The 56,858-nt window shown below is 64.2% G+C and carries 53 protein-coding genes and 1 tRNA gene (2 of these 54 running past the window's edge); 37 read left to right on the plus strand and 17 right to left on the minus strand.

Annotated elements, in window-relative coordinates; translation table 11 throughout:
* Both AC3WJU_RS00295 and AC3WJU_RS00300 read left to right on the plus strand, forming a co-directional pair.
* Positions 1 to 1,071, plus strand: partial view of an NAD(P)-dependent alcohol dehydrogenase gene (locus tag AC3WJU_RS00295; RefSeq protein ID WP_492258880.1) — the 3' portion only. The gene continues 111 nt to the left of window position 1, outside the view; 1,071 of the gene's 1,182 nt are visible here — the last part of the coding sequence; the start codon falls outside the window, past its left edge; the stop codon is at positions 1,069 to 1,071.
* Positions 1,068 to 1,496, plus strand: a complete 429-nt coding sequence (locus AC3WJU_RS00300; protein ID WP_306960950.1) for an HIT family protein — start codon at positions 1,068 to 1,070, stop codon at positions 1,494 to 1,496. The genes AC3WJU_RS00295 and AC3WJU_RS00300 overlap by 4 nt, the downstream gene beginning before the upstream one ends.
* Positions 1,497 to 1,696: 200 nt before the next feature.
* On the opposite strand, the gene hrpA is transcribed toward AC3WJU_RS00300, so the two are convergent.
* From hrpA to AC3WJU_RS00315, 3 genes are read right to left on the minus strand one after another with little or no spacing between them, the layout of a single operon-like run.
* Entirely contained in the window at positions 1,697 to 5,698 is a 4,002-nt protein-coding gene (gene hrpA / locus AC3WJU_RS00305; RefSeq protein WP_307053597.1) for an ATP-dependent RNA helicase HrpA, read from the minus strand.
* A 13-nt stretch (positions 5,699 to 5,711) separates the two neighbouring features.
* Positions 5,712 to 6,698, minus strand: a complete 987-nt coding sequence (locus AC3WJU_RS00310; RefSeq protein WP_306960946.1) for a helix-turn-helix transcriptional regulator — start codon at positions 6,696 to 6,698, stop codon at positions 5,712 to 5,714.
* 60 nt (positions 6,699 to 6,758) lie between these two features.
* A complete protein-coding gene (locus AC3WJU_RS00315; RefSeq protein WP_172465477.1) occupies positions 6,759 to 6,923 on the minus strand; it encodes a hypothetical protein in 165 nt (54 codons plus the stop codon).
* Positions 6,924 to 7,004: 81 nt separating this feature from the next.
* Between AC3WJU_RS00315 and AC3WJU_RS00320 the strand changes: the two genes are divergently transcribed.
* The gene (locus AC3WJU_RS00320) at positions 7,005 to 7,973 is read left to right on the plus strand and encodes a GlxA family transcriptional regulator (RefSeq protein ID WP_306960943.1); all 969 of its coding nucleotides are present in this window, start codon (positions 7,005 to 7,007) and stop codon (positions 7,971 to 7,973) included.
* Here AC3WJU_RS00320 and AC3WJU_RS00325 read toward each other — a convergent pair.
* From AC3WJU_RS00325 to AC3WJU_RS00355, 7 genes are all read right to left on the minus strand, one after another.
* Positions 7,970 to 8,293 carry a protealysin inhibitor emfourin gene (locus AC3WJU_RS00325; RefSeq protein WP_332601903.1) on the minus strand — a complete coding sequence of 108 codons (324 nt, stop codon included), beginning with the start codon at positions 8,291 to 8,293 and terminating at the stop codon, positions 7,970 to 7,972. The genes AC3WJU_RS00320 and AC3WJU_RS00325 overlap by 4 nt on opposite strands.
* Before the next feature lie 33 nt (positions 8,294 to 8,326).
* On the minus strand, positions 8,327 to 9,343 hold the full coding sequence (locus AC3WJU_RS00330) for a M4 family metallopeptidase (protein ID WP_492258881.1): 1,017 nt from the start codon (positions 9,341 to 9,343) through the stop codon (positions 8,327 to 8,329).
* A gap of 116 nt (positions 9,344 to 9,459) precedes the next feature.
* Positions 9,460 to 9,630: a hypothetical protein gene (locus tag AC3WJU_RS00335; protein ID WP_492258882.1), complete on the minus strand. Its 171-nt coding sequence runs from the start codon at positions 9,628 to 9,630 to the stop codon at positions 9,460 to 9,462.
* A 300-nt stretch (positions 9,631 to 9,930) separates the two neighbouring features.
* Positions 9,931 to 10,003, minus strand: a tRNA-Arg gene (locus tag AC3WJU_RS00340).
* A gap of 87 nt (positions 10,004 to 10,090) precedes the next feature.
* Positions 10,091 to 11,611, minus strand: a complete 1,521-nt coding sequence (locus AC3WJU_RS00345) for an FAD-dependent oxidoreductase (protein ID WP_492258883.1) — start codon at positions 11,609 to 11,611, stop codon at positions 10,091 to 10,093.
* Positions 11,608 to 12,480, minus strand: coding sequence for an FAD:protein FMN transferase (locus AC3WJU_RS00350; protein WP_492258884.1), 873 nt, complete (start codon positions 12,478 to 12,480; stop codon positions 11,608 to 11,610). Before AC3WJU_RS00350 ends, AC3WJU_RS00345 begins: the two co-directional genes overlap by 4 nt.
* 4 nt (positions 12,481 to 12,484) lie before the next feature.
* Positions 12,485 to 12,904, minus strand: coding sequence for an FMN-binding protein (locus tag AC3WJU_RS00355; protein ID WP_059387607.1), 420 nt, complete (start codon positions 12,902 to 12,904; stop codon positions 12,485 to 12,487).
* A 220-nt stretch (positions 12,905 to 13,124) separates the two neighbouring features.
* Here AC3WJU_RS00355 and argS point away from each other — a divergent pair, with 220 nt between their 5' ends.
* From argS to AC3WJU_RS00405, 10 genes are all read left to right on the plus strand, one after another.
* Positions 13,125 to 14,774 carry an arginine--tRNA ligase gene (gene argS / locus AC3WJU_RS00360; protein ID WP_332601898.1) on the plus strand — a complete coding sequence of 550 codons (1,650 nt, stop codon included), beginning with the start codon at positions 13,125 to 13,127 and terminating at the stop codon, positions 14,772 to 14,774.
* 5 nt (positions 14,775 to 14,779) lie between these two features.
* Positions 14,780 to 16,249 (plus strand): diaminopimelate decarboxylase, encoded by a 1,470-nt coding sequence (gene lysA, locus AC3WJU_RS00365; protein WP_306960931.1) that lies wholly within the window; start codon positions 14,780 to 14,782, stop codon positions 16,247 to 16,249.
* Positions 16,242 to 17,558, plus strand: a complete 1,317-nt coding sequence (locus tag AC3WJU_RS00370) for a homoserine dehydrogenase (RefSeq protein ID WP_284988417.1) — start codon at positions 16,242 to 16,244, stop codon at positions 17,556 to 17,558. Before lysA ends, AC3WJU_RS00370 begins: the two co-directional genes overlap by 8 nt.
* On the plus strand, positions 17,559 to 18,665 hold the full coding sequence (gene thrC, locus AC3WJU_RS00375; RefSeq protein WP_059387608.1) for a threonine synthase: 1,107 nt from the start codon (positions 17,559 to 17,561) through the stop codon (positions 18,663 to 18,665). It abuts the gene before it with no gap.
* 2 nt (positions 18,666 to 18,667) lie between these two features.
* A complete protein-coding gene (gene thrB / locus AC3WJU_RS00380; RefSeq protein WP_306960927.1) occupies positions 18,668 to 19,642 on the plus strand; it encodes a homoserine kinase in 975 nt (324 codons plus the stop codon).
* Between the two features lie 301 nt (positions 19,643 to 19,943).
* Positions 19,944 to 22,061 carry a transcription termination factor Rho gene (rho, locus tag AC3WJU_RS00385; protein WP_492258885.1) on the plus strand — a complete coding sequence of 706 codons (2,118 nt, stop codon included), beginning with the start codon at positions 19,944 to 19,946 and terminating at the stop codon, positions 22,059 to 22,061.
* 177 nt (positions 22,062 to 22,238) lie between these two features.
* On the plus strand, positions 22,239 to 23,312 hold the full coding sequence (prfA, locus tag AC3WJU_RS00390; protein ID WP_028264759.1) for a peptide chain release factor 1: 1,074 nt from the start codon (positions 22,239 to 22,241) through the stop codon (positions 23,310 to 23,312).
* 18 nt (positions 23,313 to 23,330) lie between these two features.
* Positions 23,331 to 24,203 carry a peptide chain release factor N(5)-glutamine methyltransferase gene (gene prmC, locus AC3WJU_RS00395; protein ID WP_284988414.1) on the plus strand — a complete coding sequence of 291 codons (873 nt, stop codon included), beginning with the start codon at positions 23,331 to 23,333 and terminating at the stop codon, positions 24,201 to 24,203.
* Between the two features lie 12 nt (positions 24,204 to 24,215).
* Entirely contained in the window at positions 24,216 to 25,031 is an 816-nt protein-coding gene (locus AC3WJU_RS00400) for an L-threonylcarbamoyladenylate synthase (RefSeq protein WP_492258886.1), read from the plus strand.
* Complete coding sequence (locus tag AC3WJU_RS00405; protein ID WP_306960921.1) at positions 25,028 to 25,807, plus strand: WecB/TagA/CpsF family glycosyltransferase; 780 nt, start codon at positions 25,028 to 25,030, stop codon at positions 25,805 to 25,807. The genes AC3WJU_RS00400 and AC3WJU_RS00405 overlap by 4 nt, the downstream gene beginning before the upstream one ends.
* Before the next feature lie 22 nt (positions 25,808 to 25,829).
* On the opposite strand, the gene AC3WJU_RS00410 is transcribed toward AC3WJU_RS00405, so the two are convergent.
* The gene (locus AC3WJU_RS00410; protein ID WP_492258887.1) at positions 25,830 to 26,726 is read right to left on the minus strand and encodes a glycosyltransferase; all 897 of its coding nucleotides are present in this window, start codon (positions 26,724 to 26,726) and stop codon (positions 25,830 to 25,832) included.
* A 213-nt stretch (positions 26,727 to 26,939) separates the two neighbouring features.
* On the opposite strand from AC3WJU_RS00410, the gene AC3WJU_RS00415 reads away from it, so the two are divergent.
* The 14 genes from AC3WJU_RS00415 to AC3WJU_RS00480 all read left to right on the plus strand — a co-directional run bounded on the left by AC3WJU_RS00415 (position 26,940) and on the right by AC3WJU_RS00480 (position 40,425).
* A complete protein-coding gene (locus AC3WJU_RS00415; protein ID WP_284988410.1) occupies positions 26,940 to 28,049 on the plus strand; it encodes an MraY family glycosyltransferase in 1,110 nt (369 codons plus the stop codon).
* A gap of 128 nt (positions 28,050 to 28,177) precedes the next feature.
* The gene (locus tag AC3WJU_RS00420; protein WP_332601891.1) at positions 28,178 to 28,666 is read left to right on the plus strand and encodes a Cg1360 family ATP-synthase-associated protein; all 489 of its coding nucleotides are present in this window, start codon (positions 28,178 to 28,180) and stop codon (positions 28,664 to 28,666) included.
* Positions 28,653 to 28,991 (plus strand): hypothetical protein, encoded by a 339-nt coding sequence (locus tag AC3WJU_RS00425; RefSeq protein ID WP_492258888.1) that lies wholly within the window; start codon positions 28,653 to 28,655, stop codon positions 28,989 to 28,991. The genes AC3WJU_RS00420 and AC3WJU_RS00425 overlap by 14 nt, the downstream gene beginning before the upstream one ends.
* An 81-nt stretch (positions 28,992 to 29,072) precedes the next feature.
* Positions 29,073 to 29,873: a F0F1 ATP synthase subunit A gene (gene atpB / locus AC3WJU_RS00430; protein ID WP_059387612.1), complete on the plus strand. Its 801-nt coding sequence runs from the start codon at positions 29,073 to 29,075 to the stop codon at positions 29,871 to 29,873.
* Between the two features lie 82 nt (positions 29,874 to 29,955).
* Positions 29,956 to 30,174: an ATP synthase F0 subunit C gene (gene atpE / locus AC3WJU_RS00435; RefSeq protein ID WP_028264751.1), complete on the plus strand. Its 219-nt coding sequence runs from the start codon at positions 29,956 to 29,958 to the stop codon at positions 30,172 to 30,174.
* 54 nt (positions 30,175 to 30,228) lie between these two features.
* Positions 30,229 to 30,789, plus strand: coding sequence for a F0F1 ATP synthase subunit B (locus tag AC3WJU_RS00440; RefSeq protein ID WP_078108476.1), 561 nt, complete (start codon positions 30,229 to 30,231; stop codon positions 30,787 to 30,789).
* Entirely contained in the window at positions 30,789 to 31,616 is an 828-nt protein-coding gene (locus AC3WJU_RS00445) for a F0F1 ATP synthase subunit delta (RefSeq protein WP_284988407.1), read from the plus strand. Before AC3WJU_RS00440 ends, AC3WJU_RS00445 begins: the two co-directional genes overlap by 1 nt.
* Before the next feature lie 83 nt (positions 31,617 to 31,699).
* The gene (gene atpA, locus AC3WJU_RS00450; RefSeq protein ID WP_078108478.1) at positions 31,700 to 33,337 is read left to right on the plus strand and encodes a F0F1 ATP synthase subunit alpha; all 1,638 of its coding nucleotides are present in this window, start codon (positions 31,700 to 31,702) and stop codon (positions 33,335 to 33,337) included.
* Between the two features lie 93 nt (positions 33,338 to 33,430).
* Positions 33,431 to 34,318 (plus strand): F0F1 ATP synthase subunit gamma, encoded by an 888-nt coding sequence (locus AC3WJU_RS00455; RefSeq protein WP_059387614.1) that lies wholly within the window; start codon positions 33,431 to 33,433, stop codon positions 34,316 to 34,318.
* An 86-nt stretch (positions 34,319 to 34,404) separates the two neighbouring features.
* A complete protein-coding gene (gene atpD, locus AC3WJU_RS00460; RefSeq protein ID WP_059387615.1) occupies positions 34,405 to 35,859 on the plus strand; it encodes a F0F1 ATP synthase subunit beta in 1,455 nt (484 codons plus the stop codon).
* A 1-nt stretch (position 35,860) separates the two neighbouring features.
* Positions 35,861 to 36,145 (plus strand): F0F1 ATP synthase subunit epsilon, encoded by a 285-nt coding sequence (locus tag AC3WJU_RS00465; protein WP_059387616.1) that lies wholly within the window; start codon positions 35,861 to 35,863, stop codon positions 36,143 to 36,145.
* 10 nt (positions 36,146 to 36,155) lie between these two features.
* On the plus strand, positions 36,156 to 36,587 hold the full coding sequence (locus tag AC3WJU_RS00470) for a DUF2550 domain-containing protein (RefSeq protein WP_059387617.1): 432 nt from the start codon (positions 36,156 to 36,158) through the stop codon (positions 36,585 to 36,587).
* 5 nt (positions 36,588 to 36,592) lie between these two features.
* A complete protein-coding gene (locus AC3WJU_RS00475) occupies positions 36,593 to 37,864 on the plus strand; it encodes an alpha/beta hydrolase (RefSeq protein ID WP_307054228.1) in 1,272 nt (423 codons plus the stop codon).
* A 68-nt stretch (positions 37,865 to 37,932) separates the two neighbouring features.
* Positions 37,933 to 40,425, plus strand: coding sequence for a bifunctional lysylphosphatidylglycerol flippase/synthetase MprF (locus AC3WJU_RS00480; protein ID WP_492258941.1), 2,493 nt, complete (start codon positions 37,933 to 37,935; stop codon positions 40,423 to 40,425).
* Between the two features lie 73 nt (positions 40,426 to 40,498).
* On the opposite strand, the gene AC3WJU_RS00485 is transcribed toward AC3WJU_RS00480, so the two are convergent.
* The 3 genes from AC3WJU_RS00485 to nucS all read right to left on the minus strand — a co-directional run bounded on the left by AC3WJU_RS00485 (position 40,499) and on the right by nucS (position 43,013).
* Positions 40,499 to 40,702 carry a cold-shock protein gene (locus AC3WJU_RS00485; protein WP_028264741.1) on the minus strand — a complete coding sequence of 68 codons (204 nt, stop codon included), beginning with the start codon at positions 40,700 to 40,702 and terminating at the stop codon, positions 40,499 to 40,501.
* 303 nt (positions 40,703 to 41,005) lie between these two features.
* On the minus strand, positions 41,006 to 42,253 hold the full coding sequence (gene nagA, locus AC3WJU_RS00490; RefSeq protein ID WP_492258889.1) for an N-acetylglucosamine-6-phosphate deacetylase: 1,248 nt from the start codon (positions 42,251 to 42,253) through the stop codon (positions 41,006 to 41,008).
* Positions 42,254 to 42,317: 64 nt separating this feature from the next.
* Entirely contained in the window at positions 42,318 to 43,013 is a 696-nt protein-coding gene (gene nucS, locus AC3WJU_RS00495; protein WP_284988405.1) for an endonuclease NucS, read from the minus strand.
* 69 nt (positions 43,014 to 43,082) lie between these two features.
* On the opposite strand from nucS, the gene AC3WJU_RS00500 reads away from it, so the two are divergent.
* Positions 43,083 to 43,415, plus strand: a complete 333-nt coding sequence (locus AC3WJU_RS00500; protein WP_284751215.1) for an Rv1322 family protein — start codon at positions 43,083 to 43,085, stop codon at positions 43,413 to 43,415.
* A gap of 18 nt (positions 43,416 to 43,433) precedes the next feature.
* Positions 43,434 to 44,228 (plus strand): alpha/beta hydrolase, encoded by a 795-nt coding sequence (locus AC3WJU_RS00505; RefSeq protein ID WP_492258890.1) that lies wholly within the window; start codon positions 43,434 to 43,436, stop codon positions 44,226 to 44,228.
* Between the two features lie 24 nt (positions 44,229 to 44,252).
* On the opposite strand, the gene AC3WJU_RS00510 is transcribed toward AC3WJU_RS00505, so the two are convergent.
* Positions 44,253 to 45,443 (minus strand): AI-2E family transporter, encoded by a 1,191-nt coding sequence (locus AC3WJU_RS00510; RefSeq protein ID WP_284988486.1) that lies wholly within the window; start codon positions 45,441 to 45,443, stop codon positions 44,253 to 44,255.
* Positions 45,444 to 45,742: 299 nt separating this feature from the next.
* Here AC3WJU_RS00510 and AC3WJU_RS00515 point away from each other — a divergent pair, with 299 nt between their 5' ends.
* The 8 genes from AC3WJU_RS00515 (at position 45,743) to AC3WJU_RS00550 (ending at position 55,326) form a co-directional block, all read left to right on the plus strand.
* Positions 45,743 to 47,569 carry a DUF8094 domain-containing protein gene (locus AC3WJU_RS00515; protein ID WP_492258891.1) on the plus strand — a complete coding sequence of 609 codons (1,827 nt, stop codon included), beginning with the start codon at positions 45,743 to 45,745 and terminating at the stop codon, positions 47,567 to 47,569.
* Positions 47,570 to 47,605: 36 nt separating this feature from the next.
* Positions 47,606 to 48,571 (plus strand): tetratricopeptide repeat protein, encoded by a 966-nt coding sequence (locus tag AC3WJU_RS00520; protein WP_284988403.1) that lies wholly within the window; start codon positions 47,606 to 47,608, stop codon positions 48,569 to 48,571.
* On the plus strand, positions 48,571 to 49,674 hold the full coding sequence (locus AC3WJU_RS00525; protein ID WP_492258892.1) for an NADH:flavin oxidoreductase/NADH oxidase: 1,104 nt from the start codon (positions 48,571 to 48,573) through the stop codon (positions 49,672 to 49,674). The genes AC3WJU_RS00520 and AC3WJU_RS00525 overlap by 1 nt, the downstream gene beginning before the upstream one ends.
* Positions 49,675 to 49,771: 97 nt before the next feature.
* The gene (locus AC3WJU_RS00530; RefSeq protein WP_284988401.1) at positions 49,772 to 50,563 is read left to right on the plus strand and encodes an ABC transporter ATP-binding protein; all 792 of its coding nucleotides are present in this window, start codon (positions 49,772 to 49,774) and stop codon (positions 50,561 to 50,563) included.
* The gene (locus AC3WJU_RS00535; RefSeq protein WP_441437140.1) at positions 50,545 to 52,116 is read left to right on the plus strand and encodes an ABC transporter permease family protein; all 1,572 of its coding nucleotides are present in this window, start codon (positions 50,545 to 50,547) and stop codon (positions 52,114 to 52,116) included. The genes AC3WJU_RS00530 and AC3WJU_RS00535 overlap by 19 nt, the downstream gene beginning before the upstream one ends.
* Before the next feature lie 93 nt (positions 52,117 to 52,209).
* Positions 52,210 to 52,992 carry a glucosamine-6-phosphate deaminase gene (nagB, locus tag AC3WJU_RS00540; protein ID WP_059387621.1) on the plus strand — a complete coding sequence of 261 codons (783 nt, stop codon included), beginning with the start codon at positions 52,210 to 52,212 and terminating at the stop codon, positions 52,990 to 52,992.
* 36 nt (positions 52,993 to 53,028) lie between these two features.
* A complete protein-coding gene (locus tag AC3WJU_RS00545; RefSeq protein ID WP_059387622.1) occupies positions 53,029 to 53,367 on the plus strand; it encodes a DUF3039 domain-containing protein in 339 nt (112 codons plus the stop codon).
* Between the two features lie 180 nt (positions 53,368 to 53,547).
* A complete protein-coding gene (locus tag AC3WJU_RS00550) occupies positions 53,548 to 55,326 on the plus strand; it encodes a DEAD/DEAH box helicase (RefSeq protein ID WP_306960893.1) in 1,779 nt (592 codons plus the stop codon).
* Between the two features lie 24 nt (positions 55,327 to 55,350).
* On the opposite strand, the gene AC3WJU_RS00555 is transcribed toward AC3WJU_RS00550, so the two are convergent.
* Positions 55,351 to 55,977, minus strand: coding sequence for an isochorismatase family protein (locus AC3WJU_RS00555; RefSeq protein ID WP_059390254.1), 627 nt, complete (start codon positions 55,975 to 55,977; stop codon positions 55,351 to 55,353).
* Positions 55,978 to 56,858 carry the 3' portion of a nicotinate phosphoribosyltransferase gene (locus tag AC3WJU_RS00560; protein WP_284988398.1) on the minus strand. 448 nt of this gene lie beyond the right edge of the window, so 881 of the gene's 1,329 nt are visible here — the last part of the coding sequence; the start codon falls outside the window, past its right edge; its stop codon occupies positions 55,978 to 55,980.

Below are 56,858 nucleotides of genomic sequence, written 5' to 3' on the forward strand. Positions count from 1 at the left end.
CTGGCGGCCGCATACGGCGCCACTTCCGCGGAAAGCGGTCTTGTCCCGCTGACAGTGGCCCGCCGCGTTCCCAAGGAAGACGACGTCGAGATCGAGATCGACTTCTGCGGTCTTTGCCACTCCGATGTCCACGCGACGCGGGGCGAATGGGGTGCCCAGAGCTATCCGCTCGTCCCAGGCCACGAAATCGTGGGCCGGGTCCGTCGGGTGGGCTCCGCCGTCGACGACTTCGTGCCCGGAGACCTGGTGGGCGTCGGTTGCTTGGTGGACTCCTGCCGCGAGTGCGATAGCTGCCTCGAAGGCTTGGAGCAGTATTGCGAACGCGGAAACGTCGGCACCTATGGGGTGAAGGATTCCCGGAACGGCGGCGCCATCACCCAAGGCGGTTACTCCACTTCCGTGGTGGTTGACCGCCGCTTCGTGTTGCGCGTTCCCGAGGGCCTTGACCCGGCCGCGGCGGCGCCCTTGCTGTGCGCGGGCATCACCACCTACTCGCCGCTTCGCTACTTCGACGTCGAGGAGGGGGACGTTGTGGGCGTCGTCGGCCTCGGCGGACTGGGACACATGGCGGTCAAGATCGCGAAAGCCATGGGGGCGCACGTGGTGGTCTTCACCACCTCGGATGCCAAGGTCGAGGCGGCAATAGAGCTCGGTGCGGACGACGTGATCCTCTCGAAGGACTCCGAAGCCATGGAAGGCGCCGACCGCACTATCGACGTCATTATCGACACCGTCGCGGCGCCCCATGACCTGAACCCGTACTTCCGGACCTTGCGGCTGAACGGCGCCCTCTTCCAGTTGGGGCTGCCTCCCACCGACATGCCTCCGGTCAGTCCTGGCGCGCTGATCCGGCGGCGGCTCTCCTATGCAGGCTCGTTGATCGGCGGCATTGCCGAGACCCAGGAAATGCTGGATTTCTGCGCTGAGCACGGCGTCGTCAGCGAAGTCGAAGTGGTCACCGCCCGGCAACTCAATGAAGCCTACGACCGCATGGTTGCCGGCGACGTCAAATACCGTTTCGTCCTCGATACCAAGACCCTTCAGCCCCCTTCGGAAAAGGCAGACGTATGAGCACCCTCTTCACCAAGATCATCAACGGCGAGATTCCCGGACGTTTTGTCTGGAAGGACGACGACGTGGTGGCTTTCCTGACCATCGCCCCGCTGACCGATGGCCACACCCTCGTGGTGCCGCGCGAAGAGGTGGACCGCTGGACCGACGTCCCTCCCGAGCTCCTCAACAAAGTCATGTCGGTCGCGCAGACAATCGGCAAGGCACAAGTGGAGGCGTTCGGCGCACCACGGGCGGGACTGTCCGTGGTGGGCTTCGAAGTGGAGCACTTCCACGTGCACGTCTTCCCGGCAACGTCCCTGGCCGATTTCGACTTCGGAACCGTGGAGCACAACCCGGACCCTGCCCGGCTCGACGCGAATGCGGCAAAACTCCGCGCCGGGCTCGTCGCCGCCGGACATGGCGAGTACGTTCCCGCAGATTGAGTTGGGGCGACGCTCGCTCACCTTTGGTGGTGTCTTCCCAAACGCTCGCTCACCTTTGGCAAGGAAATGCCTGTATATGTGAGCGGGCGTCCTGGGATTTGGCCATATAGGTGAGCGGGCGTCTTGGGATTTGGCCGTATAGGTGAGCGGGCGTCCTGGGATTTGGCCATATAGGTGAGCGGGCGTTGGTACCGCCCCGGCTACGCGGGGGCCAGCGCCTGGTTGAGAACCGCGCGGATGCGCTTTTCCGAGACTGAGTAGGCCGTGCCGAGTTCGACGGCGAAGAGGCTCACGCGCAGCTCCTCGATCATCCAGCGCACCCGTGTTAATTCAGCTCCTGCCCGTCGGCCCGGCAGCAGCGCGGAGACAGCGTCGTCGTAGTCGTCCTCCAACGCCTGAACCACCGACATGTTCAGCCCGTCACGCTGGACATTGTTCGGGAGCTTTTCGAGGCGCTTCTCGATTGCGGCCAAATACCGCGGCAGCTGGCTCAGTTGGGCGTAGCCCGTCCGTGCCACAAAACCGGGGAACACGAGTTGCTCCAGTTGGCTCTTCATGTCGTTGAGCGCGCTGATCAAGGCGAGGCTCGTGCTGCCCTTGAGTTGCTTCTCGATCCGCCGTGTGCTGCCCAAGATGCGTTCGACGACGGCGGTCACCGTGAAGACGGTGTCGATCAGTTCCGCACGGACCAGCTCGTACAGGGCGTCGAATGCCTCCTTGTCCCACGGAAGTTCGGCCGGAGTCAGCTTGTCGATGGCCGCGAGGACGCAGTCGGCAATCAAGGCACTTACCGAACCATGGGGATTCTGGCTGAACGTCAACTTCTCCGTGTTGTTCAAGTGTTCCAGGACGTAGCGGTCCGGGGCGGGAACCCGCAGCGCGAGCAGCCGGATAACGCCGCCGCGCATTGCCGGCTCCTGCTCCGCCCGGGTCTGGAACACCCGCAACGCAACGGATGTGCCCTCATCCACGAGAGCGGGAAAACCCGTGACATCGTGCCCCTTCACTGTGCGCGTCACTTGGCGTTCGATAGCTCCGAAAGTCCACGCGGTGAGCCCGGTTTGCTCTGAGAGGAAACCGGCGGCCTGCGGGGTCGAGCCGCCGCTGCCGTTTCCACTGGGGGATCCGGCACCGCCGGCATGTGCAGCGCCCTTCGGACCGTTGGTGCGCGCCGTCGTCGCGGGTGTTGCGCCGAGGGATTCGGCGATGGCACGGCGGGTAGCCGGAGCCAGCTGCTCCTGGAGAGCGGCCAGGTCCTTGCCTTCGTCGAGCACCTTGCCGCGGCTGTCCACTACCTTGAAGCTGACGCGCAGGTGCGCCGGAACGGCGTCCCAATTCCACGATCCCGGAGGAACGATGTGTCCCCGGATACGGCGCAGCACCAGCTCAAGTGAGGCCTCAAGATCGTCCGAGGCAGGATCGAAGTCGGTTTCCAAAGCAGCAGCCGCTTGCCGGGCAACATCCGGGGCAGGCACGAAGTTCTTGCGGATGTGTTTGGGCAGCGACTTGATCAAGGCGGTGACGAGCTCCACCCGCTGGCCCGGTATCTGCCAGCGGAAAGGGGCGTCGTCGAGCTGATTAAGGAACAGCACGGGGACCTCGGCTGTGACACCATCCGACGGATTGGGCGGCGAGCCGGGAGCCACTGGATGGAACTCGTAGCTCAGGGGCAGCTCAAAGCCCTTATGCAGCCAGGTTTTCGGGTAGGCGGAATCATCCAGGGCTTCCGCGTCCTCGCTGATGAGCAGCGATTGGTCGAAGTCCAGCAACGTGGGGTCCTGCTGGCGGGCTTCCTTCCACCATTTGTCGAAGTGGCGTTCAGAGACCACGTCCTTGCCGATTCTGGCGTCGTAGAACTCGAAGAGCGTGTGGTCGTCCACGAGGATGTCCCGGCGGCGCATCCGCGTCTCGAGCTCCTCGATTTCGTGGAGCAAGGCGCGGTTGCGGTGGAAGAACTTGTGGTGGGTTTTCCAGTCGCCTTCGACGAGGGCATGCCGGATGAAGAGTTCGCGGCAGAGCTCGGGGTCGATCCTGCCGTAGTTGATGCGGCGGTTCGGGATGATGGGAACTCCGTAGAGCATCACCTTCTCGTGGGCCATAACCGAGCCCGTCCGGGTGGACCAGTGGGGTTCGCTGTAGGAGCGCTTTACGAGATCCGGTGCAACCTGCTCCGCCCACAAGGGATCGAACTTCGCCGCGACCCGGGCCCAGAGCCGGCTTGTTTCAACCAATTCCGCGGCCATAACGAAGGCGGGCGACTTCTTGAACAATGCCGAGCCCGGGAAGATGGCGAAACGGCTGCCGCGTGCTCCGGCGTATTCGCGCTTGCGTTCATCCAGCATGCCGATGTGGCTCAGCAGTCCGGAGAGCAAGCTGATGTGGATTCCCTCGTTGTTGCCTACGGGGTCGGCCTCGCGCTTGTTGTCGATGGTGATGCCCAGCGGCTTGGCGAGCTGGCGCAATTGCTGGAAGAGGTCCTGCCATTCGCGGACGCGCAGGTAGTTGATGAACTCGTTCCTGCACAGCCGGCGGAACTGCGTGGAGGAGAGCTCCTGCTGCTTTTCCTGGATGTAGTTCCACAGGTTCAGGAATCCGGTGAAGTCCGAGTTCTCATCCCTGAAGCGTGCGTGCTTCTCGGCGGCAAGCTGCTGCTTGTCCGTCGGACGCTCGCGCGGATCCTGGATCGTCAAGGCCGCCGCCAGGATCATGACTTCCTTGACGCAGCCGCGCTTTCCGGCCTCGACAATCATCCTGCCGAGCCGGGGGTCCACCGGGAGCTGGGCCAACTTCTGCCCGACGGCGGTCAGGCCGCCGCGGTTGTCGGTGCCGCCCCCGCGCGCGCTGCGGCCGTCGACGGGTGGGGGAGCGCCGCCGTCGCCCGTGCGGGCCGCGCTCAAGGCGCCGAGTTCGCGCAACAGCGTGACGCCGTCGTTGATGGCCCGGGAGTCCGGCGGCTCAACGAAGGGGAAGTTCTCCACGTCCTTGGGGCCGCGGGCAACGCCCATGGCAGTCATCTGCAGGATGACCGCGGCAAGGTTGGTCCTCAGGATCTCCGGATCAGTGAACGGGGGGCGTGACTCGAAGTCCTCCTCGGAATAGAGCCGGATGGCGATACCCTCGGACACGCGCCCGCAACGGCCGGAACGCTGGCTTGCCGATGCCTGCGACACGCGTTCAATCGGCAGCCGTTGCACCTTGGTGCGGTGCGAGTAGCGCGAGATGCGGGCCGTGCCGGTGTCGACGACGTATTTGATGCCGGGAACGGTCAAGGACGTTTCCGCGACGTTGGTAGCGAGGATGATCCGCCGCTTGCCGCCCGGGTTGAAGACCCTGTGCTGCTCCTGCAGGCTCAAGCGGGCGAACAACGGCAGCACCTCGGTGCCCGCCAGCCTGCGGTTGGCCTGGATCCGGCCGTTCAACGCCTCGGCGGCGTCGCGGATCTCGCGCTCGCCGGAGAAGAACACCAGGATGTCTCCGGGAGCCTCAAGCGCGAGCTCGTCGACGGCGTCGCACACGGCATCGAGTGGGTCGCGGTCTTCCTCGAGCTCGTCGTCGGACGCGTCCTCATCCTCGCCGGATGCACCGCCGGCCGGTTGGGACAGCGGCCGGTAGCGGATTTCCACCGGGTAGGTCCGGCCCGAGACCTCGATGATCGGCGCGGGTTCTTCCTCGCTGCCGAAATGCTTCGCGAAACGCTCGGGGTCGATGGTCGCCGAGGTGATGATGACCTTCAGGTCCGGCCTTTGCGGCAGGATCCGCTTGAGGTAGCCCAGGATGAAGTCGATGTTGAGGCTGCGCTCGTGTGCCTCGTCGATGATGATGGCGCTGTACTTACGTAGCAGCTTGTCCCGCTGGATCTCAGCCAGCAGGATGCCGTCGGTCATTAGCTTGATTTTGGTGGCCTTGCTGACTTCGCCGGTGAAACGGACCTGGAAGCCCACTTCCTGCCCGATCTCGACGCCCATCTCGAAGGCGATGCGTTCTGCGACGGTGCGCGCGGCAAGGCGGCGCGGCTGGGTGTGGCCGATCAGGCCCTTGTCGCCGAGGCCGAGTTCCAGGCACATTTTGGGGATCTGCGTGGTCTTGCCGGAACCGGTCTCGCCGGCGATGATGGTCACCTGGTTTGCGGCGATGGCCGCCATCAAGTCCTCGCGGCGCTCGGAGACGGGCAGCTCTGCGGGGTAGGAAATATGAAGTGTCATGGCTGCTGACAGTCTACTGTGGCGGCGCCTCGGCACGCAGTGCGCGCTTTCCCGCGGCCTTTTCCAATCGCCCGGCCATGGTGCGGGCGTACTCCTTGAATTCTTCAGGAGAGATGATCTCAAAGTCCATGTCCAGCGCCGCGAGGTGCGCCGCGGGCTGGGCCAAGCTGTCCCAGCCGGCGCGGAGCAGGGTTGCGCTCCCGCCGTCGTCGCTCAGGCTAGCGAGCTGCGGGCCGACGACGGCGGCCACGTCGCCGATGGGGGCGTGGAGGCGCACGACGACGTCGTAACGGTAAGGCGAGCGGGTCACGGAGCGCTGGACGTAGTCCGCGAGGTCCTCGGCAGGCAGGGGGCGCGGCACATACTTTTTCCGTTCGGCCGGAAGCGTGGCGATGCGATCGGCACGGAACGTGCGCCAGTCTTCCCGGTCCACATCCCATGCGACCAGGTACCAGCGCCGCCCGGTGTCGACGAGCCGGTATGGCTCCACCAAACGCCGGCCAGCGTCACCGTCTGCCTTGACATAGTCGAAACTGAGTTGTCGCTTGTCCGCGATCGCCGCGGAGACCACAGTGAGCTGCTGGGGGTCAACCGACGCCGCGTTGCTGGGCAGTGTGGTGACCGCGGCCTTGAGCATCGCGAACTTCGGGCGGAGACGTGAGGGAAGCACCTGCTCGAGCTTGGCAAGGGCGCGGACCGATGCTTCGCCGATACCGGCCACGGGACCCGCCGCCACCGAGTTCAGTCCCAAGGCGACGGCGAGAGCTTCATTGTCGTCAAGGAGCAACGGCGGGAGCTGGGCCCCGGCGCCCAGTTGGTAGCCGCCGGCTATCCCAGGCGAGGCGTGGATGGGATAGCCGAGGTTCCGGAGCTTGTCGATATCGCGGCGGACGGTGCGCTCCGTGACACCCATCCGCTTGGCCAATGCCGGGCCGGTCCATTCACGCCGGACCTGCAGCAAGGACAGCAATTGCAGGAGCCTTGCGGACGTTTGGATCATGGCACTGAATCTAGCCCACCATGCGGACAAAAGTCGTCCGTGTTGAGGGGCAGGCTGTCCTTAGAACGCGCGCAGTGTCCAGCACGAGTTGTCAGGCAGGTCCCTCGCCGTCCAGGGCTCGGAACGGTCGGGAAGGCGGCCGCGGCCGTCCCGAAGGACCGCTGAGATGGAAGCGGCGGCAGTGATGATGAGGATGATGAAGAGCAAGACTCCGATGAATTCCATGACTCCATCGTGTTCCTCACGCACCCCAAGAAACAGTGGCAGAAATGACCCATTTAGGCAATTTTCTGCCACACTGGATCTATGTTGAAAACGGTGGCAATCATTGTTGTTCCCAACTTCTCGATCTTCGAATTCGGGACCGCCTGCGAGGTCTTTGGCATTGACCGAGCGGACCGGGGGAGTGGCGTTCCCGGCTTTGACTTCAGGGTCTGCACCCCCGTACCGGGAGACGTGAAGATGAAGTCCGGCCTGTCGATGCATGTCGGACTGGGCCTGGAAGCTACGGCCGATGCCGACCTGGTCATCATGGCCCCGTATGGACGGGACGAGGACGTCCCGGAGCCTGTATTGGATGCGCTACGGGCGGCCCACACGCGCGGGGCTTGGGTCATGTCGATCTGCTCCGGGGCGTACGCGCTTGCCCGTGCGGGCCTCCTTGACGGGCGCCGCTGCACCACGCACTGGCACTATTCACAGGACCTCGCCAGCAGGTACCCGCAGATTCATGTGGACGAAAATGTGCTTTACGTCCAGGACGGAACGATCATCACAAGTGCCGGCACGGCCGCCGGCATTGACGCCTGCCTCCATCTTGTCCGCGTCGAGCTTGGCGCAAACGTTGCTGCTGCCATCGCCCGCGACATGGTGGTTCCGCCGCACCGCGACGGCGGCCAGGCCCAGTTCATCGACCGGCCCATGCCCACGTGCGGCTCTGCGCCCATGGAGGCATTGCTGCGCTGGATGGTGGAAAACCTCGAGCATGACCACAGCGTCAACGAACTGGCTTCCCGGCTGCACATGTCCGCCCGGACCTTCGCCCGCCGGTTCCGGGCCGAAACAGGTGCCACACCGGCGGCGTGGCTCAATTCGCAACGGGTGCTCCGGGCACAGGAGCTCCTGGAAAGCACGGAGTTGAACATCGACGAAATTGCGCGCGAAGCAGGATTCGGACATTCCGTGCTGCTGCGGCACCACTTCGCCAAGGTCCTGGCCACGAGCCCGCAGTCTTACCGGAGGGCTTTCCGCGGCCAGTTGGCGGAAGTTGGCTAGCGGCGGAGGGTCTCGTGGCCTTCTACCTTGGCGTTCTCCACAAGGGTGTGCCATGGCCCGGTGACCTCGGTCTCCGGGAGCGTGGCACGGTGTTGTCCGGCGCGGATTGAATACATGAACCGGTCGGCTTGCCCGGCAGCTTTCCCGGGTGCCCGCGCGGCCGCCTGTGCGCTGGCGCGACCGCGGGTCGGCACTTGGTCCCAAGGGCAGGCCTCCACGATCGGCATCCAGCGCTGCTTATCTTCGGAGGTGGCGGCATCCACGGTCCAGACGCGTGTGATCGCGGCGACGCCACCGCTGCGCTGGACGGTGATTTTCATGTTCTGCGGCTTCCACTGCTCCGGAGGGTGCTGCTAGAGCTTTACCTTCACAGTTTCCCACGCCGTACGGACTGCGTCATGCTCGTGTGAGCCGGCGCCGAAGAGCTCCTCCGCCGAGGCCACTGTGGCCTTGGCGAAGCGTCCGAAGGTGCACGTGGCAGGCAATGAGCCGCTGGTCAGCGTGTTGTACCAGATCTGGCCCGGCGCCTCCCACGCCTTGCCACCCAGCTCCAGGGCAAGAAGGGAGAACGCCCGGTTGGGGATGCCTGAATTAATGTGGACACCGCCGTTGTCCGCGGTGGTGCGGACGTACTTGTCCATGGAGTCCGGCTGCGGATCCTTGCCCAGAACGTCGTCGTCATACGCGGTGCCGGGTGCCCTCATGGAACGGAGCGCGGTGCCTTGGACGGCGTCGGTGAACAAGCCCTCGCCGATCAGCCAACTGGCCTCCGCAGCCGATTGCTTTTTGGCGTATTGCTCCACCAGGGCCCCGAAAACATCCGACATGGACTCGTTGAGGGCTCCGGCCTGGTTCCGGTAGGCGAGGGCTGCCGTGTATTGGGTGACGCCGTGGGCAAGCTCGTGCCCTATGACGCTGAGCGACTTCGTGAACCTCTGGAAGATCTCGCCGTCGCCGTCACCGAAGACCATTTGGCTGCCGTTCCAGAAAGCATTGTCATACAGCTCGCCATAGTGGACAGTGGCATCAAGTTTCAGCCCGGCGCCGTCGATCGAATTACGGCTGAACGCACCTGCATACAGCGCGTGGGTTTCGCCCAGTCCGTCGTAGGCTTCATCGGCGGCGGGGTCGCCCGTTGCCGGACCTTTTTCCTTGCGGACGAGCTTGCCGGGCAGGGCTTCGGTGGAGCCAGCGTCGTAGATGGTCCGCTTGGGCGGGCCGGGCTTCGCCTGCCGTGCCGTCGGCACGGGGGCCGGCACGGGAAGCGCGCGGACCGCCTGGAGGTTCTTGATGTGGAGCAGGGATTCTTTGGCCGCCCGTGCGATCACCCGCAGGCGGGGCTCGTGCTGTGCCGCCAGCCTTCGCAGCATGTAGGGAGGAATGATGGAACAGATCACGGCGAACCCTTTCGTACCTGTTGGACGGGTACGAACAGCTTAGGAGTGGCTACTGACTTTTTAGCCGGGCCGGTGCGGCATGTCCGGGATCACGACGACTCGGAGGCCTCCTGCAAGCACGCCGGCAACAGTTCCTCCTCATATTCGGGGCCCTTCAGGATCCGTTGCAGCTTGCCGAGGTCCACGATGCCATTGCCCCAGGCCAGTTCGATTTCGTAGAGGGCTTGCTTGTTGCGGCGGGCGGCTTCACATTCAGGCATCGGTGTCCTCGGGTTGTGGGCAAAGGATGGTTGCGAGATGTGCTGCCGGGAGCCGCGACAGCTTCTTGGCGAGAACCGGGGCAATGGACTCGAGCTCGGGGAACGCTGCTGCGGGCTCCTGTTGAGGTGTCGGCCCTGGTCTTTTTGTTGTCTGCACAAGAACGTTGTGCTGGCAGGCGGCCAATCGTGACGCAGTTTTCCACTTTTTGTTGCCCGACTGGCAAGCGGCGAGGCTCCTCGGCAAGCGGTGAGGCAAAGAAAAACCCCGCCGGTTCCTTGAACTGGCGGGGTTTTCTGTTGTGCCCTCGATAGGATTCGAACCTACGGCCTTCTGCTCCGGAGGCAGACGCTCTATCCCCTGAGCTACGAGGGCATCCGGGGCTCCCGTCCGTTGCCGGAGGGACGTCCACGAGCTTAGCAGGTCACCGCGCCCCAATGGAAAACGGGCGGGGGCGAGCCGTCAGTAGCCCGCGAAAGCGTCCACATGGATGCGTCGGGCTCCGGCATGGCGGGCGGCGGAGCGAAGGGTGTCCACGTTTGCCGGGGACCCGGAGACGTATACGTCCCGCTCGGCCACATCGGGGATGAGCTCCCGCAGGGAGTCGCCGTCGATGCGGCTCCGCCCGGCGTCGTGCATGAACGACGGCGGCGGGGAACCGTCCGAAAGGCGGGCGATGACCCGCGCGCCCGAGGCCTCCAGGACATCGCTTCCGGCGAGTTCTGCGGCGCTGGGGGCGAGATACAGCACGACGATGTCCCGTCGCGCGGAGCTGCCGGACGCCAGCTGGGAAAGGAAAGGCGCAATCCCGATTCCCGCCGCGATGAGCAGCACGGGTTTGCCGGCGTCGGGCGGCAGGACAAAGTCGCCGCCCACCGCGGTTCCGCTGACGCACTCTCCAGGCTCAAGCGCGAGCAACGCACGCTTGGCGGCGGAGACTGGTTCCGCCGTGCCGACGCCGAATGTCATCTCGGGCGAGTCGGGCGAGCTGGTGATGCTGAAGACCCGTCGCCGCCCTTTACCGTCCGAGCGCGAGTGCGGAAGGTTGAGTTCCATGAACTGCCCCGGGAGGAAACGGACGGGCCGTCGTGGCTCAAAGCGGAACTCGGTGGTGAAGGGCGTCAGGGGGCGCGAACCCTTGAACGTCAGCATGATCCCGCCCCGCTGCCCCACGAGGAACGCGAGGAGGTTTCCGATCAGCAGAGCGAGTTCCGGCGAATTGGCCACGCCCGCCACGTTGTACGGCACAGCAAAAAACAAGGCCACGACGGCGGCCAGTACCATTTGCTGCCATCGGCGGGGAGGCAGGGTGAGGGGCTCGGTGAGCATGAAACCGACGAAAAAGAGCAGTGGCTGCTGCGCGATCGGTTGCCACAAAGCGGGTCCGAAGGACATGCCGCCGCGCAGGAGCACGGCGCACACCACCGACAGCGCCACGACGAAGAAAGTGCAGGCCATGAGCACCTTCAGCGTCCGGTACAGCACCAACAGCACGCCGGGAACCAGGAGCCACAACATGGCCGGGGTTGCCGCCCACCACGTGGCGATGTTCAAACCGGTGAGCCCGGCGATGAAGGCGCCCGCCGCTGCGGGATTGAATATATGCCGGCCTCGGAACGCCAGGACGTATTTGGATGCCGAGGCCAAAACGCATGCCACGGCGACTCCGGCCAGGTCGAGGACCTGGACCGAAGGAATCAGCTCGGTGGGCCAGAACAGGAAGTACAACAAGAGGCCCGTGATGAGCGAGGACTCCGAGTGCGGCTGGACCTTGAAGAGCATGGCCATGAGCCGGTTGGATGCATACGTCAGGCCCAGGCACAGCACAAGATGGACAACCATTTCAGGCAGCCCGAAGCTCAACCAGCCCAGGGCGTTCAACACCATGCTGTACGCCGCGAGAACGGCAAGGACCCAAAGAATCAGCCGGTACATCGTGAAATGGCCGAGCCAGGCATCCACTCGCGCTTTGATGGCAATCATGAGAACAGTGTCCCTTCGAAGCCGGCCGAATAGGCGGCGTGTCCGTCTGAATAGACCATGAGCCAGGAAAACTCGAATTCTCGCTCAAGTACTTTCGGATCCACCATGAAGAGCGCCGTGGCCAGCGCATCGGCTTCCATTGCGGTGGTAGCCATGGTCCACGTGGCCACCACCGTCTCCACCGGGCGCCCGGTGGCGCCGTCGAGGACATGGTGCAGCCCGTCGCCCCACGCGCGGCGGTTGGCGGCTGAAGCGCACAGCGCCCCGTCATGGAGTTCGACGACGCCGATCGCCTGGGTGGGGTCGTAGGGGTGTTCGAGGCCCACGCCCAACGGCTCCGCCCCGGAATGAAGCATGTCGCCGCTGGCATCGACCAGGAACTCCGTGGTTCCCGCTCCACGCAGGACCGAGGCCAGAAGGTCCACCAATTGGCCCTTCCCGGCAGCACCGATGTCCAAAACCACAGGGACGGAAGCGGAAATCTCCGTGCCGTTCCATACGAGGGCGTCTTCCCAGCGCGGTGCCGGCACCGGATGGCCGAGGGGCCGCAAGGCATAGTCCGCCCCGTAGCCCAGGTGCTCGAGGCTGCCGCCGATGAGCGGCGTCATGGTGCCGTCGCTGAGGCGGTACAGCTTTTTGAAAAGCCGTTCCAGCTCGCCTGCCCCGGCAGGGAGGGTCACGGTGCCGGGTTCACGGGCGAGCGGCGCAACCAGGGAGTCGTCCCGGAAGCGCGAGTAGCTTCTGTCGTAGTCCTCCACGATGCCGAGCAAGCCGGCGCGCACCTCCTCGGCGAGTTGCTCCGGCGTCGAGATTTCCCACGTGGTTCCGATCCCGTCGAAGCCGAACACGCTCCAGCCCGTGTGCGCCATGCGCCTATTTGGCCTCGGACTTGATGGTTTCCACGGCCTTGTTGAATCCTTGGCTGGTCAGGGAGGAGCCGGCGACTTTTGAGACGTTGATCTCATCCAGTTTCTTGCCGACCACCTGCGCCGCGATGCCGTTCTTGAACTGCCCCTGGAATTCCTTGGTGTTCGGGTTGTTGGCATGGACTGTGATGTCCACCGCGGAAATGGTGCCACCGGCCAATGTCAGCTTGACCCCCACGGTTTCACCGCCGTTGGGTGAAATGTAGTCACCGTCCGCACTATAGGTACCGTCCTTGTAGGGGCCGGAAATCGTGGAGGTCTTTTGCGGGGTGCTGCCTTGTGCCGAGGGGGCGCAAGCTGCCACCGAACTGGCCAAAGAGAGGCCGGCGGCGCCCACCAGGAGGCCCTTGCGGAGTGGCGTAGTCATGGTTCTGCTCGTTTCAACTGGACTCGAAAAGTGGTCAATGCGCGTTCCTTCGGGCCGTGGGCCGATCACACCACTGACGGTGATTTCAGCCTATCGGTTCAGTCTGGGAGCTTTACTGGCCGAAGCTGGGCGCCGGCTGGGTGCGCGCTGGTGCCCGCGTGTGCGCATTGCTAAGCATTAGAATTCCACCACTTGCAAGCCCCACCGGTAGGCTAGACGGGTGACTCCCGAAGAACTCTCAGCCGCCATATCCGCCTGCCTGAAAGACGCTGTCGCCGCCGGCGAGCTTGCGCTTTCCGAATCTGCCCTCCCTGAGGACGTGCGCGTGGAGCGACCCAAGAACCGGGAGCACGGCGACTGGGCCACGAACATTGCCTTGCAGCTTGCCAAGCATGCCGGGACCAACCCGCGTGAATTCGCCACAATCCTGGGCAAGCGGCTGGAAGCGATCGACGGCGTCACCGCCGTGGACATCGCGGGCCCGGGCTTCCTGAACATCACCGTGGACGCGGCGGCCGCCGGTGCGCTGGCCAAGGCCATCGTCGAGGCGGGAAGCTCCTACGGAACCAACCAGGCGCTCGCAGGCCATGTGGTCAACATGGAATTCGTCTCGGCCAACCCCACGGGACCGCTGCACATCGGCCACACGCGTTGGGCGGCCCTGGGAGATTCGATTGCCCGCGTCCTCCGCGCCTCCGGTGCGGACGTCACCGCGGAGTACTACATCAACGACGCGGGCTCGCAGATGAACGTTTTCGCGAACTCGGTGCTGTCCCGCCTGCACGGACGCGGCGTTCCGGAGGGCGGCTACCCCGGTGAGTACATCCGGGAACTCGGCGACGAGGTGCTCAAGGCCCATCCGGCAATCCGCGAGCTGACCGACGAGGCCGCACTGCCGGTGATCCGTTCCGCGGCCTACCAGGCCCAGATGAAGGACATCAAGGACACCCTGGCCGGGTTCGGCGTGGCTTTCGATGTCTTCTTCTCCGAGCAGGAACTGCACGACGGCGGTGCGATCGAGTCCGCCGTCGCCCGCCTCCGCGAGCAGGGCCACGTGTTCGACGACGGCGGGGCGGTCTGGCTGCGCACCACGGACTTCGGCGATGACAAAGACCGCGTGATGATCCGGGCCAACGGCGAACCCACGTATTTCGCCGCCGACGCCGCGTACTACCTGTCGAAGAAGGACCGCGGCTTCACGGAGAAGATCTACCTGCTCGGCGCCGACCACCACGGCTACATCAACCGGCTCAAGGCCATCGCAGCCTGTGCGGGCGACGACCCCGAGGTCAACATCGAAGTCCTGATCGGACAGTTGGTCTCGGTCAACGGCGCCAAGCTGTCCAAGCGTGCCGGCAACATCATCGAGCTCAAGGACTTGATCGAATGGCTCGGGAAGGACGCCGTGCGTTACTCGCTGGCCCGCTTCCCCGCCGATTCTCCGCTGACGCTGGATCCGGAACTGCTGAAGAAGAACAGCAACGAAAACCCGGTGTTCTACGTGCAGTACGCGCATGCCCGCTCCCGCGGCACGGCACGCAACGCGATCGAGGCTGGCGTCGACCACAGCGCCTTCGACGCGTCCTTGTTGGACCACGCCACCGAGAACGAGCTGCTGTCCTACCTCGGCAGCTACCCGTCCATCGTTGCCAAGGCCGCCGAGCTCCGCGAACCGCATCGTGTGGCCCGCCACCTCGAGGTCATCGCCGGTGCCTACCACCGCTGGTACGACGCTTGCCGCGTCTCACCGCTCGGCGACGAGCCGGTCCAGGACGTCAACCGCACACGGCTGTGGCTCAACGACGCCACGAGCCAGGTACTTGCCAACGGACTCGAACTCCTCGGCGTTTCAGCTCCGGAACGGATGTGATCAGCGTGCAAAACAACACCGCCGCCTCGCCCCTTGCCCCCGAGTGGCTCGTCGTCCCGGAGGACGTGAACCTGCTTCACGCGCCGATGTGGGCCGAAGGTGTCCAGAGGACCGACGACGGCGAGCTCGCCATTGACGGCGTTCCCGTCAGCGAGCTCAAGGCGCAGTTCGGCACTCCGCTGTTCGTCATGAGCGAGGGTGATTTCCGTGCCCGCGCCCGCTCCTTCAAGGACGCCTTTGACGCGGCTTTTGAGGACATTTGCGGAGGAGTGGACGTCTACTACGCCGGAAAGTCCTTCTTGTGTACTGCCGTGGCCAGTTGGGTGGCCGAGGAAGGCCTGCGCCTGGACACGTGCTCTGGGGGCGAACTCGCCGTCGCGGCCCGCGCAGGCATCGACGGCGCCAATTTGGGGCTGCACGGCAACAACAAGTCCGACGCCGAGATCAACCGGGCACTGGACATGAAGCTCGGCCGCATCGTGGTGGACAGCCTCGATGAGCTTGAGCGGGTCGCCAAGATTGCCTCCGGCCGCGGCGAGACGGCGAAGGTCATGCTGCGGCTGACTCCCGGCGTGCACGCCCACACCCACGAATTCATCGCCACGGCCCACGAGGACCAAAAATTCGGTCTCTCCATGGCCGGGGATACCACGGAGTCAGCCGGCCTCTCGGCCGCCGAAGAAGCGGTCGCTGCGGCGACTTCGTACTCCAATGTGGAACTCCTGGGCCTGCACTGCCACATCGGTTCCCAGATTTTCGAGCCTGACGGTTTCGCCCTGGCAGCCGAGAAGCTGTTGGGATTCCTCGCCGCGATGCAGGCGAAGTACTCCATCGTCCTGCCGGAACTGGACCTCGGCGGTGGCTACGGGATCGCCTACACGCCCGTGGACACACCCCGCCCGCCGGCCGAAATCGCGCAGGCGATGGCCGCCGTCGTTCGCTCCAAGTGCGCTGAGCTGGGAATCGCCTCGCCGCGCATTTCGATCGAACCGGGCCGCGCAATCGTGGGCACCAGCACCTTCACCTTGTACGAGGTCGGGACGCTGAAAACCGTCCGCGTGGACGCGCCTGTAGATGCCGGTGGCAACCAAAACGTTACGTTCCCGCGCCGCTATGTGTCGGTGGACGGCGGCATGAGCGACAACGCCCGTCCGGTGCTGTACGACGCGGATTATTCGGCCATTCTCGCCTCGCGGACCTCGGACGCTGCCGCGCAACTGTCCCGAGTAGTGGGCAAACATTGCGAGAGCGGCGACATAGTTGTTAGAGATGTATATCTGCCCGAAGACGTGGCAGCCGGTGATCTGCTCGCTGTACCGGGAACCGGCGCTTACTGCTGGGCCCTCTCAAGCAACTACAACTATCTGGCCAGGCCTGGCGTTGTCGCTGTGCGCAATGGATCCGCCCGGCTGATCGTCCGCGGGGAAACCGAAGAAGATCTCTTGAACCGCGACATGGGAGTGGCGAATGTCTGAAGTGCGAACCCTGAAGGTGGCCCTGCTGGGCTGTGGCAACGTGGGAGCCCAGGTAGCGCGGATTCTCCTTGACGACGCCGACGCCCTTGCGGCCCGCACCGGCGCACGCTTGCAGCTGTCCGGCATCGCCGTGCGGAACCTTGATTCAGAGCGCGACGTCGAACTGCCGCGCGAACTGTTCACCACCGACGCCGACACCCTGGTCAAGGACGCCGATCTGGTGATTGAGCTCATGGGCGGCATCGAGCCGGCCCGTTCGCTCATCCTGACCGCCATGCAGAACGGCGCCTGCGTCGTCACTGGCAACAAGGCACTCCTGGCACAGGACGGCCCGACCCTCTACGAAGAGGCCGACAAGGCGGGCGTCCAGCTCTCCTACGAGGCCGCCGTCGCCGGAGCCATTCCGATCCTGCGACCCATCCGCGACAGCCTCTCCGGCGACCGCATCACCCGGGTCCTGGGCATCGTCAACGGCACCACCAACTTCATCCTCGACCAAATGGACAGCACCGGTGCGCAGTTCGCCGACGCGCTGGCCGAGGCCCAGCGGCTCGGATACGCGGAAGCCGACCCGACTGCCGACGTCGAAGGCCATGACGCCGCGGCGAAGGCCGCCATCCTCGCGTCGTTGTCCTTCCACACGCGCTTCGCCCTCGAAGACGTGTACTGCGAAGGCATCACAAAGGTCAGCGCAGCGGATATTGCCGCCGCGAAGGACGCAGGCTTCGTCATCAAGCTGCTCGCCATCGCGGAGAAGATCACCAACGCAAACGGCGACGGCGGCATTTCAGTCCGCGTCCACCCCACCCTCCTGCCCCGCGAGCACCCGCTGGCGGCCGTTCGCGGTGCGTTCAACGCAGTCTTCATCGAGGCCGAGAACGCCGGCGAGCTCATGTTCTACGGCCAGGGAGCCGGCGGAACCCCGACGGCGTCTGCCGTCCTGGGCGACCTCGTCTCGGCAGCCCGCCGGGTGGTACTGGGCGGTCCCGGCCGTACCGAGACCACCACGGGCTACGTGCCTGCGCTGTCGATCGATGCCTCGACCACGAGCTACTACATCGGCCTCGACGTTGCCGACCAGGCCGGCGTCCTGGCCCGGATCACCCACATCTTTGCGGAGCACGGCGTGTCGATCGAAATCATGCGCCAGACGATCCACCGCGACGCCGCCTCGAAGGTTGAGTCGGCCGAGCTGAAGATCGTCACCCACCGCGCATCCGAAGCCGCACTCGCGGCAACCGTCGAGGCCGTCAAGGGCCTGGACGTCATCAATTCTGTGACATCCGTCCTGCGGGTAGAAGGGGTCTAAGTGGCTCACCAATGGCGCGGAGTAATCCGCGAATACGCTGATCGTTTGCCTGTAACGGAAGCCACGAAGGTCATTACCCTCGGCGAGGGCGGAACTCCGCTCGTCCACGCGCAGAAGCTCTCCGAACTCACCGGATCCACCGTGTACCTCAAGGTGGAGGGCATGAACCCCACCGGGTCCTTCAAGGACCGCGGCATGACAATGGCCATGACAGCTGCTGTCGAAGCAGGCGCCAAGGCCGTTGTTTGCGCCTCCACGGGCAACACCTCGGCCTCCGCCGCAGCCTACGCCACCGCCGCCGGGCTCAAGTGCGCCGTGCTGGTCCCCGAAGGCAAGATCTCCATGGGCAAGCTCAGCCAGGCCATCGCGCACGGCGCGACCCTCCTGCAGGTGGACGGCAACTTCGACAACTGCCTCGACATCGCCCGCAAGCTCGGCGAGTCCTACCCGGTGTTCCTCGTGAACTCGGTCAACCCGGCGCGTATCCAAGGCCAGAAGACCGGTGCCTTCGAAATCGTCGACGCCCTCGGAGACGCTCCGGACATCCACGTCCTGCCGGTAGGCAACGCGGGCAACATCAGCGCGTACTGGAAGGGCTACAAGGAGTATTCCGCCCCCTTCGAGTCCGCGACCGCCGGCACACTTCCCGCCGTCTCCACCAAGACGCCAGCCATGTGGGGATTCCAAGCGGCAGGCGCGGCACCGTTCGTGGCAGGCCACCCCATCACCGAACCGGACACGATCGCCACGGCCATCCGCATCGGCAACCCGGCGTCCTGGGACACGGCCATCGCGGCGCGCGATGAATCCGGCGGCTTCATCGACGCCGTGACCGACGAGGAAATCCTCGATGCCCATCGCTGGCTCTCCGCCAAGGAAGGCGTCTTCGTGGAACCCGGTTCCGCAGCAGGCGTAGCCGGGCTCATCAAGAAGCACGCCGCAGGCGAGGTTCCCACCGGCAAGACGATCGTCATCACCGTCACCGGACACGGACTCAAAGACCCGCAGTGGGCACTCCGTACCGAAGACGGCAGTGAGGTCCAACCGGTCAAGGTGCCGAACGACGTCGTAACCGTGGCATCCGAACTGGGACTGGAAGAAAACTAAGAGTGGAAACCACGCAGCCCACCGCGACGGGTCTCACGCTTGTCGCGGCAGGCCAGCAGCTGACCGTCAGGGTCCCGGGCACCAGCGCCAACCTGGGCCCCGGCTATGACAGCCTCGGCCTGGCATTGTCGATCTACGACACCCTGACCGTCGAAACACTCACCACCGGAGAGCTCGAGTTCGAGCTCTCCGGTGAGGGAGCCGATTCCCTTCCCCGGGATGCGAGCCACCTCGTCGTGCGTGCCCTCAACACGGCCTTGGAGCGGCTCGGTTTCCGGCACAGCGGCCTCAGGATCACCGCGGACAACGTCAACCCGCACGGCCGCGGACTTGGCTCCTCGGCGTCGGCCGTGGTTGCCGCCGTGACCGCGGCCAACGCCTTGGTGCCCGAATCCGCACAGCGCGACCGCGACTGGATCCTGCAGCTCACGAGCGAGATGGAAGGGCACCCGGACAACGTCGCACCCGCGATTTTCGGCGGATTGGCCCTGTCATGGCAGGACAGCGAGCAGTACAGCAGCACCCGCGCAGAAGTGGTCCCGTCGGTCATCCCGATCGTCGCCGTGCCTGACTATGAATTGTCCACCGAGACTGCCCGCGGTTTGCTACCCGCTTCCATCGGCCACCACGCAGCAGCCATGAACTCAGGACGCGCGGCGCTCCTCATCCACGCATTGACGGCCGACCCCCGTTTCCTGCTTCCCGGAACCGAGGACTACCTTCACCAGAGCTACCGCGCCGAGGCAATGCGGCCCAGTGCGGCGCTGATCAAGGCATTGCGGTCTTCGGGCCATGCAGCCGTGGTCTCGGGAGCGGGACCCACGGTTCTGGCACTGGCCAACGGCGCGGATGAAGCCGAGGCGATCGCCGAATTGATTAATTCGTTCACCGCGGACAACACTCCGGATGTTGCGTGGCGCGTGATGACACTGGCAGTGGACGTTGAAGGTGCTAGAGTGGACTTGCACCGGCGGTAGAACCGCGGGCAGTTCCCTGACATTGGATCCCGGCTTATTGCCGTTCCCGTCTCCTACTGTGTCGAAGTCTGCCGGTGTCGTCTCCTTATCGGCCTGTCGCAGGTGCCACAGAACCCTTTCTGTTACCCGAGCGGTCAGCCCGCGCCCCGCCCGCCGGAGCATCGAAGACGTATTAGTATCCGGCCCTGCTGAAACTAAACCGGCAAGACCGAAATCACGGCTGCAGATCTGAACTGCAGTCCAGAACAAATCATCGCGTCCAGCTCTAGGTCTGGACGCCGTCGAGGGGGAAGGATCCTTCGTGACAGAAACCACTGAGCTGGCTTCAGCTGTGGAAACAACATCTTCTGCAGCTGAATCAACGGCCGCAACCGCTAAGAGCAGCGGCCTTGCAGGCCTCAAGCTCGCGCAGCTCCAGGCTCTCGCCAGTCAGCTGGGCATTTCGGGCGGATCCCGGATGCGCAAGGGGGACTTGGTCTCGGCTATCTCGGCCCACCGTGCCGGTGCAACCACCAGCAAGGCTCCCACCGCGGCCAAGGCCGTGGCAGCAAAGGCCGCGCCTGCAGCCCCGGAAGCTGAGACCGCTGCCGCACCTGCCGCAGCACCTGTTGAAGCTCCTGCGCAGGACGGCACCCGTGCACGTGGCCGTGGCCGAAGCCGTCGCGCCACCAGCGATGGCGTTGTTGCCGCTCCTGCCGCTACGGAAACCGCGGAGGCTCCCGCCGCCGTCGTCGAGGCTCCCGCCGCTCCCGTCGCAGAAGCAAGCGAGGCCGCCGGCGAACGCCGCCAGCCGCGCACGCGGAACCGTCGTCGTGGCGAGGCCGCTCCGGTAGAGGCCGGTGAAGCCGCCGAAACCCGCGCCGCAGAGCAGCCCCAGGCCGAACAGCCCCGCGTAGAACAGCGCCAGCCTGAACAGCGCCAGACAGAGCAGCGCCAGACAGAGCAGCGCCAGCCCGAACAGCGCCAGGCACAGCAGCGCCAGGGCGAGCAGGCCTCTGTCGAAGCCGGCGAACCCGGCCAGCGCGAACGCCGCGACAACACCCGTACGCGTCGCGAAGACACGAACGACGGCGATGACACCGGCAACCGCCGCAATCGTCGCAACCGTCGCGACCGCAACGATCGTCCGGGTCCGCAGGACAATCGTGACAACCGCGATGGAAACACCCGTAGCGACCGCTTCCGCGACCGCAACGAACGCCGCCGTGGCCGTGGCCAGGGTCCCGACGTCGACGACGTCGAGGTCACCGAGGACGACGTCCTGCTGCCTGTTGCCGGCATCCTGGACGTACTGGAGAACTACGCGTTCATCCGCACCTCGGGGTACCTGCCCGGCGCCAACGACGTGTACGTGTCCCTCGCCCAGGTCAAGAAGTACAACCTGCGCAAGGGTGACGCCGTCGTCGGCGCAATCCGCGCCCCGCGCGACGGCGAGGACCGCAGCCAGCAGTCCGCGCGCCAGAAGTTCAACGCGCTCGTCCGCGTCACGTCGGTCAATGGCAAGACGCCCGAAGAGCTCAAGGACCGCGTCGAATTCGCCAAGCTGGTTCCGCTGTACCCGTCCGAGCGACTGCGCCTCGAAACGGACCCCAAGAAGATCGGCCCGCGTGTCATCGATCTCGTGGCCCCGATCGGCAAGGGCCAGCGCGGCCTGATTGTCTCCCCGCCCAAGGCCGGCAAGACGCTCATCCTGCAGTCCATCGCCAACGCGATCACCACCAACAACCCTGAGGTCCACCTCATGATGGTGCTGGTGGACGAACGTCCCGAAGAAGTCACGGACATGCAGCGCACCGTCAAGGGCGAGGTCATTGCCTCCACCTTCGACCGTCCTGCCGATGACCACACCACGGTTGCCGAGCTTTCCATCGAACGCGCCAAGCGCCTCGTGGAAATGGGCATGGACGTGGTAGTCCTCCTGGACTCCATGACCCGCCTGGGCCGCGCCTACAACCTGGCAGCACCGGCCTCCGGCCGTATCCTGTCCGGTGGTGTCGACTCCGCTGCGCTCTACCCGCCGAAGCGCTTCTTCGGTGCTGCGCGCAACATCGAAAACGGTGGCTCGCTCACTATCCTGGCAACCGCGCTCGTGGAGACCGGTTCCAAGATGGACGAGGTCATCTTCGAAGAGTTCAAGGGCACGGGCAACATGGAGCTCCGCCTGTCCCGCCAGCTGGCGGACAAGCGCATCTTCCCGGCCGTGGACGTCAACGCTTCGGGTACCCGTCGCGAAGAGAACCTGCTTTCGGCCGAAGAAGTCAAGATCATGTGGAAGCTGCGCCGCGTCCTCTCCGGACTCGAGACCCAGCAGAGCCTTGAACTCTTGACCAACAAGATCCGGGAGACCGGGAGCAACGTCGAGTTCCTCATGCAGGTACAGAAGACGACTCTTGGAGCCAAGTCGGATAACGACAAATAGCTGTTTTAGGGGCGGGCGCTGGTTCGTTCGTGCGGTTGGTGCCGCGCGGATGTTCCGCTCCCGCCCCTTCCCTTTGCAACGCGGGGTCACTTACGGCCCATGCCGAGGGCCTGGATGGGCCGTAAGTGACCCCGCGTTGCAGTTATTAGACTTGTAGAAGTCGAAAGAGGTTTGAAAATGTTTGAGTCCGTACAGGGATTGCTTGACGAGCATGCTGCTATCCAGGCGCAGTTGAGTGATCCTGCCGTTTATGCCGACCAGGCTTTGGCCCGCAAGTTGGGGCGGCGCTCTGCCCAGTTGCAGGGCATCGTCGAGGCGTACAACCGTTGGCGCGGGCTCATGGACGATCTCGAAGCGGCCAAGGAAATGGCTTCCGAGGACGCCGAATTTGCTGCCGAGGTAGACGAAATCGAGGCGAAGCTTCCGGCAGCGCAGGAGAAGTTGCGCAGGCTGCTGATCCCTCGCGATCCCGACGACGCCCGCAACGTCATTCTCGAGGTCAAGGGCGGCGAAGGCGGCGACGAAGCTGCGCTCTTCGCCGGGGACCTGCTGCGCATGTACATGCGTTACGCCGAGTCCCGCGGGTGGAAGACCGAACTCATTTCGGCCACGGAATCGGACCTGGGAGGCTACAAGGACGTCCAGATGGCCGTCAAGGGCAACTCGAACGATCCCGCAGAAGGCGTCTATGCCCGCTTGAAGTTCGAAGGCGGCGTGCACCGCGTCCAGCGTGTTCCCGTCACGGAGTCGCAGGGCCGCATCCACACGTCCGCGGCCGGCGTACTCGTGCTTCCCGAAGTGGATGAGCCTGAAGAGCTCGAAATCAACCAGAACGACCTCAAGATCGACGTCTACCGGTCTTCAGGTCCCGGCGGCCAATCCGTCAACACCACGGACTCTGCCGTCCGCATTACGCACCTCCCCACGGGCATCGTGGTGGCTATGCAGAACGAAAAGTCCCAGCTCCAGAACCGTGAAGCAGGCATGCGCGTCCTTCGTGCCCGTATCCTGGCACACCAGCAGGAGCAGATCGACGCCGAGAACTCGGCCCAGCGCAAGTCGCAGATCCGCACCATGGACCGTTCCGAGCGCATCCGCACGTACAACTTCCCCGAAAACCGGATTGCCGACCACCGGACGGGCTACAAGGCCTACAACCTCGACGCCGTCATGAACGGCGACCTGGAGCCGGTCATCCAATCGGCCATCGAAATGGATGAACAGTCGCGCCTGGATGCCCTGGGCGAGTAACAGCCTGCAAGGATCTTCATGACGTTCTTTCCGGGCCAAAGCCTCGCCGACGCTGTCCGCGAGGCAACAGCCATCCTGTCCGACGCCGGAGTCCCCACTCCGCGCGTGGACGCTGAACTCCTCGCGGAACACCTCCTGGGCGTCGGCCTCGGCCGCCTGCGCGCCATGCTGCTGGGCGATTCCGAGGCCCCGGAAGGCTACGCGGACTTGGTGGCCGAGCGGGCCCAGCGCGTCCCGCTCCAGCACATCACCGGCGTCGCGCACTTCCGCTACCTCACACTCGCCGTGGGCCCTGGCGTGTTCATTCCGCGACCGGAAACGGAATCCGTGGTCCAGCTCGTCATCGACCACCTCCAGGGACTCGAGCACCCCAAGGTGGTTGACCTTGGCACAGGCTCCGGCGCCATCGCGGCGTCGATCGCCCACGAAGTGCCCGGGGCCGAGGTCCACGCCGTCGAATTCAGCACGTTCGCCCACGCCTGGGCCGCGAAGAACCTGAAGCCCCTCGGAGTGAAGCTCGTGCAAGGCGACCTTCGCAATGCACTGCCCGAACACGATGGAACGTTCGACGTCGTCGTTTCCAATCCGCCCTATATCCCGGCTGAAGCAATTCCGAACGAACCTGAAGTGGCGCTGCACGATCCGCCGGAGGCACTGTACGGCGGGGGAGCGGACGGAATGGAGCTTCCGACGGCGGCTGCAGCCTCCGCTGCCCGGCTCCTCAAGGGCGGCGGCTACTTCGTGATGGAGCACGCGGAAGTGCAGGCGGGCTGGATTGCCGAACACCTGAAGGCTGCCGGTTGCTGGACGCACGTCGCCACCCACCTCGATCTCAATGGCAAGGAACGTGCCACGAGCGCAGTGTTGGCAATCGCTGCCTCCGGGAAATGAAAGAATAGCGCTGTGACCACAAGCTACAACTGCACGTCAGAGGAACAACGCGCCGAAGGCCTGGAGCATGCGCAGCGCGCCATCAGCGAGAAAAAGTGTGTCGTCATGCCGACGGACACTGTCTACGGCATTGCCGCCGACGCTTTCTCGCCGCAAGCCGTGACCATGCTGCTTGTCTCGAAAGGCCGCGGCCGCCATATGCCGCCCCCGGTGCTGATTCCGCGGCTCAATGCGCTGGACGGGCTGGCAACCGATGTATCGGAAGAAGCCCGCAAGCTCGCGGAAGCCTTCTGGCCCGGCGGCCTGACGCTGATCTTCCACGCCCAGCCGTCCTTGGATTGGGACCTGGGGGAGACCCGCGGAACCGTGGCCCTGCGCATGCCCGACGATGAAATTGCGCTTGAACTGCTCAACCGCACCGGACCGCTAGCGGTGTCCTCGGCAAACCGCACCGGCCAGGCCGCCGCGCAGACAGCCTCCGAGGCGAGGACCCAGCTTGCTGAATCGGTCGAGGTGTACCTTGAGGGCGGCTTCCGGCCTGTCGAGGGAACCGAGTCCGTAGCGTCCACGATTGTCGACGCCACCGCGCTGCCGCTTCGGGTGGTCCGCGATGGTGCGATTTCCCTGGAACGCCTCCGCGAGATTGTTCCCGGGGTGCTGGCCCTCGGGGAAGCGGCGCCCGAACCCGCGGCTGAAGCCGCACCTGATACTGAACCGGCGCCTGAAACGGCCGCGGCTGAAACAGCGGCGGAACCGGCGTCCGAGACGGAAAAAGCCCCGGAGGAACAGGCCGAGACCCCTGTCCACACGGAGACCAGGGCCGAATGAGCCTGGTCCGGGATCGCGTTCCCCTTCTGGACGTAGACGTCACCGCACTGTGCGCCGACGAACTCATCGAAGCCATCAGCGGGTACGTTTCGGACGGCACCACCAAGGTTGTCCTCGGGCACAATCTGCACAGCGTCACGCTGTTCCATTCGAGCCCGGATTTCCGCCGCCTCTATGAACGCAGCGATGTGGTGCTCATGGATGGTGCGCCTGTCGCCATGCTCTGGGGACTTGGACGGCGCGGAGCTTCACGGGGCGATGCCGCGGGGTTGATGGAATACCGTCTGGGATCCACTGACTGGGTGCCGGCGCTAGGCGGCGTCGAAGGCCTGCGCAGGATCGCCGTCGTCGGCGCCGGCCCGGAGGCCAACAGCAAGACGGTGGAGCGCCTCCGCAAAATCGTGCCGGGCGCCGAGGTCTCCGGGCGGCCCGGTGAGAATTGGGACGATGACAGCGAAGAGGCCGCCGTCGCCTGGCTCGCGGAATTCCGCCCGCAACTCGTGCTTCTTGGCCTTGGAATGCCGCTGCAGGAATCGGTCCTGCACCGCCGTCTCGACGAGCTTCCGCCTGCCGTCTACTGCACCGTCGGTGGCGCCATCGAACAGTTGGCGGGCCTCCAGAAGCTCGCTCCACGCTGGCTGGGCCGCCTCGGGCTCGAATGGGCATGGCGGCTCGTCCTGCACCCGGGACGCGTCGCCTACAGGGTCTTCGGCGAGCCGTGGGTGCTCCTCGGCCTGCTGGTCCGCCGTCGGCTCTCCGGCAGGAACAGCGCCTGAACCGAAGTGCCCGGCAGGGCCGCTAGAACTTCTGGTCCTCCAGGGGGCCAAAGCCCTTGTCCCGCAAGCCGGCGGAGAACGCCCGGAACCATTCGGCGAGCCCGCGGAAGTCACCCCGGGGGAGGAAGTAGCCCAAGTAGCCTCCGACGTCGGCCACCAGGGATTTTCCGCGGCGGTAGCGGCGGATCAAGTAGCCGCGGTTGCGGTAGTAGAAGTATCGCTTGAACGCCGAATCCGGCACGATCACGTGCCAGCGCGCGCCGAAGACGTGCTTTGTCTCGGAAAACGCGTGCGGGTGGCTGATCCAGGCCGTCGCGACGGTACCGAAGCGGATTCCCGCTTTCCTAAGGCGGATCATGAAGTCCACCTCGTCGCCCCGGATGAACAGCCGGATATCCGGCACTCCCACTTTGAAGAACACATTGGAACGGATGAGCGCGCCGTTGAAGAAGTGCCCGACGTCGGGCAGGAACCCCGCCTTCTCGACTTCGGCGCGTTCGTGGGTCACCTTGCCGTCGATGCGGAAGAAGAAGGAGAGCTTGTCCGGGTGGCCGGGCGCAACGACGAGCGGCACGACGGCGTCGAGTCCGCGGGCCTCTGCTTCGCGAACCAGGGTTTCAAGACAGGCAGGATCGCCGGGTTCGGCGTCGTCGTCCATGATCCAGACCCATTCGGCGCCGCTGGCGACCGCCTTGAGGATTGCGAGGGCGAAGCCGCCCGCGCCGCCCAGGTTCGCCTCCGAGCGGACGTAGTCCACTTTTGGATGGCTTGACGCAAGCTCCCGCGAAGGAATGGTTCCGCTGTCCACGAGGCAAATGGTGTCCACGGGCATGGACTGCTTGTTGATGGCGTCGAGCAAGACTGCTAGCTCTCCGGGGCGGTCAAAGGTCACAGCCGCTACGGCAACGGAGACAGTCATGTAGGGTTCCTTCCGGGCACTCGCGGGGAGGGTCCTCCCGGCTCGCCCTAGGGGCGCGTGAAACGGAGCAAAGCCGCCGTTGACGCTAGTATCTTGACAGAGTCCAACTGTAGTACAGCAATATTCGGCGGTGCGCAGAGGTGTTGCAGGTGTTGTGCCGGCAGCTAGTCGCCAGGGACATAATCCACCACCACCGCCAACAGGAGCCGCCACGTGATCATGTATTCGCTCATGATGCTCACGGCTGCCGTCGTGTCGTATCTCGCTACGTGGGTAGCCCGCCAGATGGGTAACAAACTCCGGCTTTTCGCCCCCATCCGCAGCCGGGATATGCACTCAGTCCCGATTTCCAGGCTCGGAGGCCTGGGACTCTTCGCAGGCTTCGCCGTGGCCCTCGTGGTAGCCAGCAATTCGTTCTTCGTGAAGGACATCTTCCACGGAAACGGTGCGCCGTGGGGAATCCTGGCGGGTGCCTTGGTGATCGTCGCGGTCGGTGTTGCCGACGACGTGATGGACATCCGCTGGTGGGTCAAGCTGATCGGTCAATGCACGGCGGGTACGATCGTTGCGGTCTGGGGCGTGCAGATGTCCGTGATTCCTTTTGTCCCGGAACCCATCCGGATCGAGGCGGAACCGCTACGGATTGTCCTGACTGCGCTCCTCATCGTGACCACCATGAACGCCGTCAATTTCATCGATGGCCTCGATGGCCTCGCGGCCGGCGTCGCCGCGATCGGCGGGGTTGCGTTCTTCCTGACGGCATATTGGGTCCACCGCAATGCAACGCTGACGGACCGCTCGGATCTGGCGGCGCTGCTGATGGCCATCATCGTCGGTTGTTGCATCGGATTCCTGCCGCATAACTGGTTCCCGGCCAAAATCTTCATGGGCGACTCCGGCGCCATGCTTCTGGGCCTCGTGATGGCCTCGGCCGGTGTGGTGTCCACGGGCCAGATCAGTTCCGGACTCTACGACCGCGCCAACGGTATTCCGACCATCGTGCCCATCCTGCTGCCGTTCGCGATTTTGTCGCTGCCGTTGCTGGACCTCGGCTTGGCGGTGTTGCGGCGGACAGCTCGCGGCCAATCGCCATGGTCTGCGGATCGCGGTCACTTGCACCACAAGCTCATCGAGCTCGGCCACACCCACCGCACGGCGGTGCTCATGATGTACGTGTGGACCTGCATTCTGGCGTTCGGAGGCCTCGCGTTCGCCATCTTCCCCTGGCAGATGGTCCTCACGGTCGACATCGTGGCCGCATTGATCATGGCCGGGGTGACGGCCTGGCCCTACTTTGTCCGAAAAGGGCGCGCTGCCCAGTAGACGATGTGTGACGAGGGCGTTAACATCACAGTTCTATCTCATGTAGAATTCTAGGGCGGACAGTCACTCGCCCGCGCACCCACCCTTTTTGAGACTTTGGCATTCTTGCCACGACGATTGGCATCCCCATGACCTCCAACGCCGGCGGACAGCAGTCCGACTCGAGCGGCGTTGCTGCCCCCCGCTCCACGTCTTCGCTGTGGCTGCGGCTTCTTTTCCTCAGCTCGACGACGGCGGTGGCGGCCCTCGCGGCAACGTCGGCTGTTGCGGCGGTCATGAACGGTGGCGTAGGGGTGCTCTCTGCCGCATTCGGCGGGGCGATCGTGATGGCATTTTTTGCTATCAGCCTCCTGATCGGCCATTTCGTCGGCCGGGATAACCCCTCCGGCGCGGTCGGCCTTTTCGTTGCCAGCTACTTTGTCAAGGTGGTCGGCTTCGCGGTGGTGCTCTTCGTCGTGGGAGCGCCCGCCTGGCTGCACGGACGCTGGTTCGTGATCGGCGCCGTCGTCACGGTTGTCTCGTGGCAAACCGCCGAAATCTACGGCTTCAGCAAGGCCCGGCTCCAGATCTACAACGACCCCGCAGCGGGCAAAGGGGGCGACGATGTTCACTCCTAGGAACAAGCGACGCTCCGCTACGCTCAATGCCCCAAAAACCGGCGATTCCGCTGAGCAAGTGAGCGACGGAATCGACGGCGGATACAACGCCGGCATAGCCGTCTTCAGCTACATTGTTGGCGGAATCATAGTCTGGAGTTTGATAGGCTGGGGTCTGGATAATCTGTGGGGGACTCGCTGGATTGTGCTCCTTGGCGCTCTGCTTGGAGCCGCAGGAGGGTTCTATCTTTCCCATATGCACGGCCTCACAAGTCATCGCTCGTCTTCCGGTGGAAGCAAAGCAGACAGTGGTCCGTCCCAGGACGGGAACAGTAATGCCAAATAATTTCACACGGGAAATGGCTGCAAGAAACGCGGCCGGATCCTCAACAACGCCCAATGATGGACACTGCAGAGAGGAAACGCGTTGATCGCGCTTGCGCTCCCGGCCCAGGATTCAGGGACCTTCACTCCTCCCGGAATCGACCAAATGCACCTGCCGGCTATCCTGCCGTGGGGTGCGAGCGATGGCTTCTCCAAGCAGATGTTGCTGGTGATCCTGTCGGTGGTCCTTATCGCCACATTCTTCATTGCTGCTGCACGCAAGCAGCAGTTGGTTCCCGGCAAACTGCAGTTCGCAGGCGAGATGGCCTACGGCTTCGTCCGCAACAGCATCGCCAAGGACATTATCGGCGGCCGCGACTTCATGAAGTTCGTGCCGCTTCTGTTCTCCTTGTTCTTCTTCATCCTGGTGAACAACATCTACGGCGCCATTCCCGTGATCCAGCTTCCGAGCTTCTCGCACGTCGGCGGGGCCTATGTGCTGGCCGCAGTCGTGTACGTCACCTGGATCGGCATCGGCATCAGGAAGAACGGCCTGAAGTACTTCAAGCTGGCCACGGTTCCTTCCGGAGTTCCTTGGTACATCCTGCCGATCGTCGTACCGATCGAAATCATCTCCAACTTCCTGGTCCGGCCCGTGACGCACAGCCTCCGTCTCTTCGCCACCATGATGGCCGGACACCTCATCGTGATGATCGCCGGCTCCGGTATTGAGTTCCTTGTCATGCAGGAGAACGTCCTTCTCAAAGGCGCATCCGTGCTGGTACTTGTTGGCGCCGTCGCCATGTACATGCTCGAAGCCTTGATCATGGTGCTTCAGGCATACGTCTTCACCCTTCTGACTGCGATCTACATCGAAGGCGCGCTCCACGCCGACAGCCACTAGGCACAACCCCTCAATCTTCCCCTTCGGGGGTTGAAGCAAACCAAACAACCTGCCGCGACTGCGGCATCTTGAAAGGAATACAATGAACGGCGACATCAACGGCTCCCTTAACCTCATTGGCTACGGTCTCTCCGCAATCGGCGGTGGTATCGGTGTGGGTCTCGTATTTGCTGCTTACATCAACGGTGTTGCACGTCAGCCGGAAGCCCAGCGCGTGCTCCAGCCGATCGCGTTCCTTGGTCTGGCTCTGACGGAAGCCCTCGCCATCCTCGGCCTGGTCTTCGCTTTCGTTCTCAAGTAAACCGCTAAGAACCAAGCGAACATTCAGAACCGAGTAGATAAGGACGGGTGAAACATGAATCAGCAGATCATCTCAGCCGCCGCTCAAGGTGCCGCCGAGTCGGCTAATCCGCTCGTTCCCAATCTCTGGGAAATGGGCGTCGTCTTCGCCGGCTTCGTGGTCCTCTTGTACATCGTGGTCAAGTTTGTTGTCCCGATGTTCGAGAAGACCTTTGCCGAGCGCGCAGAGGCGATTGAGGGCGGCATTGCCAAGGCTGAAAAGGCCCAGGCCGAAGCTTCTGCAGCTCTCGAAGAGTACAAGCAGCAGCTCCACGATGCCCGCGCCGAAGCCAACCGCATCCGCGAAGAAGCTCGAGCCGAAGGTGCCCAGATCCTCGCGGAGCTGAAGACCAAGGCAGCAGCCGAGTCGGCTCGCATCACTGAGCAGGCGTACGCCCAGATCGAATCGGAGCGCCAGGCAGCTGTTGTCTCCCTGCGTTCCGAGGTGGGCACCCTTGCCACGACTTTGGCAGAGCGCATCGTTGGCGAATCGCTCAGCGATGACGAGCGTGCCGCCCGCGTGGTGGACCGCTTCCTTGCAGATCTGGAGACCCAGAGCGCAGGTGCAGCTAAGTAATGGCAGGTGTATCGAGCGAATCGCTGACCAAGGCGCTGGAGCAGTTGGAAGCCACGCTTCCGACGGCCTCGCTGCAGTTGGCTAAGGACCTCTTCGGAATCCTGGGAACGGTGGACAGCTCGGCTGGCTTGCGCCGCGCCCTGACTGACCCCTCCCGCAGCGGAGAAGAAAAGTCGGCGCTGGTCAAGCAGCTGGTTGGCGGGAAAGTCTCCGCTGATGCTGCGGAAATCGCGAGTGGATTGGCCAGCTCACGCTGGGCATCGGCACGCGATATCGGCGATGCACTCGAGACTCTTGCCGCCACGGTGGTCATCGCCGTGGCTGAAAACAAGTCGGCCGTTTCTGCCTCCGGAATCACGGGGCTGGAAGAGCTGGAAAACGATCTGTTTGCTTTCAACCAGACCGTTGCTTCCAGCCACGAGGTACAACGTGCCCTGGGAGAGTCGCAGGCAAGTGCCGCGGCCAAGATCAGCCTGGCGGAGAAGTTGGTTCCTGGCGCAAGCCCGGAAGCCCAGCTCCTCATCGCCCAGGCCGTATCGCAGCCGCGCGGCGTCAAGCCGAGCAAGCTCATCGACAATTTCGCCAAGCTTGCAGCCAAGCGCCAGCAGCGCTGGATCGCAACTGTCCGCGTTACCCGTCCGTTGACGGATGCGCAGGCCAGCCGTCTGCAGGCCGGGCTTGATGCCCTCTACGGCCGCGAGCTGAAGGTCAACGTCAGCGTTGATCCAACTCTGATCGGTGGAATCCGGGTCCAGGTGGCAGACGAAGTGGTTGACGCTTCCGTCGTAGCCCGCCTGTCCGAACTCCGCCGGCAACTCGCTGGCTAGCCAGACAAGCACAACTTAACTGATACAAACACCGGTCATCGTGAGCAACGATGATCACGAAAACAGGAGAGCAGGGACTGCAGATGGCCGAATTGACCATCAACGCCGACGACGTCCGTAATGCGTTGAACGAGTTCGCGGCGTCCTACGAACCCGGAAACGCAGAGCGCGTAGAGGTCGGCCGCGTGACCGCCGCAAGTGACGGCATCGCCCGTGTTGAGGGCCTTCCCTCGGTCATGGCGAACGAGCTGCTTCGCTTCGAAGACGGCACCCTGGGCTTGGCCCAGAACCTCGACGTCCGCGAAATCGGCGTCATCATCCTCGGTGACTTCACCGGTATCGAAGAAGGCCAGGAAGTCCACCGCACCGGTGAAATCCTGTCCGTCCCGGTAGGCGACGCCTTCCTTGGCCGCGTAGTTGACCCCTTGGGCCAGCCGATCGACGACCTCGGCGAGATCAAGGCCGAGACCACCCGTGCCCTGGAACTCCAGGCTCCGGGCGTGACCCAGCGTAAGTCGGTTCATGAGCCCATGCAGACCGGTCTCAAGGCAATCGACGCCATGATTCCGATCGGCCGTGGCCAGCGCCAGCTGATTATCGGTGACCGCCAGACCGGCAAGACCGCGATCGCCGTGGACACCATCATCAACCAGAAGGCCAACTGGGCTTCGGGCGATGTCACCAAGCAGGTGCGCTGCGTTTACGTCGGTGTCGGCCAGAAGGCTTCCACCATCGCTGCCGTCCGCCAGACCCTGGAAGACCACGGCGCGCTGGAATACACCACCATCGTGGCGTCTCCGGCATCCGACCCGGCCGGCTTCAAGTACCTGGCTCCGTACGCCGGCTCGGCCATCGGCCAGCACTGGATGTACGGCGGCAAGCACGTCCTGGTGATCTTCGACGACCTGTCGAAGCAGGCCGAAGCCTACCGTGCAGTGTCCCTGCTGCTCCGCCGCCCGCCGGGACGCGAAGCGTACCCGGGTGACGTTTTCTACTTGCACTCCCGTCTGCTGGAGCGTTGTGCCAAGCTCTCCGATGAGCTCGGCGCAGGCTCGATGACCGGTCTTCCGATCGTGGAAACCAAGGCGAACGACGTCTCGGCCTACATCCCGACCAACGTCATCTCCATCACCGACGGCCAGATCTTCCTGCAGTCGGACCTGTTCAACGCCAACCAGCGCCCCGCTGTTGACGTCGGCGTGTCCGTGTCCCGTGTTGGTGGTGCGGCACAGGTCAAGTCCATGAAGAAGGTCTCCGGTACCTTGAAGCTGGACCTGGCGCAGTACCGCGACATGCAGGCCTTCGCGATGTTCGCGTCCGACCTCGACGCGGCGTCACGCCAGCAGCTGACCCGTGGTGCCCGCCTGATGGAACTGCTCAAGCAGGGCCAGTACTCGCCGTTCCCGGTCGAGGACCAGGTTGTCTCCATCTGGGCCGGTACGAAGGGCTACTTGGACGACGTTCCGGTTGAGGATGTCAGCCGTTTCGAGTCCGAGTTCCTGGAGCACCTCAAGCACAAGTCCTCCATCCTGACCACGCTGGCGCAGACCAACGTCCTGGACGACGACACCGCTGAAGCGCTGAAGTCCTCGATCATCGACTTCAAGAAGGGCTTCTTCGGGGAGGGCGACAACCGCTTGGTTGGCGCCGGCCACGAAGAGCACGAAGCGATTTCCGGTGGCGAAGTCGACCAGGAAAAGATCGTCAAGCAGAAGCGCTAGAGCATTGGTTATCGGGCCTGCGGAATCCGCAGGCCCGGTACCTTCGCCAAAGCCTTAGCCGCTGATCCATCGGGATCTTAGGAAAGGAAATGTATGGGAGCCCAGATCCGGGTCTACCGCCAGAAGATCAGCTCGACGACGTCGATGCGCAAGATCTTCAAGGCGATGGAACTGATCGCTACCTCGCGCATCGGTAAGGCCCGCGCCCGCGTTGCAGCTTCGACGCCCTACGCAAACGCGATTACCCGTGCTGTTTCTGCTGTCGCAAGCCAGAGCGAAATCGATCACCCGCTAGTCACCGAGCCGGAGCAGATCCGCCGTGCCGCCGTCCTGGTCATCACCTCGGACCGTGGCCTGGCTGGTTCTTACTCCGCAAGCGTGCTCAAGAAGGCTGAAGGTCTCAACGAGCTTCTCCGGGCAGAGGGCAAGGAAGTCAAGACCTACCTGGTTGGCCGCAAGGCCCAGGCATACTTCGACTTCCGCAGCCGTTCGTACTCCCGCGTGTGGACCGGCGGAACGGACGCACCGGAATTCGAGACTGCCAAGGAAGTCGGCGCCGCTCTTCTCGAAGAGTTCGCCAACGACTTCGCTGAGGGTGGCGTGGATGAGATCCACGTCGTTTACACCCGCTTCAAGTCGATGGTGACGCAGGAGCCCACGGTTGTCCGTCTGCTGCCGCTCGAGGTCGAAGAGCAGGCAGTCAGCGAGTCCGAGCTTCTGCCGCTGTACGAGTTCGAACCGGAGTCGGAGCAGGTGCTTGACGCTCTTCTTCCGCGTTACATCGAGTCCCGCATCTTCGCGGCAATGTTGCAGGCAGCGGCTTCCGAGCTCGCCGCCCGCCAGCGCGCCATGAAGTCGGCAGGCGACAATGCGACCGAACTGATCAAGAAGTACACGCGTCTGCGCAACACGGCCCGCCAGGCTGAGATCACGCAGGAGCTTTCCGAAATCGTGGCCGGCGCCGACGCCCTGAGCGCGTAGTTGCCGGTGCATGGTTCGGCGCAAGCTGCACCTGCACCAAATAGATAAACTTAACCCCACGCCATCTACTGAGTGAAGTGAGAGAGATGACTGCCACCGCTACCGAGCACGCAGCCGCAACGGCCGGCGCCACCGGCCGCATTGCCCGCGTCATCGGCCCGGTTGTCGACGTCGAATTTCCGGCTGACGCAATCCCGTCGATCTACAACGCACTCACCACCGAGGTAACCCTCAACGGTGAGACCAAGACCATCACGTTCGAGACCTCCCAGCACCTGGGTGACAACCTCGTCCGTGCCATCTCCCTGCAGGCCACCGACGGACTCGTCCGCGGCACCTCCGTGCAGGACTCCGGCTCCCCGATCTCCGTGCCTGTCGGCGACGGCGTCAAGGGCCACATCTTCAACGTTCTCGGCAAGCCGCTGGACGTTGACGAGTCCGAGATCAACGCGGACGCTTACTGGCCGATCCACCGCAAGGCCCCGGCCTTCGCGTCCCTCGAGGGCTCCACGGAGATGCTCGAGACCGGCATCAAGGTCATCGACCTTCTCACCCCGTACATCAAGGGTGGAAAGATCGGTCTGTTCGGTGGCGCCGGTGTCGGCAAGACCGTTCTGATCCAGGAAATGATCACCCGTGTGGCCCGCAACTTCGGTGGTACTTCGGTATTCGCCGGCGTTGGCGAGCGTACCCGTGAAGGAAACGACCTCTGGGTTGAAATGGAAGAGGCAGGCGTCCTCAAGGACACTGCCCTTGTATTCGGCCAGATGGACGAACCGCCGGGAACGCGTTTGCGTGTGGCATTGTCTGCGCTCACTATGGCGGAGTACTTCCGCGATGTGCAGAACCAGGACGTGCTGCTCTTCATCGACAACATCTTCCGCTTCACGCAGGCCGGTTCCGAGGTCTCCACCCTGCTCGGCCGCATGCCGTCCGCAGTTGGTTACCAGCCGAACCTCGCTGACGAGATGGGACTCCTGCAGGAGCGCATCACCTCGACGAAGGGCCACTCGATCACGTCGATGCAGGCTATCTACGTGCCGGCTGATGACTACACCGACCCGGCTCCGGCAACGACCTTCGCACACCTCGACGCGACCACGGAACTTTCCCGTGAAATCGCCTCCCGTGGTCTGTACCCGGCCGTTGACCCGCTGACGTCGACTTCCCGCATCCTGGACCCGCAGTACATCGGCAAGGACCACTACAACACGGCTGTCCGTGTGAAGCAGATCCTGCAGAAGAACAAGGAACTCCAGGACATCATCGCCATCCTCGGCGTCGACGAACTGTCCGAAGAAGACAAGATCGTCGTGTCGCGTGCACGCCGCATCCAGCAGTTCCTGTCCCAGAACACCTACACCGCCAAGCAGTTCACCGGCGTCGAAGGCTCCACCGTGTCCATCAAGGACACTGTCGAAGGCTTCACGGCGATTTGCGACGGCGAGCTGGACCACATCGCAGAGCAGGCGTTCTTCAACGTCGGCGGCCTGGATGACGTCGAGCGCCAGTGGGCCAAGATCCAGGAACAGACCAAGTAGTATGGCTGAGCTCGAGGTTGAGATTGTCGCAGCGGACCACTTCGTGTGGTCCGGTGCGGCCAAGATGGTCAAGGCCCGTACCAGCGATGGTGAAATCGGGATCCTGCCGGGCCACTCGCCGCTCCTCGCCATTCTGGCCGCGGGCGAGCTGGCCATCGAGCCGGTTACCGGAGACCGCCTTGCAGTAGTTGTGGACGGCGGGTTCTTCTCCGTCGACAACAACCGCGTGGTGATCGTCGCTGACAACGCCCAGTTGGGCGATTCAGCTACTGCGGGGATCCGATAGCAAGACCTTGATGGACGATTCTGCTATTCCGTTCATCGCCTTGGCAACGGCGTTTGCGTTGCTGATCTTTACACTGTGCCTCGTCGGGGTGCGCCGCTTCAATCTGCGGCGCGCCCTGGGCACGGTCGACGCCTCCATTTGCACGGCTGGAAACAGCTGGCGGATGGGGGTTTGTCGTTATCAGGACTCGGAGCTTGAGTGGTTCCGCCTGCTTTCCCTTAGCTTCCGTCCAAGACACAGCTTCCGCCGCAGCTCCCTGGAACTCTTGGGCCGCCGGAAGCCAACGGAGGAAGAACTGACGAGGCTGCAGCCCGACGTCGTGGTCGTCGAACTCCAGCACGAAGGCCAGCGGTTCATGCTGGCAATGAGATTTGATGCCTACGCCGGGTTGTCATCCTGGCTGGAGGCCGGCCCCGTGGTGGGCGTCGGCACCTGGCGCTGAGGACAGTGGAATTCCTGTACAACCTGAGCCTTGTTGATGGTCCCTTCTATTGGACCATCTTTGGCGCTGGAATTGCCGGGAGCGCATTCCTTCTCCTGCGATGGGACCGGCGCTGGCTGCTTTCCATTGTTGTGTCGCTTATCGCCGCAAGTGGAGTTGTTGCGGTCATTCATTGGCTGCTCGTCAACGTCCTCACCGTCTTCCCGGAGGATCTCCCCTTCGATGTCCTCGCTTGGTCGACGGTTGCCTTTTCCGCGCTGGCCCTCTTCCTTTTTCGGCTTCCGGGTTCCTCGTGGCGCGGCAGGAGCGCCGCAGGGTTCTCGTTCTTCGCGGTCCTGCTCCTCTCCGCGTTTCAGATCAACAGCTACTTCGGGCTTAACCACACGGCGGCTGATCTCTTCGGCCACAATGTTGGACGGATCCCACAGCTTGAGGAGGGGTTCAAAAGGGGTTCTTCCCGAACCCTCCCGGTGTCGCTGCCTGAGGGGGGACTTGTCCGCAGGGCGTCGATCCCCGGAATCGAATCCGGATTCACGGCCCAGGATGCTTTCATCTACCTGCCGCCGGCCTACCAATCCGCTGACCGCAGCCAACTACCGGTGCTCGTGCTCTTTGCCGGCCAACCCGGACGTCCCGCCGACTGGCTGACCGGCGGTCTCCTTGAACCGGCCATGAATACTTTCGCCGCCCGGCACGGAGGCGTGGCGCCCGTCGTCGTGGTGGTCGATCCCAACGGTTCCGATACCGCAAACACGATGTGCATGGATAGCCGGATCGCACGTGCGGATACCTACCTAGCGATCGATGTTCCGCGTTGGATCAATTCGACGCTCGAGGTTTCGGCCGACCCAAGGAAGTGGACGGTCGGCGGGTTCTCCTTCGGCGCAACGTGTGCCGTGCAGATGACTACGCTGCATCCCGAAATCTATCCTTCGTTCATCGCGTTCTCGGGAGAGCGGGAGCCTTCACTTGGCCCGGACCGCCGGCGGACCATCCAGACCGCATTTGGCGGCGACTCTACGGCCTTCGACGCCCTGACACCGTTGAACCTGATGAAACAGCGAAGCTACGACGGGCTTGCGGGCTTCTTCGCCGTCGGGGCCTCGGACGGCGAATTCGTCGGCTACGCCACCGAGCTTGCGGCGGCCGCCCGCACCTCCGGCTTCGACATCCGGCACGCTTCAGTTTCCGGAGCCGGCCATTCGTGGGCGGTCGCCGTGCAAGAGCTTCCTTCCGCCATGGAATTCCTGGCCCCTCGCTGGGGACTCGTCCAGTGAGCACCCAGGAAGCCCGGTTATCCAAGGACCAGGCGACTGATCCCGAAGAAGGCAAACCCGCCCGGAAGATGGTGGCAACGCTTGCCCGGGCCATCCTGGGCAACGTGGCTGCCCACATCGGGGCAATCCCGTTCACCGTGATTGTGCTCGCCCTGTACCTTCTCACTCCCGCGATCTTCGACTCAGATCTCGGGTACGGTCCCGACGTCTTGCGGCACCTTTCAAGCGTGAGCGGCGGAGGATTGAAGTCGGGGGACTGGTGGTCCATCTGGACGTCGATGTTCTTTGCAGCCAACCCCCTCGATTACGTGATGAGCTCGTTGTTGTTTGTCGTGCTGTTGGGCACTGCAGAGCGCAAGCTGGGGTGGTTCCGCACGGCGGCGGGCTTCTTTGGCGGACAGTTTGCCACGGTCACCGCTTTTCTGTTGGTGGTCCAGTTGGCAGCCTACGCCGACGACGGCTGGCTGGGGCGGATGATGGACGCCAGGACTTCCGGGCCGCTTCCGGCAACCCTCTTCGTCTCGATGGCGGCCAGCGGCCTTCTCCCGACCCTGTGGCGCAGGCGCCTGAGGGCGACCGCTGTGTCCTTGGCGCTCCTCTTGGTCCTGTACGTCGGCGACCCCTCAGCCGTCATGGCCCTGGCCGGAGCCGTGCTCGGACTGGGGGCGGGCCTGTGGCTCCAGCTCGACCACGGGATTCAACCGAGCCACCGGGCGACCAGGCGTGAAACCCGAAACCTGTTGTCCCTCATGGTGGCGATTTTCGGCGTCGGGCCCTTGGTGGCGGGCGCGGTGAGGAGCCCCGCGGGGCCGCTCGCGTTGCTCCGCGAAATGGTCCTGAACCCGGTCCCGACGCTCAACCAGTTACAGGCGAACTGCGGTGGAACCGTGGACATCAGCTGCCTTGAGCTTGGACGCCAGGGCTATCCCGGGCCCGCCGGCGTGGCCCTCGCGGTGGTGCCCGCGTTGCTTCTCCTGATCTGCGCGGTGGGCATGCGCCAAGGAAGGCGTTTGGCATTGAAAATCGCCATCGCCGTGCAACTCGGTGTGGTGGCTTTGTCCTTTGCCTATCTGGTGCTGTTTGCCAGCATTCCGCATTTTCCAGGGCGGGGCCGTACGGTAGTTATGGGCTCCGCGGTGTTCCACATTCTGACCCTCGCCATGGTTCCCCTTATCCTGGCGGTCCTGCTCTTCCTTTTCCGGGGCAACTTTGTGGTGGGCTCCAGGGCGCCGCTCCGCCGGAAAATGGCGTGGCTGGTTGGCGGTACGTGGCTCATCTTGGCGAGTGGCTACACCGGGGCCTGGCTCGGCTCGGGCGGTATGGCGCACGACGGCGGCATCCTCGGCCTCATTGCGGAACTCGCCCGGCAGTATCTTCCCTTGCCCATACCCACGGCCTTCGGTCGAGTGTTCGCGGAACGTAGCGCCGCCGAGTCGATATTGTTCGCGTGGTCCGGGATCATCTTCTGGCTCGTGGCCATGGCAGCGGTGTGGACGCTGCTCCTGAAACGGCAGCACGGGCCCGGCGGCGACGATCCGGCCCGCCTGGCGGCCAAGGCTTTGGTCAAACGCGGCGGGGAGTCGCTTTCGTGGATGGCGCTATGGGAGCCGAACAAGTTCTGGTTCACTCCCGGAATGGACGCTGGAATTGCCTACCAGCAGCACGGAAACGTGGCACTGACCCTTGCCGGACCGTTCGGTGATCCCGCACAAGCCCCTGCCGCGACCGAGGGGTTCCTGGACTACTGTGCGCACCATGCATTGGTGCCGTGCCTCTATTCCTGCACCGAGGAATTGTGGCCGATGCTGCAATCCGCGGGATTTCGCCGAATTGCGGTCGCCCAGGAAACCCGGCTCTCCATCCGTGACCTTGAGTTCACGGGCAAAGCGTGGCAAAACGTCCGTACAGCAAAGAACCGCGCGCTAAAGGCCGGCGTTGAAGCCCGGTGGGGGCGCTATTCGGAGTTTCCGCAACACGTACGCTCCCAACTCGGCGAAGTGTCGGAAGAGTGGGCCGCCAGGAAAAAGGTACCCGAAATGGGCTTTACCTTGGGTTCCCTCGACGAGCTGATGGACGATGAAGTGCTGTGCTGCATCGCCGTCGACCGCAAAGGGTTTGTCTATGGGGTCACCAGTTGGCTGCCGGTGTTTCGTGACGGGCGGGTGATCAGCTGGACCTTGGATTTCATGCGTCGGCGAAGCGATGCCTTTCCTGGCCTCATGGAATTCATGATTGCCTCGGCAGTGCACGAGTTGCGGCAGGGAGTGGAGGTCATTTCTTTGTCGGGCTCTCCTCTTGCCGGCGAGACCGAGGAATTCTCCAGCGGGGAAGCCGGCCTGGCGGGCATTCTCGACCTCGTGGGCAGGACCCTGGAACCTGTTTACGGATTCCGCTCATTGGCCCGCTTCAAATCGAGGTTCCAGCCGGAGTACAGGACTTTGTATATGTACTATCAGGACAGCCTGGAGATTCCCGCGATCGGCGCCGCGCTAAGCCGCGCATATTTGCCGGGGCTATCCGTTCGCCAAACTGCCAGGCTTCTCCGCACCCTGGTCGCCTGAAAAGGAAAAGGGGTCCCGCAGCCTGTGCGGAACCCCTTCCCTGAACCTGCCAAGCAGAATTCAAGCAGTCAAACTAGACGGCGGTTACGCCGGTGGCCTGCGGGCCCTTTGCGCCCTGACCGATCTCGAACTGAACACGCTGGTTCTCGTCGAGGGTGCGGAATCCGCCGGTCTGGATCTCGGAGTAGTGGACAAAGACGTCGCCTTCAGCGTCGTCCGGGGTAATGAAGCCGAAGCCCTTTTCAGCGTTGAACCACTTGACGGTGCCCAGTGCCATTTTTGTTTCTCCTCATTGTGGAACTATTAAGTCCGGCACACCGCGTGCCGGCCTTGGTTACTCCGCGAGAAGACCTGGTATTCCGTCCAAGCAAGGCCTGGTTGGCTTCGCAGGAGCTTCACGCTCGCAACACGTCTTGCGAGCATGAATCACACCTACACAAAGACTGCTACAACACTTTCATGGCCGATACTGGAGGTCAACGGTCTGCTGGGGAATTCCGACAAATTTTAAGTAAAAAGAAGGTAACGGAAGAAAGCGCGCCAGCCACGGGATCCGCCATAAGGAGCACGCAAATTCGGCCTAGGCGAGCCAATCACCATTGCGCAATACGCCAGCGAGTTGAAGCTCCTTGTCCACGACGACGAGATCGGCCCGCAAGCCCCTGCGAAGGCCGCCAAGTTCATCGGAGAGCCCCAGGACCGCGGCGGGAACCGCCGTCGCCGAGGCAACCGCGTCGGCGAGCCCGACGCCGGCCGCAACCGTGCGCCTGACGACGTCGAGCATGGTGGCGGTGCCACCCGCGATGGATCCCGTGGCATCCAAGGTAGCGACGCCGTCCGTCACGGTCACGGGGGAGGGGCCAAGCATGTAGTTTCCGTCGGAGAGTCCCGCCGCCGCCATCGAATCAGTCACGAGGACAACGTTTGCTGCGCCTACCAGCTGAAAGACGGTTGCGACCGTGCTTGGGTCCAGGTGCGTGCCGTCCGCAATCAGTTCCACCACGGCCTTGCCTTCCTGGGCCGTGCGAAGGGAGGCGGCCACGGGGCCGGGGGAGCGGTGGTGCATGGGAGGCATGCCGTTGAACAAGTGCGTGACGGTGGGCAGAGAGCTGACGCCGTCGAAACCGGCGGATTCCAGGCCCTCGCGCGCCGCAGTGAGGGAGGCTGCCGCCGTCGCGTCGTCGCAATCCGTGTGGCCAAGGGACGGCGTTACTCCGTGGAACGTCATCAGGTCCACGAGTGCCGCGGCGCCCGGAAGCTCTGGGGCATAGGTCATGGTTGCGAGCTTGCCTGCAGCGGCTTCAACGAGCTCCGTCATGAGGTCCAGGTCCGGTTCCAGCAAATAAGCAGGGTTCTGGGCACCGCATCGCGCGTGCGAGAGGAAGGGCCCCTCAAGGTGGATTCCCGCTACGAGTCCTTCATCGGCCAGGCGCACGAAAAGCTCGATGCCGCGGAGCAGGTCCTCCCGGGGCGCCGTGACCATGCTGGCGAGGAGCGTGGTGGTTCCGGAGCGGTGCAGGAAATCGATGGCCTTGCGCGCCGACGATTCATCAGCCCCGGGGAAGTCGCCTCCATTGCCGCCATGGCAGTGCACATCCACGAACCCGGGAACGATATACCGTTCAGCGGGGAAATCGGTCCGGGGAGTTTCCTCGAACCCCTCGAAGGCTGCTTCGTGGAATTCGGCGGCCGGCCCGGCGAAGGCGATGCGGTCGTCTTCCACCGCCACCAGGCCATCTTCGATCACCGCACCGTCGCTGACGATGGTTCCGGTGATCAGGTGGCGCGCAGGCGCAGAAGAAGATACAGGCCGGTCTGGGACAGTCATGTTTTGATTCTAGTTGCCGGGGACCGCGCCTGGCCCGGTTTAACCGGGATGAAGGCCGGGACCGCTAGAACAAACGGGACTCGCTGTCGTCCACGCCCCGCATCGCGTCATAGTCCAGGGTGACGCAGTCGATTCCGCGGTCGTTGGCAAGGACCTTCGCCTGCGGCTTGATCTGCTGGGCGGCGAAAATGCCCCGCACCGGGGCCAGCAGCGGATCGCGATTGAGAAGTTCGAGGTACCGCGTGAGCTGCTCGACGCCGTCGATGTCGCCGCGCCGTTTGAGTTCGACGGCGACCGTCCTGCCGTCGCCGTCGCGGGCGAGGATGTCCACCGGACCGATGGCAGTGAAGTACTCGCGCCGGATGAGCGAATAGCCGGCACCAAGTGTTTCGATCTGCTCGGCGAGCAGTCGCTGAAGGTCGGCCTCGACGCCGTCCTTGATGAGCCCGGGGTCCGTTCCGAGGTCGTGGGACGTGTCATGGAGTTGCTCGTAGATGTTGATGATGAGCCGGTCATCGGTCTTGGCCGACTGCACGGTCCACTGCTCCACCACGCCTTCTTCCACCTCGGTCTCTTCCGGCGTCGTCACCCGGAGGGTTGCGGGCGGGCTCATCCAGTTCAGCGGCTTGTAGGAGCCGCCGTCGGAGTGGACCAGCACCGAACCATCGGATTTGACGAGCAAAAGCCGGGTGGCAAGGGGGAGGTGGGCCTTGAGGCGGCCAACGTAATCTACGGAACAACGGGCTATGACGAGTCGCACCCGCTCCACTTTACTTCCTCTGCCGCATCCCCTGCCCCGCGCAACTAGCGACTGGGGCAGAATGGAGTCATGCCCCGCTCCAACCGCCCCCGACGCACCGAATCAGCCAAGGCAAGCTGGAAACGGACAGGCGAGTCGCCGGAACTGGACCTGGAACGTGCCCGCTCGGGCATTGCCCGCAGGGAAAGCGCCCCCGACGGCGACTGGATGGTCCGGACCATGACCGCACGCAATGCCGAGAAGACGTATATATGTCCCGGCTGTTCGATGGCCATCATGCCTGGCATCGCCCACCTGGTGGTGTGGTCCGAGACGCACCTCTTCGGCGACGCCGCAGGGCTGGCGGAGCGCCGCCACTGGCACAACAACTGCTGGACCGGCCGGACCTACAGATACCGCTGAGCGCTTAAGCTTGGAAGCATGAGTTTCGATCCCGCTTCCCTCGTTTTCAGCCAGCCGGAGTCTGCCACGGACATCAGGGCATCCACCGTTTTGCCGGCGCACCGCGAAAACGTGGAATTCCGCACCGAAGACGGCAAGTTGCTTGTGGGTGAGCTGGCGCTGCCGGAATCCGGCGAGATCTCGGCGACCCTTATTGCGCTGCACCCCCTGCCAACGCACGGCGGATTCATGGATTCGCACGTTTACCGGAAGGCGTCCTATCGGCTTCCGGCGCTGGCCGGCGTCGCGGTTCTGCGCTTCAACACGCGGGGAACGCATTCGCCCCGGGGTACCAGCCAGGGGCACTTCGACGAGGGCATCGGCGAGCGGTACGACGTCGAGGCTGCTGTTCGCTTCGCTGTGGTGCGCGGGCTTCCGAACCGCTGGTTGGTGGGCTGGTCCTTCGGCACCGAGCTGGCCTTGATGTACGGTGCGGTGGAACCGGTGGCTTCCCAAGTGGAGGGCGCCGTCCTGCTGTCTCCGCCGCTGCACCGTGCAACGGACGTGCATTTGAAGGAATGGGCTGCTTCGGGAAAGCCGCTGACGGTCCTGGTTCCGGAACACGACGACTATCTTCAGCCCGCCGAGGCCGCGGAACGATTCAGTTTGGTGCCCCAGGCCCGGGTGGTGGGGATCGACGGCGCCAAGCACTTGTGGGTCGGCGAGAAGTACGCTGCCCGGGTTTTGGACGAGATTGTGGACGACGTGACGGAAGCCGGTGCGGGTCCCCATGGCTTGCCTCGCCAGTGGGCAGGCCCAGTGGCCACGGCCTAATGGCTACGGTTTAACAGCCACCGCTCAGTGGCGGTCCTGGCGGACGATGAAGACTTCCTTGATCAGCAGCATGATGGCTGCGGCCGTCGGGATGGCGATCAATGCACCGAGCACGCCCAGCAGGCTGCCGCCCGCGATCACCGAGATCACGGCGACAGCACCCGGGACGGCAACTGCCTTCTGCATGATGCGCGGAGAGATGAAGTAGGCCTCGAACTGCAGATAGGCGAAGTAGCAGATGGCGTAGATCACGGCGGTCTGCCAGCCGGCGGTCAAAGCTACCAGGATGACCACCACAGCGGCAATCAGCCCGCCTACCAAGGGGATGAAGGCAAGCAGGGCAACCACGAACGCCAACAGGACGCTGAACGGAATGCCCAGGATGCTCATGACGATGAACGCAAACAGCGCGTTGAGCAAGGCAACACAGACCTGGCCGATCACGTAGTTGCCCACCGAGCGCGTGATTTCTTCGGATAGCGCTTCCACCCGGGGCCTGCGCGACCGTGGTGCGAGCCTGTATCCCCATCTCTTCATGGCAGGCAGGGCACCGAGGAAGTAGAGGCTGAGGACCAGGACGATCAGCGTCCCGAAGACCCCGTTGGCCACCGTGGATCCGAAGCCGACGACGCCGCCGAAGATACCGCCCATGGCGTCCGGGTTCTTGACGAACTTGTCGAGTTCCTGGCTGATCTTGTCGCGGACGCCGAATTGGCTGTCCAGGGAGCGGAAGAAATCCGAATCCACGAAGCCCCGGATCCAGTCCGGAGCCTGCCGGACGATCTGTGAGACCTGTTCCACGATGGTGGGGATCAGGGTGGCGAAAAACGCCGCCACTCCGGCAACGAGGACCCCGACGGCGATGACGACGCCGGCCGGGCGCGGCACCTTGCGCTCTTCGAGCCCGCGGACCACAGGGTCAAGTCCCAAGGCAATGAACAAGGCCGTCACGATCCACAACAGCAGTTGGGCGGTGTTGGTGCCGATGTAGTACAGCATGAGGGCGACGCCGACGCCGGCCGTGCCCATGAAGCCGACATACAGCGGGTGTTGCGCGGACATTCTCGGGCCGGGGGAACCGAAGCGCGGGCCGTCGGATTCATCCAAGGCGGGTTCGGCGGTTGCATCGTGCTCAAGTTCGGGAGGCATTTCGAAACGGACCCGCGGTTGGGCGCCGGGAATGGGCTGGCGGAGGCGGCGCACGAAGGACGCCATCAGGCCCTCGCCGTGATCCCTGCCGTCTTGGGCAGACCCATCATCCAAGCCACCCGGGCTGCTGCCGGGCCCTTGTTCGGCGGGTGTGGGATCCTTGCGCTCTTTCACGTGTTTCAGCTGCCTTTTCGTTCCGCGGTCAGGCTCGAGGGGTGCCCGATGTCATGTTGTTCGCCACACTATCAGCAGGCCGGAATTGCCGAATTCTAGAGGGTAAGCCCTCCGGCGGGAAGCCCTCTGGGAGGACCCCGAACTGACTCCTTGGTAACAAAACCGTTACCCTTGAAGTTCAACGACCGCTGATGATTGGTATTCCTGTGCGATTGAAGACTGCAGTTTCGCTGGTGCTGCTTGGCCTGCTGACACTGTTGGCCGGCATTGGCCAGCTGACCTTTTGGGCCCCGGCCGAGACCGTAACCGCGTCCGCCCCTGGCGACTCCAAAGCCGCTCCGCTGACGGTGATCACCCAAGACGTGTTGACCCACAAGGGCGGTCCGAGACAGATCAGCGTCAAGGGCGACGGCAAGTTCGTGTTGGCTGTGGGACGTCCGGATGACGTCGATGCGTGGGTCGGCAAGACCGCCCACAACACCATCAACGGCGTCTCCGAGGACGGCAAGTCCCTCCAGCTTGCAGGCACCGACGGCGAAGCAAACGCCCCCTCTCCTGCCGGATCGGACTTGTGGGTCCAAACGGAGAACGCCGACGGACAGCTGGAGTACACCTTCACCCCTCCCGCGAGCGGCAACTGGTCCCTCCTTCTGGCGAGCGACGGAACCAAGCCGGCGCCGTCGTCGGTCTCCATTACATTCGCCAATGATGCCACCATGCCGTGGGCCGTACCGCTCATCGTCATTGGCGCGATCCTCATTGTCGCGGGTGCGGCGTTGCCGTTCGTCAGCAAGTTCACCAAGGGCCGGGGCGGCCGCCCCAACGGTCCGCGGGGCGGCGTAACCACCGGAAACTCCCCGGAGACCGCCAGCAAAGGCACCGCCGATGAAACCGACAAGGACCCCCTGGGCGAGGACACACCTGCCGGGGACGGACCTGCCCAGGACACCAACAAAGGCACAGCCGCGGGTCCCGCACTTCGTATTTGGCTTGTAGCCGCAGCTGTTGTGACGGCCCTCGTCGGTGGCACCGCGGCAGGTGCCCAAGCGGCCGAGACTCCTTCTCCCTCCGGATCCGCGGCGCCGGGCTCCGGATCCGCGACGGCGAGCCCCGCGGGGACCGCCGGAGCGCAGAACGTCCCCGTCTTGGTGGACGCGCAGCTCAAGCGCGTCCTGGACCAGGTCGCCGGCGCCGTGGCGGCCGGAGATGCCGCACGCGATGCCTCCAAACTTGCTCCCAGGGTTGACGGCGCGGAACTGCAGGTGCGCACGCAGAACTATAAAATACGGTCCCAGGTTGCTACTCACGAGGCGCGGATGCCCGTCCGGTCCAGCAAGTTGCTGGGCAGCGTCATCTCCAACCAGCGAACCTGGCCCCGCACTGTGATCGCCCTGACCCAGGGCGATGGCAACGTGGTTCCCCAGGTCCTGACCCTCGTGCAGGCCTCGCCGCGGGAGAACTACAAGCTGAAGAGCACTTCCCCGCTTCAGCCGGGAACGTCCTTCCCGGCGATCCCCTTGGGCGGAACCGCGCAGTTGGCGGCCGGAGACAAGTCCGGGCTGCAGTACAGCGGGACCGAGGCGATGGCAGCCCTGGGCGATCGCTTGACCAAGGCCGATTCGGCATTCAAGGACAAGCTCGTGGAAGGCACCAACTCGCCCTACATAGCCGATGTCCTTGACTACCAGGCGAGCACGGTCAAGTCCGGTACCAACGGCAATTTCACCTTCACGCACACGCCCTCTCCGACGGATACGGCAGTGTTCCGCACCTCCGACGGCGGCGCCGTGGTGGTGGGAAAGCTGAACTTCGATTTCACCAGCAAACCCAAGTCGGATGGAGACACGCTGACCGTGGACAAAGCCGCGGCAGTGCTCGCGGGCGGGGATTCGACGAAAGTCGGCCTTGTGCAGACCTTCTCGGAGTCGGTAGCCGTTTACATTCCGCCGGCAGGCTCGACCGCTCCCATGAAGCTCGTCGCCGCGGTCCGCGGCCTGGTGGGAGCCAGCTTCCAGTAGGCAAATGCTGTCGGCGCAGCGGCTAGAGTGGACGGTATGAGTTCGCCAGGATCCCGTCCCGTCTCTCCAGCCGCTGCCAGCCAGCTCAACCTGCGCGGCGCCGTCGACCTCTCTGCATTGCGGCGCCCTGCGCCGGCGGCACCGAGCGGTGCCCCGGCTGCCTCCGGCGGAAGCCCGGGAAGCGGCCAGCCCCTTCGCGTAGATGCCACCGAGGCCAATTTCCAGGACCTCGTCCAGCTCTCCGCGCAGATTCCCGTCCTTTTCCTCTTGTGGTCCAATCGCTCCTTGGAGGCCTCGACCCTCCTTCATAGCCTCGAAGGCGTCGTCGAAAGCTACGCCGGCAAAGTGGTGCTGGCCGCGGCGGACGTGGACGCGTTCCCGCAGCTTGCGCAGGCATTTCAGGTCCAGGCTGTCCCCACCGCCGTCGCGGTCCTGAAGGGCCAGCCCGTGCCGCTCTTCGAGGGGCCCGCGTCGGACCAGGAAATCCGTGCCCTCATCGATGAACTCCTCAAGGTGGCCGAAGCCAACGGCGTAACGGGCAGCATCGGCGCTGGCCCCGCTGCTGCGGAGGCCCCTCCTTTGCCGCCGCTGCACCAGGCAGCCTTCGACGCCATTGAAGCGGGGGATTACGCCGCCGCCGCCAGTGCCTACCGCCAGGCGCTGGCCGAGAAACCGGCTGACGCCGAGGCGAAGGCCGGACTTGCCCAGGTGGAACTCATGGGCAGGATTGAGCTCCTGACGGCAACGGATGCCGAAGCCATGCGTCAGCGTGCGGCGGAGGAGCCGGACGATATCGAAGTACAGCTCACGGTGGCCGACCTCGACATCTCGGGCGGACACATCGAGGACGCGTTCAACCGCATCATCGCATTCATTGGCCGCAACTTCGGGCCCGAGCGCGAGACGGCTCGTGTGCGCCTGCTGGAGCTGTTCGACGTCGTCGGTATTGCGGACCAACGCGTTGCCAAGGCCCGGCAAGGTCTGGCGCGGGTCCTCTTCTAATGACGCAGCCGGCGTTGTTCAGTCCGCTTCAATTGCGCTCCTTGACGTTGCCGCATCGCGGCTGGGTTTCCCCGATGTGCCAATACAGCTGCTCGCCCGACGGCGGGGGCGGCGTGCCGAACGATTGGCACCTGGTGCATCTTGGAGCGTTTGCCACGGGCGGCGCGGCGCTCATCCTCACCGAGGCGTCGGCCGTCAGCCCGGAGGGGCGGATCAGCCCGCGGGACGCCGGACTGTACACGGACGAGCAAGCGGACGCCTGGGAGCGGATTGTGGACTTCGTCCACCGCAACAGTGCGGTGGGCGGCAAGATCGGCGTCCAACTGGCGCACGCCGGCCGCAAGGCTTCCACCTATTGGCCTTTCGCGGAAGAGAGCGGATCCGTAGCGGAGTCCGACGGCGGGTGGGTTACCCGCGGCCCCGGAGTCGAGGCCTTCGCCGGGCTTGCAGCTCCTCGCGCCATGAGCGAGGCGGACATCCACGCCGTGATTTCGGATTTCGCCGCGGCGGCCGGACGGGCTGTGGACGCCGGGTTCGACACGGTGGAGATCCACGGCGCGCATGGCTACCTCCTGCACCAATTCCAAAGCCCGCTCATCAATAAGCGCGAGGATTCCTGGGGAGGCAGCGAGGCGGCACGAAACCGCTTGATGCTTGAGGTCGTTGACGCCGTCCGTGCGGTCATTCCGGATTCGATGCCGTTGCTGCTGCGGATTTCCGCCAGTGATTGGGCCGAGGGCGGCATCGACATTGACGCCTCGGTGCGTCTCGCGAGGGCCGCGGCCGAGCGCGGCGTGGACTTGGTGGACGTCTCCAGCGGGGGTGCGGTGGCCCACCAGCGGATCAAGGCCGGCCCGGGATACCAGACGGGATTCTCCGAACAGATCCGGCGCGAAGCGGGAGTTCCCACCGGAGCCGTCGGATTCCTGACATCCTCAGGACAGGCCGAACACACTGTAGCTACGGGCCAAGCCGACGGTGTATTCATGGCACGGGCAGCCCTCCGCGATCCGCACTGGTGGCTCCGCGCGGCATTTGAACTCGGCTTCCCCTTGGATTGGGCGCCGCAGTATCAGCGCGCGGTTCCACGGCACAGCTTCTAGGAGCTAGTCCTTTGGGATGAGGCGGATCCGTAAAGGCGCCCCGTAGTTCCCCCTCCGGGACGACCCCTGGCACGGCCCCCGGGGCTAGGCTGACTGCATGACTGTCCAGCTTCCCGGTTCCCCTCCCACATCCCCGGTGCCCGCCTTGGCCCTGCGCGGACTGGCGAAACGCTTCGGCGGCAAAATCGCCGTCGACGGCATCAGCCTGGACGTCCCGGCCGGCTCCTTCTACGGCGTCGTTGGTCCCAATGGGGCGGGCAAGACCACCACGTTGTCCATGGCCACCGGCCTCTTGCGGCCGGATTTCGGGACGGCCTACATCCACGGCGTGGATGTGTGGACGAAGCCGCTCGAAGCCAAGAAGCTGATGGGGATACTGCCCGACGGCGTCCGCCTCTTCGACCGCTTGACGGGTGAGCAGCTTGTTACCTACGCCGGCTTGCTCCGCGGCATGGACAGGGACGTCGTTGCCCAAAGGGTGGGAGAGTTGATGGCCGCCCTGGATCTCAGCGCCGACGCCGGCACCCTCGTGGTGGACTACTCCGCCGGCATGACGAAGAAGATTGCCCTCGCGTCGGCGCTCATCCATGCGCCCAGGCTGCTGGTGCTGGACGAGCCCTTTGAGTCCGTGGATCCCGTCTCGGCAGCCAATATCAGGGGAATTCTTGACAACTATGTGGCCTCGGGAGGGACGGTCATCGTCTCGAGCCACGTCATGGACCTTGTGCAGCGCATGTGCGACCACGTAGCCGTCGTGGCTGCCGGCAGGGTCCTCGCCGCCGGTACCGTCGACGAGGTCCGCGATGGCGCCACGCTCGAGGACCGCTTTGTGCAGCTCGTGGGCGGCGGAAACCAGACGGGGGGCCTGGAATGGTTGCGCACCTTCTGAGCCTGAAGTGGCGGCTCCTGCTGAACGGCTTTCGGCGCAGCCCCGGCCAGCTTGTGGGAATCGCGATCGGAGGGCTCTATGCGCTGGGGGTCGTCGCGACCCTCGTGGTGACGCTCGTCGCCCTGCGGTGGGCCGACGCCGAGACGGCCCACACCGCCGTCGTCCTCGGTGGCGCCGCCGCGATCCTTGCCTGGGCAATCGTTCCCCTGATGGCCTCGGCCGCCGACATGACGCTTGACCCTTCCCGCTTCACGACGTCGGCGATTCCCATGCGCCAGCTGCTGGCCGGGCTTACCCTCGCCGGATTCATCGGATTGCCGGGCTTGTCCACGACGATTGTGGCCTTGTTCACTGCGGCCACATGGTGGCGCAGCGTGCCGGCGGCGCTCGGCGCCCTGCTGGGTGCCGTGCTGGGCGTGCTGAGCTGCGTGGTCCTGTCGAAAGTCATCACGACGGCGACTGCAAGCCTCGCGGCCTCCCGCCGTTTCAAAGACGTGAGCAGCATTGTGGTCTTTGTTCCACTCGTGCTGATGGGACCGATCGTAGCCGGCGTCTTCAGGGGAGTATCCGGTTCCACGGGCTATCTCCCGGAACTTGCCCGGACGGTCTCCTGGACTCCACTCGGAGCTTCCTGGTCGCTTGGCGGGGATCTGGCGTCCGGAGATATTGCCGCCGCCGGCTCGAAGGCATTGATCGGCCTCGCCACTCTCCTCGTGTTGTTTGCCGCCTGGAATGCGTTGCTCAAGCGGGCGCTGGTCACTCCGCCATATTCGGGTGGATCAAGGAAACGCGGCGGCAAACTTGGCTTGTTCGGACTGCTGCCGGCAACTCCCACCGGTGCCATTGCCGCACGCTCCCTCAGCTACTGGGTCCGCGATCCGCGCTACGCAGCTTCGCTGATGGTGGTCCCGTTGTTGCCCGTGATTTTCCTGTTCCAGTCAGCGCAGTCCGGAAGCTACTCCATGCTGGTGATTCTGGGACCCATGGCCGCCTTTGTCCTCGCATGGTCTATTTCCGCGGATGTCTCCTACGACAACACCGCCTTTGCCTTGCATCTGGCCACCGGGGTCCGCGGCATTCACGACCGGCTCGGCCGGGCCTTGGCCTGCCTGGCATTCGCCCTCCCGGTGGTGTTGATCTTCGCCGTCGGGCCCTTTTTCCTGACCGGCGACTGGGGCTGGTTGCCCGGTGTCCTGGGTCTTTCCCTCGGTGTGCTGTTCACCGGACTGGGCCTGGCCTCCATCGTGTCGGCACGGTACACGTCCACCGTGCCGTTGCCCGGTGACAGCCCGTTCAAGAAGCCGCCGGGAAACGTTGCCCAGACACTGGCGGTCCAGTTCGGGGGAATGGCAGTCTTGTTCCTCCTCGTCCTTCCGGAGCTTGTCCTGGTGATTGTCCAGTCGGTCACGGGCGATCCACTGTGGGGATGGATCAATCTGGCAATTGGTACGGTTCTCGGAGCGGCATTGTTCGTTGCGGGTGTCCGGATCGGCGGCCGATGGCTTGACCGGCGCGGGCCGGAGCTCTTCGCGCAATTGAGCGTCAACCGTTGATTCCATGAACGACAATGACAAGTTATGGGACATGGGATAACCTCGAGTTTGAACCAGTCGATCCGGGAAACACAGCTAGAAAGGTCGTGGACGATGGAAGTTGTCATCCTTCCGGGAAGCAAGCAGATCGGGGCGCTTGCCGCGGATGCCATCGAGGCGCTGCTCCTCCGAAAGCCGAATGCCGTCCTGGGCCTGGCCACAGGGTCCTCTCCGCTCCCTGTCTACGACGAATTGGCGCGCCGCCATCAGGAAAGGGGCCTCGACTTCAGCCAGGCACACGCCTTCGCCCTTGACGAATACGTGGGGCTCGAGCCTGGCCATCCGGAGTCGTACCGTGAAGTCATCCGCCGTGAATTCACGGACCGCGTCAACATCGACCCCTCCAACGTCCACAGCCCGGACGGTACCGCGGCCGACCTTCCCGCGGCCTGCCAAGCGTACGAGGACTCCATGCGCGAACTCGGCGGCGTTGACTTGCAGATCCTCGGCGTGGGCACCGACGGCCATATTGGATTCAACGAGCCCGGCTCATCGCTCGCTTCGCGGACCCGGATCAAGACGCTGATCGAGCAGACCCGCAAGGACAACGCACGGTTCTTCAAGAGCATCGACGATGTTCCCCACCACGTGGTCACGCAGGGTTTGGGAACCATCATGGATGCCCGGCACGTGGTCCTGATCGCTACGGGTGCCCAGAAAGCCCAGGCCGTCAGGGACTTCGTCGAGGGGCCGGTTGCGGCCATTTGCGCGGCATCAGTGCTGCAGATGCACCAGCACGCCACCATCTTGATCGATGAGGCTGCGGCGTCCTCGCTCAAGCTCGCCGACTACTATCGCCACACCTATGACAACAAGCCGAAATGGCAGAGCATCTGACACGGTGCATCTGATCGCGAAGCTGCAGCGGCTAAGATGGATGGCATGACGACGCTGCCTCCGGACCCATTCGAAAACGATCCCATGCGCGAGCTTTCCGGAGCCGGAACTTCCACTGCAACCATTGAGCGCGAGGAATTGCGCCAAGAAGTGGAACCCGGTGACCGGGAGCGTTTCTCGCACTATGTCCGCAAGGAAAAGATCATGGAGTCCGCCCTGACGGGCGAACCCGTGATTGCGCTGTGCGGTAAAGTGTGGACCCCTGGCCGGGACCCGCAGAAGTTCCCGGTCTGCCCCGAGTGCAAAGAAATCTATGAAGGACTTCGCCCGGGTAACGACGGCGGAGACAAAGGCGGCTCGGGCGGCTCCAAGTAGCGAGTAAGCCCCAGTAGTCGGGTATTTCCTGGTAGTAGGCGGGGGAACGCTTTCCCCTGCCTGTGTGCTGCCCTGCGTGATTCGGCGCATCCGGAACAGATTGGTGTTTTTTGTGGTTATTTGGGTTTCGCTGGCTGCAGCGGCCTTGCTTGGAATCGTTGCTGGTCGGGGGGAATCCGCGTGACTGAAACACTCTTCGGCGGCCCGGCGCTGCCTCCGGCCTATCCGGAACGCGCAGCCTGGGGAACCGCCCCGAAGCTGCGCGCCTGGCAGCAGGAAGCGCTGGACCTGTACTTGAACGCGAGCCCGCGCGATTTCCTCGCCGTGGCAACGCCGGGCGCGGGTAAGACCACCTTCGCCCTGCGGATTGCGTCCATGCTCCTTGACAGCGGAACCGTGAACCGCGTGACGATCGTCGCCCCTACCGACCACCTGAAACGGCAGTGGGCGGACGCCGCCGCCAGGGTGGGCATTGCCATCGATCCGAACTTCAAGAATGCGGACGGCCAGCACGGCAGGGGCTTCGTCGGCGTCGCAGTGACCTATGCGCAGGTGGCCAGCAAGCCCATGCTCCACCGGGCCAAGACCGAGGCAGCCCGCACCCTGGTCATCCTCGACGAAATCCACCACGGTGGCGAAGCGTTGTCCTGGGGCGACGGATTGCGCGAAGCATTCGATCCAGCGGCGCGGCGCCTGGCCCTCACAGGAACGCCTTTCCGTTCCGACACCTCACCCATCCCCTTCGTGGAATACGCCGAAGACCGTGACGGCATCCGCCGCTCGAAAGCGGACTACACCTACGGTTACGGCAATGCCTTGAGGGACCACGTCGTCCGTCCCGTGCTGTTCATGGCGTATTCGGGCCAGATGCGATGGCGCACCAGCGGGGGAGACGAAATGGCGGCTTCCCTCGGCGAGGCCGCCGTGACCAAGGACATCACCTCCCAGGCGTGGCGGACCGCGCTGAACCCCAGCGGCGAATGGATCCCCGCCGTGCTTGCTGCCGCTGACAAGCGCCTCAGTGAAGTGCGGCGCACCGTGCCCGACGCCGGCGGTCTGGTGATTGCCACGGATCACGACGACGCCCGCGCCTACGCCGGTCAGCTCAAGAAGATCACGGGTCAGTCGCCCACCGTGATCCTGTCCGATGATTCCAAGGCTTCGCACAAGATCGAGGAGTTCACCGCCAGCGACAAGCGCTGGATGGTGGCCGTCCGCATGGTGTCCGAAGGCGTCGACGTCCCCAGGCTTTCGGTCGGCGTCTACGCGACGTCCACCTCCACGCCGCTGTTCTTCGCCCAGGCCGTGGGCCGCTTCGTCCGTGCCCGCAAACGCGGGGAAACGGCGTCGGTCTTCCTGCCCTCCGTGCCACCCCTCATGGCCTTGGCCAACTCCATGGAAGCCGAGCGGGACCACGCGCTGGACCGGCCGGAGAAGGAAGATCCGGACGGCCTCTTCAACCCCGAAGAGAGCCTGATGGCTGAGGCCAACCGCGAAGAGAAGGCCTCGGACTCCCTGGAGAAGGGCAAATTCGAGGCCCTCGATTCGCAGGCATCCTTTGACAGGGTGCTGTTCGACGGCGGCGAATTCGGTACGGGAGCCGATATCGGCTCCGAGGACGAACTTGATTTCCTCGGGATCCCCGGGCTGCTCGACGCCGAACAAGTGGGAACGTTGCTTCGGCAGCGGCAGCATGACCAGCAGTCGAGGAAGAAACGCCAGTCTCCGTTGGCTGCCGCTGCGTCACCCGCGGTTCCGGACCACCGCATGCTGATGGACCTGCGCAATGAGCTCGCAAAAAACGTCGCGGCCTGGTCGGCCCGTACCGGCACCCCGCACGGCGTCGTCCACAACAAGTTGCGCGAAGTGTGTGGCGGACCGGCAGTCGCGCAGGCGAACGAGGAGCAACTGCAGTCGCGGCTGCGCAAGCTCCAGGATTGGTTCATCGGACGGAAGTAGAACTGCTTGGCAGGGCTCCTGCCCTTAGCGCTGCCCCAGCTCGACGCCGTTTTCTTCCAGTTCCGCGTAGGTCTCGTCAAGATCTTCCGCGATTCCGGCGGTGAGTTCACCGATCACCGTCACCGAGTAGCCCGCCTGCACGGCGTCCAGCGCGGTGGCCCTGACGCAGTAGTCGGTCGCGATTCCCACCACGACGACTTCTTCCACTCCGTGGCTCTGCAGCCAGTCATCGAGCCCGAGGGCGTCCTCATCCAGCTCGACGGAGGGGACTGCACCGGGCGCGAGTTCGCCCATGGGCACTTCGTCTTCGGGCGCCAGGACTCCTTCGAATCCCGAGTAGGCGGCCGTGTACTGTCCCTTGCGGAAGTAAGCCTGGACGTATTCGGCGTCGAGATCCGGGTGGAGCTCCGCGCCCTTGCTCCCGGCGCGGCAATGCGGCGGCCAACTGTCCACGAAGTCCGGAGTTTCCGAAAAATGGCTGCCCGGGTCCACGTGCCAGTCCTGCGTAGCCACGACGTGGTCGAAGTGCTGATGGTTCGCGTCCAGGTATTCGCTGATAGCAGCCGCCGTGGCGGCGCCACCTTCCACGGCGAGGGAGCCGCCTTCGCAGAAATCGTTCTGGACGTCCACGATAATCAGGGCACGGGACATTCAGTCCTCCTCATAGACGGTGGGGATTGCCGGCTCACCGCGCTGCAGCCTGCGCACAACCGGAGGCAATTCGGCCATGGTGGCAGCGTGGCGTTCCTGTGCCCGGACTACGCCCTCGTGTCCGGTCCATCCCGGGAGCAGCTCACCGTTCTTGATGAATTGCTGGAGCAACTGACGGTCGTTGCCATCGTCTTCCGGGCGGTGTCCGATGCCTACGATCTCCTGGGTTGCGATGCCGAGTTCGTTGAGCTTGCGCAGGGCGTATTTGCGGCCGCCCACGCTGGCCTTGTTCTTGGCTACCTTGGCCACGGGAACGAATTCTCCGGCATCGTTGGTCCGGCTGACGAGCTTGTAGACCATGCTGGCGGTGGGCGCTCCCGATCCTGTGACCAGCGAGGTGCCCACGCCGTACACATCCACCGGGGCCGATTGCAGGGCCGCGATCGCGTATTCATCGAGATCCGAGGTGACGACGATCCGGGTGTTGATGTTGCCGAGGTTGTCCAGCAGCTCGCGGACCCATTGGGCTTGGGCCACGAGGTCTCCGGAGTCCAGCCGGACGGCCCCGAGTTTGTCACCCGCGAGTTCCACCGCGGTCCGTACCCCGACCTCGACATCGTACGTGTCCACCAGGAGCGTGGTTTCCGGTCCGAAGGCGGCGATCTGGGCTTCGAAGGCCTCGCGCTCGGTGTCATGCAGGAGAGTGAACGAGTGGGCGGCCGTGCCCACGGTCTTGATGCCGTAACGGCGTCCGGCTTCAAGGTTGGAGGTGCTGCCGAAACCGGCGATGACCGCAGCGCGGGCTGCCGCCGTCGCGGACTCCTCCTGGGTGCGCCGGGAGCCCATCTCGATGCAAGGCCGGTTGCCGGCCGCGCTGGTCA

It is taken from the genome of Arthrobacter sp. FW306-1B-F12A, assembly GCF_058781865.1.

Bases quoted from the DNA above. Each gene is read 5' to 3' on its own strand.
- AC3WJU_RS00300 (WP_306960950.1), top strand. From the start codon at position 1,068: ATGAGCACCCTCTTCACCAAGATCATCAACGGCGAGATTCCCGGACGT.
- hrpA (WP_307053597.1), bottom strand. From the start codon at position 5,698: ATGACACTTCATATTTCCTACCCCGCAGAGCTGCCCGTCTCCGAGCGC.
- AC3WJU_RS00310 (WP_306960946.1), bottom strand. From the start codon at position 6,698: ATGATCCAAACGTCCGCAAGGCTCCTGCAATTGCTGTCCTTGCTGCAG.
- AC3WJU_RS00315 (WP_172465477.1), bottom strand. From the start codon at position 6,923: ATGGAATTCATCGGAGTCTTGCTCTTCATCATCCTCATCATCACTGCC.
- AC3WJU_RS00320 (WP_306960943.1), top strand. From the start codon at position 7,005: ATGTTGAAAACGGTGGCAATCATTGTTGTTCCCAACTTCTCGATCTTC.
- AC3WJU_RS00325 (WP_332601903.1), bottom strand. From the start codon at position 8,293: ATGAAAATCACCGTCCAGCGCAGCGGTGGCGTCGCCGCGATCACACGC.
- AC3WJU_RS00330 (WP_492258881.1), bottom strand. From the start codon at position 9,343: ATGCTGCGAAGGCTGGCGGCACAGCACGAGCCCCGCCTGCGGGTGATC.
- AC3WJU_RS00335 (WP_492258882.1), bottom strand. From the start codon at position 9,630: ATGCCTGAATGTGAAGCCGCCCGCCGCAACAAGCAAGCCCTCTACGAA.
- AC3WJU_RS00345 (WP_492258883.1), bottom strand. From the start codon at position 11,611: ATGATTGCCATCAAAGCGCGAGTGGATGCCTGGCTCGGCCATTTCACG.
- AC3WJU_RS00350 (WP_492258884.1), bottom strand. From the start codon at position 12,480: ATGGCGCACACGGGCTGGAGCGTGTTCGGCTTCGACGGGATCGGAACC.
- AC3WJU_RS00355 (WP_059387607.1), bottom strand. From the start codon at position 12,904: ATGACTACGCCACTCCGCAAGGGCCTCCTGGTGGGCGCCGCCGGCCTC.
- AC3WJU_RS00370 (WP_284988417.1), top strand. From the start codon at position 16,242: ATGTCTGAAGTGCGAACCCTGAAGGTGGCCCTGCTGGGCTGTGGCAAC.
- prfA (WP_028264759.1), top strand. From the start codon at position 22,239: ATGTTTGAGTCCGTACAGGGATTGCTTGACGAGCATGCTGCTATCCAG.
- prmC (WP_284988414.1), top strand. From the start codon at position 23,331: ATGACGTTCTTTCCGGGCCAAAGCCTCGCCGACGCTGTCCGCGAGGCA.
- AC3WJU_RS00405 (WP_306960921.1), top strand. From the start codon at position 25,028: ATGAGCCTGGTCCGGGATCGCGTTCCCCTTCTGGACGTAGACGTCACC.
- AC3WJU_RS00410 (WP_492258887.1), bottom strand. From the start codon at position 26,726: ATGACTGTCTCCGTTGCCGTAGCGGCTGTGACCTTTGACCGCCCCGGA.
- AC3WJU_RS00420 (WP_332601891.1), top strand. From the start codon at position 28,178: ATGACCTCCAACGCCGGCGGACAGCAGTCCGACTCGAGCGGCGTTGCT.
- AC3WJU_RS00425 (WP_492258888.1), top strand. From the start codon at position 28,653: ATGTTCACTCCTAGGAACAAGCGACGCTCCGCTACGCTCAATGCCCCA.
- atpE (WP_028264751.1), top strand. From the start codon at position 29,956: ATGAACGGCGACATCAACGGCTCCCTTAACCTCATTGGCTACGGTCTC.
- AC3WJU_RS00440 (WP_078108476.1), top strand. From the start codon at position 30,229: ATGAATCAGCAGATCATCTCAGCCGCCGCTCAAGGTGCCGCCGAGTCG.
- AC3WJU_RS00445 (WP_284988407.1), top strand. From the start codon at position 30,789: ATGGCAGGTGTATCGAGCGAATCGCTGACCAAGGCGCTGGAGCAGTTG.
- atpA (WP_078108478.1), top strand. From the start codon at position 31,700: ATGGCCGAATTGACCATCAACGCCGACGACGTCCGTAATGCGTTGAAC.
- AC3WJU_RS00455 (WP_059387614.1), top strand. From the start codon at position 33,431: ATGGGAGCCCAGATCCGGGTCTACCGCCAGAAGATCAGCTCGACGACG.
- atpD (WP_059387615.1), top strand. From the start codon at position 34,405: ATGACTGCCACCGCTACCGAGCACGCAGCCGCAACGGCCGGCGCCACC.
- AC3WJU_RS00465 (WP_059387616.1), top strand. From the start codon at position 35,861: ATGGCTGAGCTCGAGGTTGAGATTGTCGCAGCGGACCACTTCGTGTGG.
- AC3WJU_RS00470 (WP_059387617.1), top strand. From the start codon at position 36,156: ATGGACGATTCTGCTATTCCGTTCATCGCCTTGGCAACGGCGTTTGCG.
- AC3WJU_RS00480 (WP_492258941.1), top strand. From the start codon at position 37,933: ATGGTGGCAACGCTTGCCCGGGCCATCCTGGGCAACGTGGCTGCCCAC.
- AC3WJU_RS00485 (WP_028264741.1), bottom strand. From the start codon at position 40,702: ATGGCACTGGGCACCGTCAAGTGGTTCAACGCTGAAAAGGGCTTCGGC.
- nagA (WP_492258889.1), bottom strand. From the start codon at position 42,253: ATGACTGTCCCAGACCGGCCTGTATCTTCTTCTGCGCCTGCGCGCCAC.
- AC3WJU_RS00500 (WP_284751215.1), top strand. From the start codon at position 43,083: ATGCCCCGCTCCAACCGCCCCCGACGCACCGAATCAGCCAAGGCAAGC.
- AC3WJU_RS00505 (WP_492258890.1), top strand. From the start codon at position 43,434: ATGAGTTTCGATCCCGCTTCCCTCGTTTTCAGCCAGCCGGAGTCTGCC.
- AC3WJU_RS00510 (WP_284988486.1), bottom strand. From the start codon at position 45,443: ATGGCGTCCTTCGTGCGCCGCCTCCGCCAGCCCATTCCCGGCGCCCAA.
- AC3WJU_RS00515 (WP_492258891.1), top strand. From the start codon at position 45,743: ATGATTGGTATTCCTGTGCGATTGAAGACTGCAGTTTCGCTGGTGCTG.
- AC3WJU_RS00520 (WP_284988403.1), top strand. From the start codon at position 47,606: ATGAGTTCGCCAGGATCCCGTCCCGTCTCTCCAGCCGCTGCCAGCCAG.
- AC3WJU_RS00525 (WP_492258892.1), top strand. From the start codon at position 48,571: ATGACGCAGCCGGCGTTGTTCAGTCCGCTTCAATTGCGCTCCTTGACG.
- AC3WJU_RS00530 (WP_284988401.1), top strand. From the start codon at position 49,772: ATGACTGTCCAGCTTCCCGGTTCCCCTCCCACATCCCCGGTGCCCGCC.
- AC3WJU_RS00535 (WP_441437140.1), top strand. From the start codon at position 50,545: ATGGTTGCGCACCTTCTGAGCCTGAAGTGGCGGCTCCTGCTGAACGGC.
- nagB (WP_059387621.1), top strand. From the start codon at position 52,210: ATGGAAGTTGTCATCCTTCCGGGAAGCAAGCAGATCGGGGCGCTTGCC.
- AC3WJU_RS00545 (WP_059387622.1), top strand. From the start codon at position 53,029: ATGGATGGCATGACGACGCTGCCTCCGGACCCATTCGAAAACGATCCC.
- AC3WJU_RS00555 (WP_059390254.1), bottom strand. From the start codon at position 55,977: ATGTCCCGTGCCCTGATTATCGTGGACGTCCAGAACGATTTCTGCGAA.